This window comes from Halomonas sp. ML-15, from assembly GCF_014779595.1.
Taxonomy (GTDB): Bacteria; Pseudomonadota; Gammaproteobacteria; order Pseudomonadales; family Halomonadaceae; genus Franzmannia.
In genome coordinates this window covers 279,248-331,269 of record NZ_JACXZT010000003.1, presented here as the reverse complement: position 1 = coordinate 331,269, position 52,022 = coordinate 279,248, and the positions used below count along the sequence as shown (strand labels likewise).

The following is a 52,022-nucleotide window of genomic DNA, read 5'->3' as shown; positions in this document are numbered from 1 at the left end:
ACGGCGAATCGCCACGCGCTATGACAAGCTGGCCCGCAGCTTTCGCGCCATGGTATGCCTGGCTTGCATAGATCGTTGCCTACGTGCCGACTTTTCGTACAAAACCTAGAACGTGTCCCACTCCGGAGTAGTACGAGATGGCGCATGCTTGGCGCCCGTTACGCTTGCATCTGGCTGCTGCAAGCGCGGAGCCACGGACGCATTGGACCGTGTAGGAGCGCTGTGCTGGGCACGGGCAAGCCGGAACGTGGCGACAAGCTCGGCCAGGGAGCTGGCTTCATGCTGCAGCGACGCGGACGCCGTGCTGGTTTCCTCGACCAGTGACACGTTTTCCTGGGTCGCGGAGTCCATCTCGGTCACCGCAGTGCTGATCTGGTCGATGCCGGTTTCTTGCTCTTTAGCCGCCAGCGCCAGGGCCTGCATCATGTCATTGACCTTTATCACCGCCTGATTGATGTCATCCATGCTTTTGCCATTCTGCTGGGCCTGATTGGCGCCTTCGATGATACGTTGGGAGATGTCCTCGATCATATGACGGATCTCTTTCGAGGAGTTAGACGTTCGGGTCGCCAACGAGCGGACTTCGCTGGCGACGACCGCGAACCCGCGGCCGTGCTCACCCGCCCGGGCCGCCTCGACCGACGCATTCAAGGCCAGTATGTTGGTTTGAAAGGCGATCGAGTCGATGACCTGAATAATCTCATTGATACGCTTCGAGCTCTCTTCCAACCCATGCATCAGTTGGCTGTTCTGATGGGACGTTTGCTGGCCGTTTTCGGCCTTGCGCGAGGCCTCCTGAGTCAGCCGTTCGGCCTGGCTCGCGGTCTCGGCGTTCTGGCGGACGATGGAGGATATCTCGTCCATGCTCGCCGCGGTTTGCTGTAGCGCCGCGGCCTGCTGCTCGGTACGCGATGCCAGGTCCTGACTACCACTGGCAATTTGCTGCGAACTACTGGCGACCGCTTCGCTACTCTGGTGCAGTGTGCCGATCATCTCTTCGAGGCGCTCCTGCATATTAGCCATCGCAGCATACAAGCGCCCCATCTCATTATGCCCTTTGGCATCTATGTCGCTGGTCAGGTCGCCTTTGGCGATGTTCTCACAAACTTGTACGGCACGCTGTAATGGTGAGACCAGCAACCGATTAAGCAAGCGCTGCATGACCAAATAAAGCCCGACGGCAACCACTATTAGTACCGCTACCGTTGCCAATAAGACCTGTCCATCTCTGACACTATCGGCATGTACCCGGCTGCCTCTTTCAAGGGCATAACGATTAAAGGTGTCAATTGCCTCGCTAAAGGCAACAAACCGCTGGTTTATAGGGTCAAGTTGGCGCTCGATGGCGTCGAACCGGGCGCTGTCGAGATCGCCGCGCAGCGCATCACTAACGACATGCTGGTATCCATCCACTATGTTGTCGATCAACACTCGCCGTTCGGAGCCTTCGGGCAGCGTGACATTGGCGAGCGAGTCGATTCGCGCATCGCTCCTGGAGAGCGCTTGGAGCGCTTCCTCTAGCGCCACCTGCGCCCTCTCGGGCCGATCGCTGCGGTAATGCTGTACCATCCTTTCCAGCCGCACACGCACTTCCATCAGGTTGGTTTCCGCCCGGTTGGCAGCGCTCGCCTGCTGGGCGCTGATCTGGTTGATTTCAGTCAGCACCTGAGCCGCTTCACGCTCTGCCATCATACCCATACCGCCCAATAACACGATCATACCAAGCAATAACAAGAGGGGGATCGCCACCATCTTCTTTACTGATATATTTTCCATTGAACTATCTCCACCTATTCCCCATGCGCCTGAATGGCGCATCGACTAGGAAAGAGAAAATTAGCAATATTTAATTCATATATATCTTATAAATAGCCCATCTTTTGTTGCCGACATTCTTGCCAAGTAACTGACAGTCGAGGCATATGATGAAGGGTTGCCAATAGCGGGGGTTAACGTAACTGCAGCCGCTCGAACAGGCTGTCCACGCACAGCGCCAGCAGCGCGATAAGCAGCGCCCCTTGCAGAATAAACGCCGTATTGCCGTTGACGATGCCGGCTATGATGGGATCGCCCAGGGTGCGTGCGCCGATGGTCGAGCCGATCGCCGCAGTGGCGATATTGATGGTGACCGAGGTGCGGATACCGGCCAGGATCACCGGCCGAGCCAGCGGCAGCTCCACCTGCCACAGAATCTGGCGCCCCGACATGCCCATACCGCGGGCCGACTCCATCACCCCCGGGTTGATGCCCTGAATCCCGACCAGGGTATTGCGCACGATCGGCAACAGCCCGTAGAGCACCAGCGCGACGATGGTCGGCGTGCTGCCGAAGCCGAGCACCGGCACCGCCAGCGCCAGCACGGCCACCGGCGGGAAGGTCTGACCGATCGACGCCAGCTGACCGACCAGCGGCAGGAAGTCACGCCCCCATTGGCGGGTGACCAGGATCGCCGCGCCCATGCCCACGACAATGGCGCACAGCGAGGCGACCCCGACCAGCATGAGATGGTTGACCACCAGGCTGGCGAAGCTGTCGCGCTGATAGATCAGGGTGCGGTTATCCGGGGCGATGAGCCGAAACACCCCCTCCAGCTGCGGCATCAGCAGCATCAAGGTCACCAGCAGCAGCGCCCAGGCCAGCGGCGTCCTCAAGCGATGCACCCCGCTCATGGCGTGGTATTCCGCTGAATCACGGCGTCCTGCAGCAAGAGGCTGCCGACCAGCTGCCCTTCCGCATCGTTGACCAGCAGGCTATCGACGCCGTGCCACAGCATCAACGACAGCGCCTGGCGCAGGCTGTCGTCGGCGGCAACGCTCAGCGCCTCCAGCGCCTGACCACCGCGCTGGGCGTCGGTTAGCGGACGCATGCGCTCGGCTACCCGGGTCAGGGCGGCGTGCTTGAGGCCGCGATCGCGACCACCCAGCAGCGACTCGACAAAGGCATTGGCCGGCGCCCGCAGTAGTTCAGCGGCACTGCCCTGCTGGACGATGCGCCCTTCATCCATCACCACGATGCGATCGGCCATCTTGAGCGCCTCGTCCATATCATGGGTGACGAAGACGATGGTCTTGTGCAGCCGCGCCTGGAGGCGCAGCAGCTCATCCTGCAGACTCTCGCGGGTGATCGGATCCAGCGCGCCGAAGGGCTCGTCCATCAGCAAGATCTCGGGGTCCGCGGCCAGCGCGCGGGCCACCCCGACACGCTGCGCCTGGCCGCCGGAGAGCTGGTGGGGGTATTTACCTGCGAACTCGCCCTCGTCGAGCCCGAGCAGTGCCAGCAGCTCGCTGACCCTGGCGGCGATGCGCGCCGCCGGCCAGCGCAGCAGTCGTGGCACCAGACCGATATTGCGTGCCACCGTCCAGTGGGGAAAGAGCCCGGTACTCTGGATGGCGTAGCCGATCCGGCGGCGCAGACGCTGCTCGTCGACCTCGCGAATCTGCTGGCCGTCGATGCGAATCTGCCCGGCACTGTGCTCGATCAGGCGATTGATCATGCGCAGGGTGGTCGACTTGCCGCAGCCGGAGGTCCCCACCAGCACACAGAGCTCACCGCGGGGAATGGCCAGCGTGATGGCGTCCACCGCAGTGGCATCGCCGAAGCGCTTGGTGACCGCATCGAGTTCGATGATGATCGGCGCGCTTGCGTCCCGATCAGCCATGGGCGTCTCCCCTTCCTTGAGCGCGGCGCAGCTGCTCGGCCAGGGCACTGAATAGCCCATCCACCAGCAGCGCGATAAGAATGATCGGCAAGGCCCCCAGCAGCACCAGATCCATCGCCGCCTGTCCCAGGCCCTGGAAGATAAAGGTCCCCAGCCCGCCGGCGCCGATCAGCGCTGCCACGGCGGCCAGGCCGATGGCCTGAACCGCGGTGATGCGAATCCCCTCCAGCATCACCGGCAGCGCCAGCGGCAGTCTCACCTGCCAGAATACCTGCCCAGGGCTCATGCCCATGCCGCGGGCGGCATCGGTGACCTCGGAGGCCACCTCATCGAGGGCCACGTAGGCGTTGCGGGTCATCGGCAGCAGGCTATAGGCGACCAGGGCGATAAACGCCGGCGCCCAGCCGATGCCGCGAATCCCCAGGTCCCCCAGCCAGGTAAAGCGTGCGGCGAGATAAGCCAGCGGCGCCAACAGCAGCCCGAACAGCGCCAGGCTGGGAATCGTCTGCAGCACGCTGAGGACGCTGAAGGTCCCCCGCCGCAACCCCGACCAGCGGCGCATGGCCAGCGCCAGCGTCGCCGCCAGCAGCAGACTGACGCCCACCACCGCGGCCACCAGCAGCAGGTGATAACGTAGCGCGGCATGGAAGGCCGCACTGCGGCCGTGGTACTCGCGCATCAGCGCCAGGCTGTCGAGCCCGCCACTCATCAAGGCGGCGAATAGCGACAAGGCCAGGGCCAGCGTCAGCCCCCAGCGCAGCAGCGGCGCCAGCGCCAGGCGGTTGAGCAACTCCAGCAGCGCCAGCAGCAGCACGAACAGCAGTGCCCACCAGCCGGCGCCCAGCCCTATCCGAGCCGAGGTCATGCCAGGCTCGAGCTGCTCGGCGGCCACCGCCACCAGCGCCCACGGCAGCAGCGCCAGACACAGGCCCACCAGCACCAGGGACAGCGTCAATGCACGCCGTGTGGGTCGCCACGCCAGCCAAGCCAGGGCGGCGAGGAGGAGCAGCACCGCGGCCAGCGCCAGCGGCCCGCCCAGCGACCACAGCGTCAGGCCTTCACCGGGCATGATGCGGTTGGGCTGCACACTGACCAGTGGCAAGCCGAGCGCTACCGTCGCGGCCAGTACCATGAGCACCAGCAGCACCGGATTGGGTGCCGTGGCTGGCGGTGCCGTGTTTACATTACCCACGTCGCTCAGAGACCGTCGAGAAACTCACTGGCGACCTGGCGTGGATCGGCGCCTTCGACCGCCACGTCACCGTTGAGGCGCTGCAGGGTCTCCAGGTCGAGGGCCTCGAAGAGCGGTGTCAGCAGCGACTCGATCTGCGGGTAAACCTCGAGCACCTCCTGGCGGATAAGCGGCGCCGGCTGATAGACCGGCTGAACCGCCAAGGTATCCTCGAGCACCTTGATATCCAGCGCATTGAGCCCGCCATCGGTCCCGTAGGCCATGGCGGCATTGACGCCGTTGGTCTGCAGCGCGGCGGCACGCAGGGTGGCAGCGGTGTTGCCCCCCGACAGCACCACCAGCTGGTCGGAACTCAGCTCGAAGCCGTAGGCCTCCTGGAAGGCCGGCAGCGCCGCCTCGGACTCGACGAACTCGGCGCTGGCGGCAAAGATGAACTCACCGCCGTCGGCCAGGTAGTCGGCCAGGTCCTCGAGGGTCTCGAGGCCGTGCTCGCGGGCCACATCGCCGCGTACGCTCATCGCCCAGGTATTGTTGGCATTGGCGGGTGTCAGCCATACCAGGCCGTTGCGATCCAGGTCCAGCGCCGCCACTTCGCCATGGGCCGCCTCCGCATCCCGCCACAGGTCGCTGTCGGCCATGTCGAAGAAGAAGGCCCCGTTACCGGTATACTCGGGATAGATGTCGATCTCGCCAGCGATGATCGCCTCGCGTACGATGCTGGTGCCACCCAGCTGGGTGCGATCCTCGACCTCGATGCCGGCCCGCTCCAGACTGAGCAGGATCAACTGGCCAAGCACGGAGCCTTCGGTATCGATCTTCGACGACACCACCACGGGATCGTCGGCCTGGGCGCTGCCCAGGCTCAGCAAGCCGCCGGCCAGTACGGCACTCATCCACGTCAAGGTCCTGTTCATTGCAACCGCTCCGGTGTCAAATAGGTGTGGGCTCAGTATTAAGGAAGCTAGCCGCATGTGCCAGACGGATGATCAACGCCTTATCGCACGCTACACCCACCCCCTGGTACGCGACCTGGCTTGGCTGATCACCGCCCCCGACCTGCTGGCAATGCCATGGCCCGGGCGGCCGTCGCAGGAGGAGCTCGGCCTTTCCGACGCAGCCCTCACGGCGTATCTCGACGCCCAGCAGCACGCTCCCCAAGCGCTGGAGCAACGCATTGGCAATAGCGTCGGCGGCCGCCTCGGCCACTACCATGAGCGGCTCTGGCAGCACCTGCTGGCGACTGCCCCGGGCACCCGCCTGATCGCCCACAACTGCCGCATCGAACGCGACAAGCGCACCCTGGGCGAGCTCGACCTGATCTACCAGCGTCGCGATGACGGGCGTTTAGTGCATCTCGAGGTGGCCATCAAGTTCTACCTTGGCCTGCTGGAAGGCCCCGGCGGCGCCGATAGCCAGGCGCGCTGGATCGGTCCCGGCTGCGTCGACAGCCTGGCGGTCAAGCGACAGCACCTGCATGACCACCAGCTGCCGCTGCTCAACCGCATCAGCGATGCCGAAACCCTCGCTCAACTGCTCGGCTCAGCGGATCTGGTCGAGCTCGCCCTGGCAGTCGGTATCGAACAGCGCCTGGCGATTCCCGGCGCGCTCTTCTACCCCCTGAACTCTTCACAGGCAGCCGATGCCTCTGCCGTCGCCGCCCCCCGCGAGGCAACCAGCGCCCATCTGCGCGGCCAGTGGCTGCCGGCCTCTGCGTGGGCCGCCTTCCGGCAGCGGCTCGATGCCAACACCCGCGGCGCCTGGCTCAGCAAGCCCCACTGGCTAGCGCCGCCCGCCTTCGATCAACTGCTGCCGCTGACCGAGCTGGATAGCCATATCCGCGAGCACTTTGCGGCGGGCTCCGCGCCGCTGCCGGTGATGCTGCACGGCGCCGCTGGCTGGCGGCGGCTGTTTGTCGTCGCCGACGACTGGCCGCGGCGCATTCCGCTGCCGCCATGCACTCGGCTCTCCTGCGGCTAGTCACGCGGGGCAACACCACCGCTTATGTGGAAGCGCCCTGAGCGCCGGGCGATCGACACTCATCCTCGGCCAGGTCGGTCACGAAGCGCGCCAGTACCTCCAGCGCCACGCCGAGGTCACTGGGCTGGATGGCTTCATCGGGGTGGTGGCTGATGCCCCGCTCGCAGCGCAGGAACAGCATGCCGATATCGCACAGCGCCTGCATCGCCAGGCCATCGTGGCCAGCGCCGCTGAACAGGGTGCGGGTAGTCACGCCACTGGCCGCCACCGCCGCCTCGAGGCGCCGCACCAGAGTGGCAGAGCACTGCACTGCGGCCTGTTCATAGATCAGCTGCTGGTCGAGGCGCAGATCGAGCCCAGCGAGCGTGGCATCGATGCGCGCCAGCAGGGTCTCGCGGGCAGCCAGCCGCGTGGCATCGTCGGGGGAACGCAGCTCGATGGTGAGATCGGTGCGCTGCGGAATCACATTGACGCCGTTGGGTGAATTGCCGATCTTGCCCACCACGCCGACCAGCTCATCCGTCTCCTTGCACAGCTCATCGACTAGGCCGATCACCCGGGCGGCGCCCACCAGCGCATCCTGGCGCAGATGCATCGGCACCGTGCCGGCATGACCCGCCTGACCGTGCAGGCTCAACTTATGACGCTCGATGCCGGTGATCGCGCTGACCACGCCGATCGGCAGCCCCTCGGCCTCGAGCTGCGGGCCCTGCTCGATATGCACCTCGACGAACCCCAGTACGTCGCCCGGCGGATAGCGGTCGTTGGCGATACGCTCCGGGTCACAGCCGAAGTCGATCAGCGCCTGGCGTAGGGTCACCCCCTGGTCGTCCTGGGCGTCGAGCATGGCCGGCTCAAAGCCACCGGCCAGCACCTTGGAGCCAAGCAGCGTCGAGCCGAAACGGGTACCCTCCTCGTCACTAAAAGCCACCACATCGAGGTGAAACGGCAGCGCAATGGCGTGATGATCGAGGTAGTGGACCAACGCCAGGGGCAGCAGAACGCCCATGATGCCGTCGTATTTACCACCATGGGGCACGCTGTCCTGGTGGGAGCCGAGGAGCAGTGTGCGAGCGTCGGGGTTGGCACTGGCATAGCGGCCGATCAGGTTGGCGCCGTTGTCGCTGCGCACCGTCATACCGGCGTCCCCCATCCAGCCGCTCAGCATCTCCAGCGCCTCGCGGTGCTCGCGGGTGGCGCACAGCCGGGTGACGCCATTGCAGTCCGGATCATCGGTCTCGCTGACCTGGGCGATCTGCTCCAGCCACTGCCAGGTTAGCTCGCCGGCCTGTTGGTAGGTGAGACTCATGTTGTCGTCCTGGTGGGAGCTGGCTACGAAGCGCCAGCCTATTTATCATGATAAATAGGCTAGTGAATAGATGGAGATGCTGTCAAACCGCGCCCCACACGACAGCGGGCTGGGCGCTATCGTGTCATGCATCGCGTGGCGACGCCTGCGCAGCCTCCAGCGCCTCATGCAGCAGCGCCGTTTGCCGCGGTAGCAGTCCCACCCGCAGGCCGAGGGGGCGGAAGACGCGATTCATCACCGCCAGTGACACATTGCCTCTGTCACCCTCCATGTCGGAGAGGGTGCGGCGGCTTACGCCCACCAGGCTGGCGTACTCCTGCTGCGACAGGCCCAGCACCTCACGACGCAGCTTGCGCAGCAGCTGCCCTTCACTTATCTCGCCGGCAAGCAGGCAGCGCAGCGCCGCCAGCAGCTGCCCTTCACGGTCCTTTTGCCCCGCTCTCATTGCAGCCCCCAGCGCACCAAGCGCTCGTCGAGTGACGCCAGCCCCACCGCCGGCATGCTGAGAATCCGCTCAGGCACGCCGCGTTGACGTAGCCGCTCCTCCAACCCCATCAGCTCGGCGGCCAGCTGGCGCAGCGCGCTCATCAGGCGCTCAGCGGGGATCAGATCGTCCAGCGCAGCGGCGATCGCGGACCAATCGTACTCGCCGCCCTCCTCGAAGGGTGCCCCCCAGCGAGTAGTGCGCGTTATGCCCTCTGGATCCGCCTTCATTGGCGCGACATCGAACATCGGCGCCAGCCAGATCCCCTCTGGCCGCTTGATAAGGGCGGTATTGCGACCGTGGTTGTCTGAATTACCGAACGCCACATTGATCAGATCGCGCTTCACCCACTCGATCACGAACGCCTCCCGATCGAAGTGCTCGTTCAGCTCAACCACACGAAACTGATCTTCCAGGCGCGACACCAGGCGGCGAATCACCTGGAAATGATTCAGATGGCTGCCGGCGGACGTCTCGAACAGGGAGTAGACGGATTCCAGGCCGTGGCGCACCAGCCGGTCCCCGCGCCATTCGGTATCGAAGCGTGGCAGCCACAGGGACGGATAGCGCTCTCCCTCGATCAACCGCATGCCAGCGGTGGCGATGGTATCGACCCCCAGCGCCGCTAGCTCCTGATAGTAGTGATACTCCGCGCGCAGGATATCGCAGTCATCCTGACTGCGCCGACCGCGTGGAAACTTCACCAGCAAGTACTCATCACGCTGATGCGGATCGTCCTGCCAGGTGTCGATCCATACCTCATCATCCGCGCTCCGCCTCAACAGCAGTTTAGGCGCCTCTCCGCCGGCGCCCGTGGCACCGCCTGAAGCGGCGCCCATCTGCTGGGCGTACTCGAGAAAGTCGGTATCCCTCTCGACCACGCTGGCCAGCGCGAAGCGCCGTTCACGTAAGCCTGAGCCGCCAGGCAGGGTCGGCACGGCCTCCTTGATACGCAGATTGCCGACCGGCGCGATGGTGCCCTGGGCAAGCAGTCGGCTGTCCTGCTCACCGACAGGTAGCGCCTGCAGTCCCAGTTGCTCGACCCAGTATCGCCGGCTGGCACCCGCGGGCATGATATCTTCCAGGAAGCCGAACCAGCTCTTACCACGATGCGTCATCATCAGTTCTACGGGCAGATTCAAACTGCAGGCATGCTCGTCGTCTCGAAACATCCAGTCGAGTGCATATTCCTGCCGATAGCGCAGGCCTGCCCGACCACGAATACCCCGCTCGGGCTCCGGCAGTTCGAGTTCGGCAACATCTTGCCAGTGCTGATTCAGATAGAGCTGAAGTGTCAGATGCATGACGCCCTCAATGAGCAATATAGCGCTCAAAATATAGCAGATAACCCATGATTTGAGCAGTATATCACTCAATAATTACTGATCAGCGCCATTTTGAGCAATATATTGCTCACTCAGAAACCTAGACGCCCGATCCACTCAGGGTGGATCGGGCGTCCGTTGACATCTCGCGTGAAGCGCTATGCAGGGTCGTCGGCGCTGGCCAATACCCAGGTCGTACCCTCACGGGAGTCCTTGAGTTCGATCCCCAACGCCGCCAGCTCATCGCGAATGCGATCGGCGGTGGCGAAGTCCTTGGCCTGCTTGGCCGCGGCACGCGCCTCGATACGCGCCTCGATATCGTCGACAGGCAGCGGCAGCGCGGTATCGCCGCCCTTGAGAAAGCGCGCCGGGTCCTGCTGCAGCAGGCCAAGCACGCCGGCCAGTCGCTTGAGCCCCACCGCCAACCCGGGGGCCGACTCGGGTGCCTCCTTCCTGGCCCGATTCAGCTCACGCACCAGGTCGAACAGCGCAGCCAGCGCCACCGGGGTATTGAAGTCGTCATCCATGGCGGCGTTGAAGGCGCGCTGAGCCTCGACCAGCGCCTCACTGTCGGCCTCTTGCACCCCTTCCAGCGCCAATCCGTCGAGGGCGGTATAGAAGCGTTCCAGCGACTTGCGCGCTTCAGACAGCGAGTCCGGCGCGTAGTTGATCGGGCTGCGGTAGTGGCTGGCCACCAGCAGGTAGCGCACCACCTCAGCGTCGTGGTGCTCGAGGACGTCGCGGATGGTGAAGAAGTTACCCAGTGATTTGGACATCTTCTCCTGATTCACCCGCACCGCCCCGGCATGCATCCAGGTATTGACGTAGCGCTTGCCGGTGGCCGCCTCGGATTGGGCGATCTCATTCTCGTGGTGGGGGAAGGTCAGGTCCGGCCCACCGCCGTGAATGTCGAAAGTCTCCCCCAGGCAGCAGGTCGACATCGCCGAGCACTCGATGTGCCAGCCGGGGCGCCCCTCGCCCCAGGGCGAGGGCCAGCTCGCCTCGCCCATCTTGGCCGCCTTCCACAGCACGAAGTCGAGCGGGTCCTCCTTGTGCTCATCGACGTCGACCCGGGCACCGGAGCGCATCTCATCCAGGTCACGGTTATTCAGCTTGCCGTAGCCCTCGAACTTGCGCACTCGGTAGTAGACGTCGCCGTTGTCGGCGGCGTAGGCGTAACCCTTGTCGATCAGCGTCTCGATCATGGCGATGATTTCGGCCACATGCCCAGTGGCGCGGGGCTCGGCATCCGGGCGCGCAACGAACAGCCGCGCCTCGTCCTCATGCATGGCGGCGATCATGCGCTCGGTGAGCGCGCTGATGCTCTCGCCATTCTCGTCGGCACGCTTGAGAATCTTGTCGTCGATGTCGGTGATGTTGCGCACGTAGGTGACATCGTAGCCGCGGGCGCGCAGGTGGCGGGTAATCACATCGAAGGCCACCATCACCCGGGCGTGGCCCAGATGGCAGTAGTCGTAGACGGTCATGCCGCATACGTACATGCGCACACGTCCCGGCTCGATGGGAGTAAAAGCTTCCTTGCGCCGCGTCAGCGTGTTGTAAATCTGCATATCAGCCCTTCTTCTGACCTGGCGCCTGCTTCTGGGCCTCTTGCCTCTGAACCTTGGCCCATGTGTCTTTCAAGCCAACCGTGCGGTTGAACACCCGCTTGCCATCGCGGCAGGCGTGGCGATCGGCGCAGAAATAGCCAACCCGCTCGAACTGAAAGCGTGCTTCGGGGGTGGCATCGGCCAGGCTCGGCTCACCGATCGCCTGGCACACCATCAGCGACTCGGGATTGAGATGTTCGAGAAAATCGGCGTCCTTGTCCTTGTCAGGCTGCTCGACCAGGAACAGGTTGTCGTAGAGGCGCACCTCCATTGGCACGCCATGGTCGGCGCTGACCCAGTGGATGACACCCTTGACCTTGCGCCCTTCGGGATTCTTGCCAAGGGTGTCGAAGTCCACCGAACAGTGCAGCGCCTCGATCTCGCCGGCGGCGTCCTTGATCACCTCGTCGCAGCGAATCACGTAGCTGTTGCGCAGGCGTACTTCCTTGCCCGGCGCCAGACGGAAGAACTTCTTGGGTGGCTCCTCCATGAAATCGTCATGGTCGATGAAGATCTCGCGGGTAAAAGGCACCTTGCGCAGGCCCAGGTCGTCACGCGCCGGGTGGCCAGGCACCTCATAGAGCTCTTCATGCCCCTCAGGGACATTGGTCAGCACTACCTTGAGCGGTTTGAGCACCACCATCGCCCGCCGCGCATTGTCCTCGAGGTCCGAGCGGATCGCGTGGGTCAGCATGGCAATATCCACCAGGCCGCCGTCGGCACGGGTCACGCCGATCATCTCGCAGAACTTGCGGATCGAGGCCGGGGTATAGCCGCGCCGGCGCATGCCGGAGATGGTCGGCATCCTGGGATCATCCCAGCCGTCGACGATCTGCTTATCGACCAGCAGTTTGAGCTTGCGCTTGGAAGTCAGGGTGTAGGCGAGATTGAGTCGCGCAAACTCGATCTGACGCGGCACACAGGGCACCGGCAGATTGGCCAGAAACCACTCGTAGAGAGGTCGATGATCCTCGAACTCCAGAGTACAGATCGAGTGGGTCACCCCCTCCAGCGCATCCGACTGACCGTGGGTATAGTCATAGGAGGGATAGATCTTCCACTTGTCGCCGGTCTGATGGTGCTGGGCGTGGCGAATACGGTAGAGGATTGGGTCGCGCAGGTTGATATTTGGCGACGCCATATCGATCTTGGCCCGCAGCACCTTGGCGCCCTCGTCGAATTCGCCATCGCGCATACGCTCCAGCAGGTCGAGATTCTCCTCCACGCTCCGCTCGCGATAGGGACTCGGCTTGCCGGGCTCGGTCAAGGTTCCACGGTACTCGCGGATCTGATCCGGCGAGAGATCGTCGACATAGGCCTTGCCCTCGCGGATCAAATGCTGCGCCCAGGCGTAGAGCTGGTCGAAGTAGTCCGAGGCGAAGCGCACCTCACCGGCCCACTGAAAGCCCAGCCACTCGACATCGGCCTTGATGGCATCGATGTAGGCCTGCTCCTCCTTGGCCGGGTTGGTGTCGTCGAAACGCAGATGACAGTCACCACCAAACTGCTCGGCAAGCCCGAAATTCAGACAGATCGACTTGGCGTGCCCAATATGCAGAAAGCCATTGGGCTCTGGCGGAAAGCGGGTGACGATCTTGTCGTCACGACCGCCCTCGATCTCGTCGCGAATCTGGTGACGAATGAAATTCGGCGCGCTAGTAGTATCGGTGGTCATGGTGTAGGAGCAAACCTCTGGTTGGCGCGAAGGCGACCGCCTCACCCCAAGGCGGGTAACTACCCTCTCCTTGTGGCTTCGCGTGTCGATGCAAAACGGCTATTATAGCGTGACGCAGACGCGCTACGCCAAGGCGCACCCTTACAGACTCTCAGGAAGCTCACATGATCGTTCTGCAGACCAATTTCGGTGACATCGTTGTCCGCCTCGAGCACGACAAGGCCCCCAAGACCGTCGCCAACTTCGAACAGTACGTCACCGACGGCCATTACGACGGCACCCTGTTCCATCGCGTCATCGATGGTTTCATGGTCCAGGGCGGCGGATTCGACACCGATTTCAATCAGAAGCCGACTCGCGATCCGATCGAGAACGAGGCGGACAACGGCCTCAAGAACCTCACCGGGACCCTGGCCATGGCGCGCACCCAGGATCCACACTCCGCCTCCGCACAGTTCTTCATCAACATCGCCGACAACGACTTCCTCAACCACAGCGGCAAATCCATTCAGGGCTGGGGCTACTGCGTGTTCGGCGAAGTCGTCGAAGGCATGGAAGTGGTCGAACGCATCAAGGAAGTACCGACCACCCGCCGCGGCATGCATGCCGATGTCCCCACTGAAGACGTGGTCATTCAGCGCGCCTACCTGAAGGACGCCTGAGCCCGATATTCGAGTGAAGCGCCCGCCACCGCGCGGGCGTTTTATTTCGCCTATGCCCGCGGAGCCATGCCATGAGCACCCTGCTGATAGCCGACCTGCACCTGCACCCCAGCGCCCCCGAGATCACCGAGGGCTTTCTCGCCTACCTGACGAATAGCGCCAGCCAGGCCGATGCCCTCTACATTCTCGGCGACCTCTTCGATGCGTGGATCGGCGACGACATCCTCGACACTCCCGAGATAGCCCCCCTGGCCACCCAGGTAGTCGAGGGGCTCAAGGCGCTGACCGACGGCGGCACTCGGCTCTACCTGATGCACGGCAATCGCGACTTCCTGCTCGGTAGCCGCTTTGCCGATGCCTGCGGAGCCACCCTGCTGCCCGACGCATACCAGGTCGAGCTGGGCGGCAAGCCAGTGTTGCTGATGCACGGCGACAGCCTGTGTACCGGTGACAAGGCCTATATGGCCTTCCGCGCTCAGGCCCGCGATCCGCAGTGGCAGGCGCAGGTGCTGGCAATGCCGCTGGAGGCGCGACTCGAGCTGGCCAAGAGCCTGCGACAGCAATCCGGTGAGGCCAACTCCAACAAGGCCGAGGAGATCATGGACGTGACGCCGGAAGAGGTCGACAGAGCGATGATCGAGCACGATGTCGCTACCCTGATCCACGGTCACACCCACCGCCCCGCCGTGCACGTGCTAGAGGTCGACGGCCAGCCGGCGCGCCGCCTGGTCCTCGGCGACTGGCAGCCGCAGCGCGGCTGGGAAGTACGTATCGAGGCCGAGCGCCCGCCGCAACTGCTGGAGTTCCCGCTGCCTGGCGCCTGAGCCACTCAGTCCCCTGACACGGCTGCCAACTGGCACTCGACCAGGCGCTGGCCCAGCGCCTGGGAGTCCGGCAACGTGCCTGCCTCGCCAATCAGCTCGAGTCGCGAATCACGCCGCCAGGCGCTGGGCGACAGCTCACTGCGCCCCCCGCTACGGTTGAATAGCTGCCAGCCGCTATCGGTATGCCACACCCCCTTGATGCGCATCCCTCGGTCGAGGCTATCCAGCAGCTGCGTCAGGGCATCCAGCGAGAACCTGTCCGAAGGGTGCCAGCGCCAGCCGAGACTTGCATAGCCAAGCGACTCTCCCGTCTCGACGCACGGCTGGCCGGGCGTGGGCTCGCGGTAGACGAAATCGTCCAGTATCACAGCTGACGTCAGTTGACGATGCGCGCCAGCCTGCACCAGCTCTGAGTCATGGAAAGCAGCAGGCCCCCCCAGCAGCAGCGATGGCGACAAGCGGCCGTAGGGCGCTTCATCCACCCAGCGTTTGGGCGGCCACATCGCGTCAACGTAGTGCCGTGCCTTGCGGCGCTGGGCGGCGGTGGTCAGATCGATCATGGTCAACGCCACCGCATCCGCCATCAGCAACTGGTCGCGAAAGGTGTCATGCTGTCGGCTACGCGGATCGTCGAGACGGCGCGGGTCGAGCAGTGCGATGACCTCACGGATCTCCAGCACTCCCTGAAAGGCCTCGCCGCGCAGCAAGTCCAGCAGCCCCGCGGGATGCCCCAGCCCGGAGGGCTCGATGATCAGGCGATCCGGACGCTCACGGCGAATCAGATTGACCAGCGCCGCCTGCAGCACGAAGGCCAGTTGGCAGCATAGGCAGCCACCCGGCAGCCCCTTGACCACCACATCGCGGCGCGACTCGAACATCGCCTGGTCAATGCCCACCTGACCAAACTCATTGATCACGATCGCCCAGCGCTCGTCGTCGGGCTTGTTCGCCACTAGATGGCGAATCAGGCTGCTCTTGCCGCTGCCGAGAAAGCCGGTCAACACGTGCACCGGTATCGGGCTGGCAGAGTCCTGCTGATGATTGCGCTGCATCGCTACCTCAATCTATTACCAGCACAAATGTTACACTATAACAATCGCTGCGTAAAAAAACGCGTGGCCTGGCCACGCGTTTCCCATCGACTTTTACACCACCCGTTACAGGCGTTCGATCTCGGCGGTGCTTCGCAGGTATTCAAGCAGGCCCTGGATCGCCGCCTGAGCACGCAGCCGCTCGGCCATCTGGGTCACAAAGCTCTCTACCTCGGCATTCACCTCACCGGCAGTGACACCGTCCAAGGCAATAACCGCTACCTGGTCGCCGTCGACGACATGGCCAAAGCGGGTTTCGCCGTTGGGCTGCGGCAGCCGGAAGGCCGCCTGGACGACCGCCCGCGGCGCCGCTCCGGACTGGCGATCAGCTTCGTCCACACTCTGCCAGTCGAGGTCGAGCTCTTCTCCCTCGCGTAGCGCCTCGATCTGCGCCTCTGCCAGTTCGCGCAGCGCAGCGCGGCGCAAATTGGCATTCACCGACGCTTCGACCCGCTCGCGCACCTCGTCAAGCTCAAGCAGCGTCGCTTCGCGGTGCTCGTCGACGCGCAGTACCATGCGCCGGTCGTCGTCGAGCTCGAGCACTTCACTGTTGAAGCCTTCTACCAGCACATCGTCGCTGAACGCAGCCTCCATCACGCCCGGCTCGGAGAGCACGCCCTCGGCATCGTCACGGGACACCCAGTCGGTGGTATGCAGCTCGAGGCCGATATCGTCAGCCACGCTCTGCAGATCATCCGCGGCAAAGCTGTCATCGATCAGCTGCTGGACGCGACGGTTGAAGTCGTCGGTGACCTCGGAGAGCGCGGCTTCGCGCTGCAGCTCGTCGCGCATCTCCTCGAAGCTGGGCATATCGAGCTCGGTGACGCGAATCAGGTGGAGCCCGTTGCCGCTCTCGACGATGTCCGATGTTTCACCCTCGCCGAGGCTGAAGGCGGCTTCCTCGAAGGCGTCGTCGAAGAAGCCACGGCTGACCGTGCCCAGGTCGCCGCCGGCATCACTGGTTGAGGTATCGTCGGAATACTCTTCGGCCAGATCAGCGAAGTCGTCACCCTCATCGAGGCGTGCCTGCACCTCTTCGAGGATGGCCTCCGCCTCCTCGCGGCTACGCTCGGCGCTGAAGGTCACCATAATATGCGAGATGCGACGCTCGGCATCGCTGCCGCGCTCTGCGTAAGCGTCGCGCAGCACCTGCTCATCGAGCTCATACTCCGCAGCCATCTCTTCACGATCGATGATCACGTACTCGAGACGCACCTGCTCGGGGCGCTGATAGTTATCGGCATTGGCCTCATAGTAGGCCTCGAGCTGCTCCTCACTGGCTTGCGGGGGCGTCTCAAGATCGTCGACCTCAAGCAAGTGGTAGCGGAAGCTACGCGTCTGACGCTGCAGCTCGCCGAGACGCTCACGCTCGTTGTCCAGTGTAAAGTCGCTGAAGGCGAGGCCCTGCTGCAACTGCTGGCGCTGCATATCGGCCTTCAACTCTTCGCGAAAACCGGTCGGCGAGTAGCCCGCGCTGGCCAGGCGGTTGCGGAACAGGTCGGCGTCGAAGCGGCCATTCTGATCCTGGAACTCCGGCAGGGTAACGATCAGTTGGTCGAGCTGACTCTCCGAGAGGTACATGCCGCCATCCTCGGCGTAGCTGTCGAGCAGCGCATCGGTGATCAGCTCATCGAGCACCTGGTTACGCAGCGCCCGCTCCTGCTCAGGCGGCACCTGGCCGCTGCGGATCGCTCGCTGTACGTTCATCTCGACCTGTTGGCGGGTAATGGTCTGGCCGTTGACCTCGGCCACGTCGTCCGGGCTACCAGTGAACAGCGTCACCAGCGAGTCGACCCCGAACAGGGCCATGGTCGCCACGACGGCACCGATGATGATCTTGGCGCCCCAACTCTTGGAGCGGTCCCGAATACTTTGCAGCATGCTAGCCTCAGCTGAAGAGTGGCACGAAATCCCTGGAGATCGAGTAGGCGAATATTATACCCGCCCGCCCCACGCGGCGACCATCGCTGTGTCGAGGGAGAGGCGATCGGATAGGAGTGGCGGGCAATAAAAAAGCGCACCGCTTTCGCGATGCGCCTGGCGGCATTACGGCACGTCCGCGGGGCATCGGGCCCTGCTTAGTTGACCGAATCCTTGAGTGCCTTGCCTGCCTTGAAGCTCGGCACCTTGGCGGCACTGATCTCGATCGGCTGGCCTGTCTGGGGGTTACGGCCGGTACGCGCGGCGCGCTCCTTGACGGTAAAGGTACCGAAACCCACCAGCGAAACGGAATCGCCCTTCTTGAGGCTGTCAGTAACGCTATCGACCATGGCGTCGAGCGCACGGCTAGCAGCCGCCTTGGGAATATCTGCAGATGCAGCGATGGCTTCGATCAGCTCGGACTTGTTCACACTTCACCCCTTGACTATTTCGGAAATTGACTTCTAATCGGCGCTATCTTTTGTTGGCTTAGACGATCATGTCAAAGCATGATTTATAGCAATGCGGACAAAGATCTGTCAAGCAACACTTAGCTCCAGCCCCCACTATGACTGGCTTCTGTCTCAGCCAAAGTGGGGAAAATACCGTTAATGCGTGCTAATCATTGTGTGCGATGCGCCTGTATCGTCCTGACGCTGATCGTCACTCTTGGCGCCATTCTTCGCTACCAGCGCCTCGTCCAGAACCTCATCAATCCAGCGCACTGGCATGATATCCAACGCATTCTTGATGTTGTCAGGAACCTCCTTGAGGTCACGGCGATTTTCTTCGGGTATAAGAACTTTCTTTATACCACCCCGCCGCGCCGCCAGCAATTTCTCCTTGAGCCCACCGATCGGCATCACCTCGCCGCGCAGATTGACCTCACCGGTCATCGCCAGATCACATCGCACCGGTCGTTCAGTGTAGGCCGAGACCATCGCTGTGACCATCGCAATCCCCGCACTCGGGCCATCTTTAGGCGTGGCACCCTCCGGCACGTGGATATGCAGGTCCTCTTTTTCGAACCGCTCAGGGTCGATACCCAGCGACACTGCCCGGGCCCGCACCACGGTCTGGGCCGCGCTCACCGACTCCTTCATCACGTCACCCAGCGAACCGGTCTTGTTGATGCGCCCCTTGCCCGGCGTGACCACCGATTCGATATTGAGCAGCTCACCACCTACCGACGTCCAGGCCAGACCGGTGACGCGCCCCACTTGATCCTCCTTGTCGGCCAGGCCGTAGCTGTAACGGCGTACCCCTGCGTGAGGCTCGATATCCACCGCCGCCAACGCCGCTGCCGCCTGGGCACCCTCCTTGGCCTCTGCCTCGAGACGCTCGCGCAGCACTTTACGGCATACCTTGGCGATCTGGCGCTCCAGCTCACGCACACCCGCCTCGCGGGTGTAGTAACGAATCAGCTCCAGCAGAGCATCGTCGGCGAGGGCCAGCTCCCCCTCCTTGAAACCGTTGGCCTTGAGCTGCTTGGGCACCAGATAGCGCTTGGCGATCGCCAGCTTCTCGTCTTCGGTGTAGCCCGGCAGGCGGATGATCTCCATGCGATCGAGCAGCGGTCCGGGAATGTTCATCGAATTGGCCGTACAGATGAACATGGTCTCGGAAAGATCGTAGTCAAGCTCCAGATAGTGGTCGCTGAACTTGTCGTTCTGCTCCGGGTCGAGCACCTCGAGCAGCGCCGAGGCGGGATCACCACGATGATCCATGCCGATCTTGTCGACTTCGTCGAGCAGGAACAGCGGGTTCTTAACCCCCGCCTTGCTCATCCGCTGCACCATCTTGCCCGGCAGCGAGCCGATGTAGGTACGCCGGTGGCCGCGAATCTCCGACTCGTCACGCACCCCGCCCAGCGCCAGACGCACATACTTGCGGTTGGTGGCACGTGCAATCGACTGACCCAGCGAGGTCTTGCCGACCCCGGGCGGGCCCACCAGGCACAGTACCGGCCCCTTGAGCTTCTTGACGCGCTTCTGCACGGCGAGATACTCGAGAATGCGCTCCTTGACTTCCTCGAGGCCGTAGTGGTCCTCGTCAAGCACCGCTGCGGCGCGGACCAGGTCGTGCTTGACCCGAGTGCGCTTCTTCCACGGCACCGAGATCAACCAGTCGAGGTAGGAGCGCACCACCGTGGCCTCAGCGGAGGTCGGCGACATCATCTTCAGCTTGCCCAGCTCCTGGGTCGCCTTGTCGGCGGCCTCCTTGGGCATCCCGGACTCTTCAATCGCCGTCTCGTACTTCTCTGCCTCGTTGGGCACGTTCTCGAGCTCGCCCATCTCCTTCTGGATGGCCTTCATCTGCTCGTTGAGATAGTACTCGCGCTGCGACTTCTCCATCTGATCCTTGACCCGCGAACGGATCCGCTTCTCGACCTGCAGCAGATCGATCTCGGACTCGATCAGCGCCATCAGGTGTTCGATGCGGTCGCGGACGCGATCCATTTCCAGCAGTTGCTGCTTGTCGTCGATCTTCAGCGACAGATGCGCGCAGACGGTATCCACCAGGCGACTCGGGTCCTCGATGCCGGACAGCGAGCTGAGCACCTCATTGGGTACCTTCTTGGAGAGCTTGACGTACTGCTCGAACTGATTGAGCAGAACCCGCACCAGCGACTCCTGCTCACGATCGGTGAGCGGCACGCTCTCGCGCAGGGTAACGTCGGCCTGGGTGTAGCCGGCCTCGGCAACGCTGATAGCGCCGACGTCGGCCCGCGAAGCGCCCTCGATCAGCACCTTGACGGTGCCGTCGGGCAGCTTGAGCAGCTGCATGATCTCGGCCACGGTACCGACGGCAAACAGGTCCTGGGTGTCCGGATCATCCTGGCCCGCTTCACGCTGGGCCACCAGCAACACCCGCTTGTCGGCTTCCATCGCGGCCTCGAGGGCCTGGATGGATTTCTCGCGCCCCACGAACAGGGGAATGACCATCTGCGGATAGACGACCACATCGCGCAGGGGAAGAAGGGGCAGACTCAGGGTCTGTTCGGCGTTCTGCTGCATCGCAGACGTTCCTCAAAATCGGGTGGTTGGTCTGGTGATGGGGGCACCGCCGGCACTTTACAAGCGAACGGGGCCATGACTGGCATGGCCCCGCACGTAGTTGAGTGACGGCTTCAACCGTCCTTGCCAGCCACCTTGCTCTCATCTTTCTGAGAGTAGATCAGCAGCGGCTCGCTTTCGCCGGCGATTACCGACTCATCGATCACCACCTTGGTGACACCCTCAAGCGAGGGAATCTCGTACATGGTATCGAGCAGCACCGACTCGAGAATCGAGCGCAGTCCTCGAGCACCGGTCTTGCGTGCCATGCCCTTGACCGCCACGGCGCGCAAGGCATCCTCGCGGAAATCCAGCTCCACACCTTCCATATCGAACAGCTTGGCATACTGCTTGACCAGCGAGTTCTTGGGCTCGGTGAGGATCTGGATCAGCGCATCTTCGGAGAGCTCGGTGAGGGTCGCGATCACCGGCAGACGACCGACGAACTCGGGAATCAGGCCGAACTTGACCAGATCTTCCGGCTCCACGTCGAGCAGCAGATCACCCACGCCCTTGCTCTCGTCCTTGCTCTTGACCTCGGCATTGAAACCGATGCCGCCCTTCTCGGCGCGATCACGGATCACCTTCTCGAGGCCGGCGAAGGCGCCGCCCACGATAAACAGGATATCGCCGGTATCGACCTGCAGGAACTCCTGCTGCGGATGCTTGCGCCCACCCTGGGGCGGCACCGAGGCGGTAGTACCCTCGATCAGCTTGAGCAGCGCCTGCTGAACACCCTCACCCGACACATCGCGGGTAATCGAGGGGTTGTCGGACTTGCGAGAAATCTTGTCGATCTCATCGATGTAGACGATACCCTTCTGGGCCTTCTCGACATCGTAGTCACACTTCTGCAGCAGCTTCTGGATGATGTTCTCGACATCCTCACCAACGTACCCCGCCTCGGTCAGCGTGGTGGCATCGGCAATGGTGAAGGGAACATTGAGCAGTCGCGCCAGAGTCTCGGCCAACAGCGTCTTGCCGCTGCCGGTCGGGCCGATCAGCAGAATATTCGACTTGCCCAGCTCCACATCGTCGGACTTAACATCGGCGCGCAGCCGCTTGTAGTGATTGTAGACCGCCACCGACAACACCATCTTGGCGCGGTCCTGGCCAATCACATAGTCATCGAGGGTGTGACGAATTTCGCGCGGAGCCGGCAGACGATCGTCGTCGCCCTCTGCATCGGCCTCGAGGACTTCCTCGCGAATGATGTCGTTGCACAGATCGACGCATTCATCGCAGATATAGACGGACGGGCCTGCGATCAGCTTACGGACTTCGTTCTGGTTCTTGCCGCAGAACGAGCAGTAAAGCAGCTTGCCGCTGTCGTCCTTGCCTTTGCCGTCGGCCATTCGCGTACCTCATTACGGACGGCGGCCGGTAAGCCGCCGGAGTTGCCATCGTGAAATCTTATTAGGAAATCACGCTATCAGGATGCCGGACGCTTATCCAGCACGGCATCGATCAGACCATACTCTGCCGCCTGGGCCCCGTTCATGAAATTATCACGATCGGTGTCCTTGGCAATGGTCTCGATGTCCTGCCCGGTATGCTCGGCGAGAATCTTGTTGAGCTTGTGCCGGATAGTGAGGATCTCCTTGGTGTGGATCTCGATATCCGACGCCTGGCCCTGGTAACCACCCAGTGGCTGATGAATCATCATCCGCGAATTGGGCAGACAGAAACGCTTGCCAGCGGCGCCGCCGGTCAACAGCAGAGCGCCCATGCTCGCCGCCTGGCCGATACACACCGTGGAGATGTCGGGCTTGATGAACTGCATGGTGTCATAGATTGACATGCCTGCGGTCACCGACCCACCCGGCGAATTGATATAGAGGTGAATATCCTTGTCCGGATTCTCGGACTCGAGGAACAGCATCTGTGCCACGACCAGGTTGGCCATGTAGTCTTCCACCGGCCCGACCAGGAAGATCACACGCTCCTTGAGCAGGCGCGAGTAGATGTCGTAGGCCCGCTCGCCGCGTGCACTCTGCTCGACCACCATCGGCACCAGGCCACCGGCGTTTTGAAAATCGAACTCGTTGCCCATCTGTGTGATGTCCTTTATCCGCTATGGTAAGCACCCGGGTTGGCCCGGATAACGTCTACCTTACACCATGACGTCAAACCCGGCGTTTGCCGGGCCTGTCAACGCTACCATCGACTTACTGCTTGGCGGCGTCGTCTTCGTCTTCTTCGGCATCACCGGCCTCGGCTTGCTGCTGAGCTGCCTGCAGCGCCTCCTCGTAGGACATTTCAACATCCTTGACGGTAGCCTGCTCGAGCAGTGAATCGACGGCCTTCTCCTCGAGAATCGCCGATTTCAGCTGGGTCTTGAGCTGGTCGTTGCTCAGGTAGTACTCGATCACCTGCTCCGGCTCCTGATACTGCTGAGCCAGTTCCTCGACCTTGGCCTTGATCTCGTCGTCGGTCGCTTCGAGCTCACCGGACTTGATCACTTCGGCCAGCAGCAGACCCACCTGCACACGGCTCTTGGCCTGCTCGGCGAACAGCTCATTGGGCAGCTGGGAGACGTCGAAGTCCTCACCCAGGCCGAACTGCTGCGCGGCCTGGCGCTTGAGCGCATCGGTCTCCTGCTGCACCAGCGCCTGGGGCACCGGGATGTCGTTGACCTTCTTGAGTGCCTCGAGCACCTGCTGCTTGACGCGGTTATCGACCGCCTGCTTGGCCTCGCGGGTCATGTTCTTGCGCACTTCGGCGCGGAACTTCTCGACATCACCCTCTTCGACGCCAAACTGCTTGATGAATTCCTCGTTGACCTCGGCGAGCTGCTGAGCGCTGACCTTGTGCACCTTGACCTTGAAGGTCGCTTCCTGGCCTGCCAGGTTCTCGGCCTGGTAATCCTCCGGGAAGGTGACGCTGAGCGTTTTCTCGTCGCCCGCCTTGGCGCCGACCAGCTGCTCTTCGAAGCCGGGAATAAAGCTGTTGGAGCCCAGCACCAGATCGTGGTTCTCGGCACTACCGCCCTCGAAGGGCTCGTCGCCCAGGAAGCCCTGGAAATCGATGGTGATCTGGTCGCCATCCTCGGCGGCACGCTCGACGACTTCCCAGGACGCGTTCTGCTTGCGCAGGGTCTCGATCATCTGATCGACGTCAGCATCCTGAATCTCGACCACCGGGCGCTCGACCTCGGTACCCTCGATGCCGTTGAGCGCAACTTCCGGGTAGATCTCCAGAGTGGCGACGAACTCGAGGTCCTTGCCAGACTCGTTGACGGTCGGCTCGATCTGCGGAAAGCCTGCAGGATTGAGGCTTTCCTGGGTGATCGCCTGCACGTAACGCTCACGCATCACTTCGCCGACCACCTCACTGCGCACCTGGCCACCGAAGCGCTTGCTGACCACGGACATCGGCACCTTGCCCTGGCGAAAGCCGTTCAAGCGAACGTTCTTGGCAGTATCCTTGAGGCGGGCCGCAACGGCCTTGTCGACCTCTTCTGCCGGCACCTGAACCGTGACACGGCGTTCGATCTGGGAGGTCGTTTCGACGGAAACTTGCATGAATAGTCCTCTACCGACTGGGCGTTCTGATGAATGCATTGTCTATTGAATACGTGAATGCGCTGTTCTGCGCAGCGAGAGCAAAGAGAGTAATTCTATGAACCCCGTTCGCCGCTGGCAAGCGCGCCATGCCTCGACTATGGGGGCAGTATGCTTGTTTACAAGGCCTGCCGCCGCCGCCCACCCCTGTGAAGGGTGGCCTAATGCGCACGCACGCCAATATCCGCCAGCGCCATTCGGCGTAGCAGACAGGGATAATCTCGATACGGGAAATGAGAGAGATGCGGGAGGTAATGGGGTGGATGATGGGTATCGAACCCACGACCACCGGAACCACAATCCGGGGCTCTACCACTGAGCTACATCCACCACTACCTGAAACAATGCGCAATCGACCCGAGCAAGATGACGAATGGGGTGGATGATGGGGATCGAACCCACGACCACCGGAACCACAATCCGGGGCTCTACCACTGAGCTACATCCACCATAGCATCGCCATGAATCAGCCCGACTGCTCTTGCTCCCTGCCACGACAACGCCCAGTTTGGCGCGCCCAGCAGGACTCGAACCTGCAACCTACGGCTTAGAAGGCCGTTGCTCTATCCGATTGAGCTATAGGCGCATTCTACGACCTTCAGGCTCGTGCCGACAACCCCTTGATGATATTTCTCAATATAATCAAAAAGTTGAAATGGTCGGGGTGGAGGGATTCGAACCCCCGACATCCTGCTCCCAAAGCAGGCGCGCTACCAGGCTGCGCTACACCCCGTCGACATTCTGCACCGCTTGCCGGCACCCTTTGGGCCCCGACAATGCGAGGCGTATTCTACGGATCTTTCGCCCGCGGTCAAGCCTTTAGCCGTAACAGCTCCCGACATAGGCGCTTTGACTCAGGCCCGGCTCATGCGAAAATCGCCGCCCATGACGATTCCAGCGCCGCGGCCGATCCCGCGGCGATGACCACCATGCTCCAGGGGATTCCTAGATGACCGCCCAGTTGATTGATGGTAAGGCGATTGCCGCTCACGTACGCCAACAGGTCGCCCGCCAGGTTGCGGCGCGCCGTGACGCTGGCGGACGGACTCCCGGCCTTGCCGTTGTCCTGGTCGGTGATGATCCCGCGTCCCACGTCTACGTGCGCAACAAGCATCGCGCCTGTGACGAGGCCGGCATTCACTCGGTCCAGCATGAACTGTCCGCCGATATCAGCCAGGCCGAGCTCGAGGGGCTGATCGACGACCTCAATGCTGATCCCAGCGTCGACGGCATACTGCTACAGCTGCCGCTGCCCGAGCACCTCGACGCGCGACCGATCCTCGAACGCATTCTGCCGCACAAGGATGTCGACGGTTTTCATCCCTACAACCTCGGTCGCCTGGCCCAGCGCCTGCCGGTAATGCGCCCCTGCACGCCCAAGGGCATCATGACCCTGCTCCAGGAGAGCGGCCTGAATGTCCGCGGCTTGAATGCCACCGTGGTCGGTGCCTCCAACATCGTCGGCCGCCCCATGGCGCTGGAACTGATGCTGGCCGGCTGCACCACCACCGTCTGCCATCGCTTCACCCGCGACCTCGAGGACCATGTGCGGCGCGCAGAACTGCTGGTGGTGGCGGTGGGCAAGCCTGGGGTGGTCAAGGGCGAATGGGTACGCGACGGCGCTATCGTCATCGACGTCGGCATCAACCGTGAAGAGGACGGCCGCCTGATCGGCGACGTCGAGTTCGCCTCCGCTGCCGAGCGCGCCAGCTACATCACGCCGGTTCCCGGCGGTGTCGGCCCGATGACCGTCGCCTCGCTGCTCGAGAACACCCTCTACGCCGCCGACGTGCACGACGCCATGCAAGGCTGAGCCGATTCAGCTAGAATACGCGCCCTTTATCAACGCTCCCTTTTTCAGCATCGCGAGGCCAGCATGAGCGAGCAGCAGATGAACGTAGAAAGCTTCAATCTCGACCACACCAAGGTCAAGGCACCCTACGTGCGCCTGGCGGGGGTCAAGGTCGGAGATAATGGCGACCAGATTCACAAGTACGACATGCGCATCTGCCAGCCCAACCAGGCGCATATGGAGATGCCCGCCCTGCACTCCCTCGAGCACCTGCTGGCCGAGCTGTCGCGCAACCATACCGACAAGGTCGTCGATATCAGCCCGATGGGCTGCCAGACCGGCTTCTATGTCGCTCTGATCAACCACGACGACTACGACGATGTCCTCGAACTGCTGCGCAAGACCCTCGAAGATATACTGGTCGCCGAGGAAGTCCCCGCCTGCAACGAGATGCAGTGCGGCTGGGCAGCCAGTCACAGCCTCGAAGGTGCCCAGCAGATCGCCCGCGAGTTCCTCGCCAAGCGCGATGAGTGGCGGAGTGTCTTCGCATGAAGCGCATCGGCATCATCGGCGCCATGGCCCAGGAGGTCGACTACCTGGCGAGCCTGCTTGAGGATGGCAAGACCCGCCAACACGTCGGCTGCACCTTTCATATCGGCCGACTGCACGGCGTCGAGGTGGTGATCCTCCAGTCCGGTATCGGCAAGGTCAATGCCGCCATCGGCACCACCCTGCTGCTCGATACCTACCAGCCCGAGGCGATCATCAACACCGGCTCCGCCGGCGGCTTCGGCGAAGGACTCGAGATCGGCGACGTAGTGGTCTCCAGCGAAGTGCGTCACCACGATGTCGACGCCGTGGTATTCGGCTACGAGCACGGCCAGGTCCCACAGATGCCCGCCGCCTACCTGCCCGACCAGCGACTGGTCAAGGTGGCGCGTCAAAGCGTCGAGTCCCTCGGCGAAGTCCGCGTGGTGGAAGGCCTGATCGCCACCGGCGACGTCTTCATGGCCTGCCCGGAACTGGTCTCCAAGACCCGCTCGCGGTTCCCGACCATGCTCGCCGCCGAGATGGAAGCCGCTGCCATCGCCCAGACCTGCCACCTCTACGGCTGCCCGTTCGTGGTGATCCGCGCGCTCTCCGATATTGCCGGCGGCGGCGACAACCACTTGAGCTTCGAGCAGTTCCTGGACAAGGCCGCCGATCATTCGGCGCGCATGGTAACTGCCATGGTCGCCCGACTGGCCACGCCGACCCCCACGCCCACCGGCGCCTGACGCCGCATGGCCGTGCCCGGCCAGTACTCCGGCATAGCCTAAAGATGGCGCTCACCCTGCCGATAGTAAATGTGACAACCACTATCGGCAGGGTAAGAGGCCATATAATGAGCGACCTGATCAACGATATTAGTCACGCCACCCATGGCTTGACTGCCCAGCAGCGTCTGGAGAGCATGCTTGGCCAGCTCGGCCAAAGCCCACTGCCCGCCCCGGAGCCTCAGGCCGAGCGTGGCGCCGCCGCCCTGCCGCCCCTCGGCGACCTCACCGAACCGGTGTTGCGCATCAACGAAGTGATGCGCCCCTATGGTATCGAGTTTCACCTCAACGACTTCGATTCGCGCACCGTGACTAAGATCATCGACCGTGACAGTGGCGAGGTGATTCGCCAGATTCCCGGCGAGGAGGTACTGCGTATCGCCGAGTCGTTGAGCGAACTTCAGGGACGCCTGATCAACCTCGAGGCATAAGCCGACGGCTGGCCAAATTCGACAACGCCTGGACGCCTGGGGGGAACCACGGCAAGCGGTGAGGGTCGCATCAAGCATCCACAAAGCCTCTACGAGCATATAGGCTTGTACAAGATGCTTCGACCCACCACCGCACGGACTGCCGCCATGCCGCCCTATCGACGCCTGATTGTTCTGATCTGCCTGCCGCTGCTGTTGACGGGCTGCAGTCGCCACTTCAATGGCCCCGGCGAGCAGCCCATCCACCTCGACAGCGCCAGCGCGCAAGTAACTCGCCTACAAGGGCTGACCTACACCCCGAACGGCTGGCCCGAGACACTCCAGGCCGACGTGTACCTGCCGGCCGATGACGGCACGGCACTGCGTCCGGCGGCACTGGTGGTACACGGCGGCGGCTGGCAGCGCCGCGACCGCAGCGACATGGACGGCATCGCCGAGCAGCTGGCCAAGGCCGGTTTCGTGGCGGTCAACGTCGAGCACCGCTTCGCCCCTGCCCACCGCTTCCCCGCCCAGCTTCATGATCTGCAGGTCGCCATGCATTGGCTGCATGAGCAGGCCCCCGGCTGGCGCATCGACACTCGGCGCCTGACAGGCGTCGGCTTCTCTTCCGGCGCGCACCTGGTCGGGCTGCTCGGCCTCAGCGCCGACCAGCCGGATCTGGCGTCGCCCTACGGCGGAGAACACACTCGACTCCAGGCCGTAGTGGCCGGCGGCATGCCCAGCGACCTGTTCAAGTTCGACGATGGCCGGCTGGTGGTGGAGTTCCTGGGCGGCACCCGAGCCGAAGCACCTGAGCAGTACCGGCTCGCCTCGCCGGCGCATCAGCTCAGCGACAGCGCCCCGGCGTTCTTCCTGTTCCACGGCACCCAGGACCGCCTGGTACCGGTCGACCACGCTGAAGATTTCCATCAGGCGCTGCTCGAGCGCGGCATCCACAGCGAGCTCTACCTGCAGCGGCTGCGCGGCCACCTGACCAGCTTCGTGACCCGCGGCAAGGCTGTCGAGGCCGGCATCAACTTCCTCAGCCACCAGGTCAGCGACTGATAGAGGCGCCATCCTCGGGTATCATGGCGGGCCGATTCCCTCAGGTTGCAAGGAAACCCTTCATGGCGCAGCCCCCTCTTCCGCTTCTTGTCATCTACACCGGAGGCACCCTCGGCATGCTGCCCAGTGCCACTGGCCTGGCCCCTGCTGGCGACTTCGGCCAGCGCCTCAAGACCGCCCTGGCCAGCCTGCCCCCGGCACGCCAGGCCGACCTGCCCCCCTTCGAACTGATCGAGACAGCACAGCCGATCGACTCCAGTGCCGCCACGCCGGCCACCTGGCAGGCTCTGGCCAACCTGATTGCCGACCATCACACCGCTCAGCGTCACGCCGGCATCGTCGTACTTCACGGCACCGACACCCTGGCCTGGAGCGCCGCCAGCCTCGCCTATCAACTGCAGGGGATCGATATCCCCGTGGTGGTCACCGGCGCCATGCTGCCACTCGAAGCCGAAGACTCTGATGCGCTAGGGAATATCGAGGCCGCACTGCGCTTCGCCGCCGAGCCAGGATTTCAGGAGGTTGCCGTCAGCTTCGCCGGCAAGCTGCTGCGCGCCACCCGCACCCGCAAGTGGCAGACTCGAGCCCTGGACGCCTTCACCAGCCCCAACTATCCGCCACTCGGCGAGATCGTCGACCACCGCCCGGTGCTCTACCCAAGCCGCGGCCTCGCCGAGCAGCAGCGAGGCGCGCCGCGCTTCGAACTCCCCCACTACCACGCCAACGTAGTGCGCATCACTCTCTGGCCCGGCATCGCCGCCTGGCAGATCGCCGCCTGGCTCGAGCCACCGGAGGTTCAGGGCGCACTGCTGGAAGTATGGGGAGGGGGCAACGCCCCAGACGACCCCGAACTGCTCGGCGTGCTGGCCCGGGCCAGTGGCGAGGGCAAGCTGCTCGCAGCGCTCAGCCAGTGTCCCCACGGCGGGATCGAGATCGGCCACTACGCCGCCGGCCGAGGCCTGGCCGATGCCGGCGTGCTCTGCGCAGATGACATGACCCCGGAAGCCGCCCTCACCAAGCTGGTCCACCTGCTGGCACAGCCACTCACCGACGACCAGCGCCGCAACCGCTTTCTCACCCCGCTGGCCGGTGAGCGCTAAACGGCAAAGGCGGCCGCGACCCGCTATGGTGTAGGGACACACCGTCCATCAGGGAGAGTGTCATGGAACCACCGGTTCACCACTTCAGCGAGCTGTTCGAGCAGCTCGGCCTGCCCGCCGACGCCACCTCGATCGAGGCTTTTATCGAGCAGCACTCACCACTGCCCGACGCCCTGCCACTGCCCGACGCGCCCTTCTGGAGCCGCGCCCAGGCCGACTTCCTCCATGAGGCCCTGGAAGACGACGCCGACTGGGCCGAAGTCGTCGACCATCTCGACGCATCGCTGCGCAAAGCCTGATTTAGCCTCACCCACGACAACGCTGCCCGGCCAATTGGCCGGGCAGCGTGGTGTAAAGCCGGTCTTCAGGCGTGGCGCTACACTTGCATATTCATGACATCTTTATAGGCGGTCACCAGGCGGTTACGCACCTGCACGCCCATCTGAAACGCCGTACTGGCCTTCTGCATATCGACCATCACATCGTTGAGCGCCACGTCCGGGTCACCGGACTGGAAGGCCGTGGCCTTGGCGTTGGCAGTCTGCTGCAGGCGATTGATGCGCTGAATGGAGGACTGCAACTCGTTGGCGAAGCCACCTTGCCCGACCGCCGTCGAGAGATGTTGCCCCTTGTGCTGGGCGCCGGCGGCCTGGCTCGCCATTGACTGCATCTGCGCCACGGCTGACTGAATCGCGGGTGTACTCATGCACTCGACTCGCTGGTTGGAGAGCGTGGCAACAAGCCTAGCAAGGGACGCACCGCCACCAAAGCGGCAATTGGCGAGCAAAAGTCCGGCTTTTCTTTCCTTTAGCCTTTACCTACCTCCGCATAATGGCGGTCATCACACAACCGCCCGCCGACTGAGGCGGCGAATCGGACAGCTTGTGGAGCCGGATGGCGCAATGATTTTCGACACCGACACAGGGCAACGTCGCAAAGCCGCGGGAGGCACGCCGTGAGCGAGGCCCAGACTAGCGCTGGCGCACAGACCGCCAGCAATCAAGCCGCCGGTGGCGGCAACCAGCGCGGCGCCCAAGGCGCCGCACCCGGAGTGCGCGGTATTTCTACCGCCAAGCTCGCCGAGCAACTGCGCGCCAACCCGCTGGTGCCGCTGATGATTGCCTCGGCAGTGGTCATTGCGATCATCATCGCCCTGCTGCTGTGGGCCAGAAGCCCCGACTACCGTGTGCTCTACAGCAATCTCAGTGAGGCCGACGGTGGCCGCATCATCAATGAGCTTGAGAGCCGCGACGTCGACTACCGCATGGGACCGGGCGGACAGGCCTTGCTGGTGCCCAGCGACCAGGTTCATACCCTGCGCCTGCAGCTCGCCGAGCAGGGCCTCCCCCAGGGCGGCAACGTCGGCTTCGAATTGATGGATAACCAGGCCTTCGGCGTCAGCCAGTTCGCCGAACAGGTCAACTTCCAGCGCGGCCTGGAGGGGGAGCTGTCGCGCTCCATCGAATCCCTCGGTCCGGTCAATCGTGCACGCATCCACCTGGCCATGGCCAAACCCTCGGTGTTTGTGCGCGAGCGCGAGCCGGCCAAGGCCTCGGTGGTGCTGACCCTGCACGGCGGCCGCAACCTCAGCGAAGGCCAGGTCGACTCGATCGTGCACATGGTCTCGAGCAGCGTTCCGGAGCTCTCCGCCGACGACGTCACTGTGGTCGACCAGGCCGGGCGCCTGCTCACCCGAAGCGGCGGCAGCAGCCGTGACCTGGACGGCACTCAGCTAGCCTACATCGACGAAGTCGAGCGCTCCTATCAGCGCCGCATCGAGAACATCCTGACGCCGATCCTCGGCAGCCAGAACGTGCGCGCCCAGGTCGCCGCCCAGATCGACTTCTCCAGCCGCGAGGAGACCTCCGAACGCTACGGCCCCAACCAGGCGCCCAACGAGGCCGCTGTGCGCAGCTCGCAGTTGAATACGTCCTACCGCGGCGGCGATGAGCTGGCGATGGGGATTCCCGGCGCCCTCACCAACACGCCACCAGGCGTAGCCCCCTCGCTGATCAACCAGCCGCTCGACGAAGATGGCAACCCCATCGAGCAGGAGGAGCTCGCCGAGGGCGACGCCCCCAGCGATCTACAGCATAGCAACGTCATCAACTACGAGGTCGACCGCAACGTCGCCCATATACAGCACCGTCGCGGTCAGATCGATCGCCTCTCGGTAGCGGTGGTGGTCAACTACCGTGAGACAACCAACGAAGATGGCGAAACCGAGCGCGTCGCTCTGAGCGATCCCGAAGTGGCTCAACTCAACCGCCTGGTACGCCAGGCCATGGGCTTCTCCGAAGCCCGCGGCGACGAGGTCGAAGTGGTCAACAGCCCCTTCACCCTCGACCAGGAAGAGCTTGATGAGCGCGCCTGGTGGGAGTCACCGGAGCTTCAGGCCATGGCCATCAGCGCCGGTCGCTACCTGCTGATCGCCTTTATCGCCCTGCTGCTCTACCTGCTGCTGCTGCGCCCGCTGATCAAGCGCTACACCGAGCAGCCGCTGACCGCCATGGCGATGCCGGAGCCTGGCCTGCGTGCCACCGTAGGCGGCACCGACGAGGATGACGAGGCCAGCGCTCAGCTCGAGGACGAAGCCAGCTATGAACCGCCGCGCAAGAAGCGCAAGGCTTCCGCCTATGAACAGCAGCTCAAGGACGTGCGCGAACTGGCCCAGGAAGACCCGCGCCTTATCGCCATGATCGTGCGCAGCTGGATCCACAACGACGAGGGCAAGAGCTGATGAGCAAGACCGCCCCCATCCCCATGAGCGGCGCCCGGCGTGGCGCCATCCTGCTGCTCGCCCTCGACGAGGACAGCGCCGCGGAGGTATTCAAGTACCTGGCCCCTCGCGAAGTCCAGGACATCAGTCAGGAGATGGCGACCCTCGATCAGGTCTCCCATGAGGAGATGCGCCAGGTGCTCAACGACTTCAATGACGAGTCCGAGCAGTTCTCCGCCATCAACCTTCACTCCAGCGACCATATTCGCTCAGTGCTGACCAAGGCGCTGGGCAACGAGCGTGCCTCGAGCCTGATCGAAGACATTCTCGAGACTACCAGCACCAGCTCCGGTATCGACTCGCTCAACCTGATGGAAGGCTCGCTGGTTGCCGAGATGATCCGCGACGAGCACCCGCAGATCATCGCCACCATCCTGGTGCATCTCGAGCGCCATCAGGCCGCTGAGATCCTTGAGCACTTCGAGGACAAGCTGCGTAACGATGTGGTCTTGCGCATCGCCACCTTCAGTGGTGTGCAGCCGGCGGCCCTTCAGGAGCTCACCGAAGTGCTCGGCGGCATGCTCGACGGTCAGAACCTCAAGCGCAGCAAGATGGGCGGCGTGAGAACCGCGGCCGAGATCCTCAACCTGATGAATTCCAGCCAGGAAGAGGTGGTCATCGAGACCGTGCGCGCCCACAGCGAAGACCTGGCGCAGAAAATCATCGACGAGATGTTCCTGTTCGAGAACCTGCTCGAGCTCGATAACCGCGCCATTCAGATGGTGCTCAAGGAGATCGACACCAACTCGCTGGTGATTGCGCTCAAGGGCGCTCCAGACGCACTGATGGAAAAGTTCATGCGCAATATGTCTCAGCGTGCCGCCCAGCTGATGCAGGAAGACATGGAAGCTCGCGGGCCGATCCGCGTCTCCCAGGTCGAAGCCGAGCAGAAGAACATCCTGCAGGTAGTCCGGCGCCTGGCAGACGCCGGCGAAATTGTCCTGAGTGGCGGAGACGACACCTATGTCTGACGCCCGGCGCGATCTCGATGATCGCGACGACGCTTGGCGTCGCTGGCAGATGGACGAGCTGGGCCAGCCCCAGCGCGCCCAGCAGGAGCGCGAGCGCAAGCGTCGCGAAGCGATCCGCCAGCAGGCCTTCCAGCGCAACGCCGAGATAGAGGCGCTGCGCGAGAAGGTCCGCGAAGAAGCGCACCAGGAAGGCTATGCAGCGGGTCAGGCCGAAGGCTACCAGGCCGGCTACGAACAAGGTCTGACCGAAGGCCGCGAGACCGGGGAGCAGGAGCTCAAGCGCCAGACTCAGGAGAGCCTGGCGCCGCTGGTGCCGTTGGCCCAGCACTTCAGCGAGGCGCTCACCCGGCTCGACCAGGATATCGCCGACGACCTCGTCGATCTGGCCTTGACCACCGGTCGACAGTTGGCCGGCGAGGCCCTCGACGCCCACCCTGAGCATATTCTCGATATCGTCCGTGAGCTGCTCCACGCCGACCCGACTCTCAGCGGCCGGCCACGGCTGTGGCTGCACCCCGCCGATCTCAGCCTGGTCAAGGCCCATCTCGGCGACGAATTCGACGCCGCCGGCTGGCAGCTACAGCCCGACGACACCATCAGCCGCGGCGGCTGCCGCGTCACCAGCCCCAGCGGCGAGCTGGACGCCACCTGGGAGCGCCGCTGGGCTACCATCACCGCCATGGTGCGCCAGCGCAATCAGGGCGACACCCGTGCCAACGGCGCACGTGACACCGCCCCGCCCCCCGCCGACGAGGGCGCCGACAATGGCTGAGCTCGCCCACAACCGCCACCAGGGTCACTGGCATCAGACCCTGTCGCGGGTCAGCTCGCGTATCGAAGCGGTGCCCCACTACCGCACCAGCGGCCGCATCGTGCGCGCCACCGGCATGGTACTCGAGGCGGTGGGGCTCAAGGTGGCGCTGGGCAGCGGCTGTCGGATCGAGCTCAACGGTCAGGGTGGTATCCAGTATGCCGAGGCCGAAGTCGTGGGGTTCTCCGGCGAGAAGTTATTTCTGATGCCCCTGGCCGAGATCAGCGGTCTTTCTCCCGGCGCCCGGGTGCTGCCGTTGAGCGATGGTGATGGCGGCAGCGCGCGGCGCTTCCCGATCGGCGACGCCTTGCTGGGCCGGGTAGTCGATGGCAACGGCCGGCCGCTCGATGACCGGGGACCGCTCGACGACGCGCCCTTCGCGCCACTGGCCACGCCACCACTCAACCCACTGTCGCGAGCGCCCATCGAGGAGCAGATCGATGTCGGCATCCGTGCCATCAACGCCCTGCTCAGCGTCGGCCGAGGCCAGCGCATGGGGCTGTTTGCCGGCTCCGGGGTGGGCAAATCGGTACTGCTGGGCATGATGGCCCGCTATACCCAGGCCGATGTGATCGTGGTCGGACTGATCGGTGAGCGCGGCCGCGAGGTACAGGACTTCATCGACAACATCCTCGGCGAAGAGGGGCGTCGTCGCGCCGTGGTGGTCGCCGCGCCCGCCGACACCTCGCCGCTGCAGCGACTGCAGGGCGCCTCCTATGCCACACGTCTGGCAGAAGGCTTTCGCGATGCCGGCCGCAACGTGCTGTTGATCATGGATTCGCTGACTCGCTACGCCATGGCCCAGCGGGAGATCGCCCTGGCCATCGGCGAGCCGCCAGCCACCAAGGGCTATCCACCCTCGGTATTCGCCAAGTTGCCGGGCCTGGTCGAGCGCGCCGGCAATGCCCAGCGCGGCGGCGGCTCGATCACCGCCTTCTATACCGTACTCACCGAGGGCGATGACCAGCAGGACCCCATCGCCGATTCGGCGCGGGCGATCCTCGACGGCCATATCGTGCTTTCGCGCACCCTGGCGGAGTCCGGGCACTACCCAGCCATCGATATCGAAGCCTCGATCAGCCGTGCCATGACCGCCATCGTCGCCACCAACCAGCAGCGCCAGGCACAGCAGTTCAAGCAGCTGTTTTCCCGCTTCCAGCGCAACCGTGACCTGATAAGCGTCGGCGCCTACAGCGCCGGCCACGACCCGCAGCTTGACCAGGCGGTGCAGATCTACCCGCATCTGGAGCAGTTCCTGCAACAGCGGATCGATGAGCAGGCCACGGTCGCCCAGTCCCAGCAGTCGATGTCAGCACTTATTGGAGGGGCCAAATGACACATCAGCAACCGCTCGATACCCTTCTCGACCTGGCCCGTGAGGCGCGCGACAACGCCGGCATGACGCTGGCCAACGAGCGCCGCACCCAGCAGCATACCGTCGCCCAGCTCGACGCCCTGGACCGCTACCGGCTGGAGTACGCCCAACGACTGCAGGACGCCATGCACGCCGGTATCGATCCGGCCACCATGCACAACTATCAACAGTTCCTGGCCTCGCTGGACGCCGCCATCGGGCGTGCCAAGCAGGCCCTTGGCGAGCAGGAACAGCGCGTGGCCTCGAGCCAGCAGAACTGGCAGCAGGAGCAGCGCAAGCTCTCCTCCTACGACACCCTGGCCAGCCGCCGTGCCGCTCAGAGCCGTCAGCAGGCGCAGCGCCACGAACAGCGCGTCAACGACGAACTGAGCGCCAACGCCATGCTGCGACGCCGCCGCGAACAAGACGACAGTCACTGACAGTACAACCGAGGCCGCGCCAACGCGCAGCCCACCGCCGGCGACCCCGGCTTGCCCGATCAAGGAGGCAATATGGACATTACCGCGCTTCTGACTGCCCACACAGGCGTCAGCAAGGCAGGCCTTGCACAGGCCGGCGGCCAACTGCCCGCCGACGGCGCCTTCGCCGAACAGCTTAGCCTGGCCGCCCACGGCGAAGGCCTCGCCCAGCTGCTCGGCGATGACGCTCAGGCCATCCGCGGCAAGCACCAGACGAGCAGCGAGGGCGAACTGCCCCCCGAGCTTGCGGCCCTGGCCAACGAGCTCGCCGAGACCAACGACCAGGGAGAGGTGCTGGCCGTGCTCGAGAGTGTATTGGACGAGGCCGCCAGCATGCAGGACAAGGCGCCCCTCGCTGCACTGGAGGCACTGTTCAACGAGGCCGCTGCAGCGCAGCGGCAGGTGGTAGACACAGTAGAGCTGAGTGCGGATGAAGAGTCGGCGCTGTTGGCCGAAGTACGCCAACGCATGGCACTGATCGATGCCGCCGGCCGGCCACTGACAGAGCCCGGCCAGGGTATGGCCAAGCCGCAGCCCGGCGCCGAGCCAGCTGTGCTGCAGACCCGAGCTAGCGGCCAGGCCACGGCTACCGGTCAGGCCGGCGGCGAATTGCGTCCTCACAGCGAGGCGCTGCTACTCGATCCTGCCGCTGTTCGCGAGGCCAAGGCCACGGGGCGCGACGCCCTCGCCGAGATCACCCAGCAGGCGCTGCGCAGCGTTGCCCAAGCCGCCCCCGCGGCGAGCCACAACGGCAACTCCGGCGCCAGTGCCCAGCCAGGGTTCTCCCAGCCGCAGCCAGGCAGTGAAGCCCCGCTGTTCGCCGCTCTCAGCGGACGCAGCGAGGTGCCCAGTGCCGCCAGCAGTGAGTCTCAAGGGATCCTGGCACCGGGCGCTGGAAGTGCTCAAGGCACCACCGCCAGCCCACAGCCCCTCGGCCAACCGCTGGCCACTCCCAACGGCGCCGCGCTGAGCGCCCCGGTGGCCAGCCAGCAATGGCAGCAGCAGCTCGGCCAACAGCTGGTCAACCTCACCCAGCGCGGTGACCAGCGCGTCGAGCTACGCCTCAACCCCGCCGAGCTGGGCCCGCTCTCGGTGAGCCTCAAGCTTGGCGAAAGCGGCGCCCAGGCGCAGTTCCTGTCGGCCAACGCCCAGGTGCGAGCAGCGGTGGAACAGGCCATCCCGCAGCTACGAGAAGCCCTTGAGGAGCAAGGCATCTCCCTTAGCGAAGCCATGGTCGGTGAACACGCCGGCGGCCAGCAGGGTGAAATGGCATTCGCCAATGGCGGCGGTAACGGCCAGGCCGGCGGCCAGCCGAGCGACGACGATCTCGCCGAGGATGACCGCCAGGCCACGCCGGCACGCCCGCTTGACCTCGACGGTCGCGTCGATCTCTACGCCTGACACCGCCGACGCGCGGGGCATTTTGCCCCGCCATCCTCAATCTAGCGCCCCTCGTGCCGATAACACCTTATGAGGTCAAGGACCGAGCGCGTACGGCAAAGCGCCAAGATACGCGGTTTAGGTCAGCCTTTTCGAACCATGGCGATGGCCCGGCTATCGCCATACTGCTTTCTGGAATGCACCCTGCGGGGTCGCCCATCTAACGGTGGCATAGACAATGGCAAAGAATTCTAGTGCGGGCAGCCGCAAACCCTGGTGGATCATCGGGCTTCTGATCATCCTGTTCTCTATGGGCAGCTCGGCGGCCATGTACTTCATGATGGACAACCGCGACGACCCTGCGCCGGAGAGCGCCCAAACCGCGGTGGAAGATTCCCGCGCGCCGGCGCCGATCTTCGTCGACATCAATCCGTTCACGGTCAACCTCCAGAGCCGCCATTACGACCAGCGCCTGCTGTATGTGGGGCTGTCGCTGCGGGTGGGTAACGAGACCACTCGCGAGCTGATCGAGGAGCACATGCCTCAGGTCCGCAGTCGGCTGCTGATGCTGCTCTCCAGCCAGCAGGCTGAGGAGCTGACCAGCCCCGAGGGCAAGCAGCAGCTGTCGGCCGAGATCCTGGCGCTATTCGACCAGCCGCTGACCGACCCGCAGCCCTCGCTGATGGTCAACGACGTGCTCTACACCGAATTCATCGTCCAGTGACCGCGACGCTGAACCCTTGAGTCTTCACCGAGAAGTGCAATAGCGCCATGTCCCAAGACGACCTGCTCTCTCAGGAAGAGATCGACGCCCTGCTCAAAGGCGTTAGCGGCGAAGAAGAAGCTGCTCCCAGCGACAGCAAGGGCAGCGAGGGGCGTATTCGCCCCTACGACCCGGCCACTCAACATCGGGTGATTCGCGAGCGCCTGCATGCCCTCGACATCATCAACGAGCGGTTTGCGCGCCACTTCCGCATGAGTCTGTTCAACCTGCTGCGGCGCAGCGCCGATATCACCGTCGATACCGTGCGCTACCAGAGCTACAGCGACTTCGCCCGCAATGTGCCGGTACCCACCAACCTCAACCTGGTGGCCCTCAAGCCGCTGCGCGGCTCAGCGCTGGTCGTGTTTCCGCCAAGCCTGGTGTTCATGGTGGTCGACAATCTGTTCGGCGGCGACGGGCGCTTCCTCACCAAGTCGGAAGGCCGCGAGTTCACCCACACCGAGCAGCGCATCATTCGTCGCCTGCTCAAGCTGGCCATCGACGCCTACCAGGAAGCCTGGCGCTCGGTGTACCCGCTGGAAGTAGAGTTCCTGCGCTCCGAGATGCAGGTCAAGTTCGCCAATATCACCAATTCTCCCAACGAGATCGTGGTCAACAGCACTTTCCACCTGGAAGTCGGCAATCTGAGCAGCGACTTCCAGATCTGTATGCCCTACTCCATGATCGAGCCGTTGCGCGAACAGCTCAGCGGTCCGCTCACCGACAGCCACCCCGAAGAGGAACGGCAGTGGGGCCAGCGCATGGCCGGCGAAATCAAGCGCTCCAACGTCGAGCTGATCGCCGACTTCGTCGAGATCCCCAGCAGCATCGGCCGGGTGATGTCGCTGGAAGTCGGCGACGTGCTGCCCATCGAACTGCCCGAGATCGTCACCGCCAGGGTTGACGGCGTGCCGGTGATGCAGTGCGAGTACGGTAGCCAGCACGGTCAACGCGCACTGCGCGTGAATCGCCTGATCGAGCATGCCTCGCCACCCAAGTCGGCCAAGGAAACTTTCGTCAAAGGGTCAACGCCGCAAGCCAAGGAATCTGATAATGACTGATCCCAACTCCTCTGATCCCAACAAGCCCGATCAGAACGCCACAGACGACGATTGGGCCAGCGCCATGGCCGAACAGGGCGATGCGGCGCCCGCCGACGATGACCCCTGGGCCGAAGCGCTGGCCGAGCAGGCCGACGCTGAGAGCGAATCTGCCGAGCCTGCCAGCCAGCCGGAATCCGCCGGTTCCAAGGTCTTCAAGCCGCTGGACAAGGGCCAGAGCGGCGGCACCGCCCGTGACCTCGAGATGGTCATGGACATCCCGGTCAAGCTGAGCGTCGAACTCGGCCGTACCCGCATCACCATCAAGCAGCTGCTCGAACTGGCGCAAGGCTCGGTGATCGAGCTCGAAGGGCTGGCCGGCGAGCCGATGGATATTCTGATCAACGGCTACCTGATCGCCCAGGGCGAAGTGGTCGTCGTGGATGACAAGTACGGCATCCGCGTCACCGAAATCATCACCCCCTCCGAGCGCGTGCAGAAACTCAACCGATGAGCGAGAGCGTTTCCACACCCGAGCCCGCCACCCAGGTCGACACTAGCGGCCTGGCGGCGCTCGAAGGTAGCGTAGGCACCAGCGATGCACTGCTCGGCATGGCCACGCTGGGCAAGACCGCCGCCGCCCTGGCACTGGTGGTGGCGATCATCTTCCTGTGCAGCTACCTGGTCAAACGGCTCCACCCTCAGGGGCGCGTTCACGGTCAGCATCTCAAGGTGGTAGGCAGCACCGCCGTGGGCAACCGCGAGCGAGTGGTGATCGTCGACGTCGAGGGCACCTGGTTGGTGCTCGGCGTCGGCGGCGGCCAGGTCACCAAGCTGCATGAGTGCGTCGCACCGGTTGAGTCCACTCCCCCCCCCGCCGTTCACCCCGAAGGCAGCAGCTTTGCGACCCGCTTCGCCAGTGCCTTGAAGCATAACGCCGGCCTGGGCCGCGGCAAGGGAACGTGACCGTGATGTCGATGCGCCTCACCCTACCCTTGGTGCTCGGCCTGCTGCTGTGGTGGCTGCCTGGCGCCGCCGTCGCTCAGGCCACCATCCCCGGTATCGTCAGCCAGCCCACCGAGGATGGCGGCCAGCAGTGGTCGGTACAGCTGCAGACCCTGCTGCTGCTCAGTTCGATGGCCTTCCTGCCGGCGCTGCTGCTGATGATGACCGGCTTCACCCGCATCATCATCGTGCTCAGTCTGCTGCGCACCGCCATGGGCACCCAGTCGGCACCGCCCAATCAGGTGCTGCTGGGGCTGGCGCTGTTTCTGACCTTCTTCGTGATGTCACCGGTCTTCGCCCAGGTCTACCAGGATGCCTGGCTGCCGCTCTCGACCGATGAGATGAATTTCGACGAATTCCTTCTCGTCGCCAGCCAGCCGTTCCGCGAGTTCATGCTGGCCCAGACCCGCGAGCCGGACCTGGCGATGTTCGTGCGCCTGGCCGATGTCGGTGAGATGCAGGGCCCGGAAGATCTGCCGATGCGCGTCTTGATGCCAGCCTTCGTCACCAGCGAGCTGAAGACCGCCTTCCAGATCGGCTTCACCATTTTTATCCCGTTTCTGATCATCGACCTGGTGGTGGCCAGCACCCTGATGTCGCTGGGCATGATGATGGTGCCGCCGGCAACCATCTCGCTGCCGTTCAAGCTGATGCTGTTCGTGCTCGTCGATGGCTGGCAGCTGATCATCGGCTCCCTGGCCGAGAGCTTCTACATATGACCGCCGCGAGGAGAGTGCAATGACACCCGAAGTCGTCATGGGCATGGCCTACCAGGGCATGCGGGTCACGCTGCTGCTGGCCGGTCCACTGCTGATTACCGCCCTGCTTACCGGCCTGACCGTCAGCCTGTTCCAGGCCGCTACCCAGATCAACGAGATGACGCTGTCGTTCATCCCCAAGATCCTCGGGGTATTCACCGTACTGGTGTTTGCCGGCCCCTGGCTGCTCAAGCTGATCTCTGACTTCACCCGCGAGCTGTTCACCAACATCCCGCTGATGTTGAGCTGACGGCGCCGACTCATGGTCGAGGTCACCTTCGCCCAGCTGCAGACCTGGCTGATGCTGTTTCTGTGGCCGTTCGTGCGCATCACGGCATTCCTGATGGCTGCGCCGCTGCTCGGCCACTCGGCGGTGCCCAATCAGGTCAAGATCGGCCTGGCGGCGCTGCTCACGGTGGTTATCGGTCCCAGCCTGCCCGAGCTGCCGGATGCGCCAATCGTCTCCTGGGCAAGCCTCGGCATCATGATCGAGCAGATGCTGATCGGCATCGCCATCGGGCTGACCATGCAGGTAATGTTTGCGGTGGTGCAGGCGGCGGGCGAGTTCATCGGCCTGCAGATGGGGCTGGCCTTCGCCACCTTCTTCGATGCCGGCAGCGGCACCAACACCATGATCCTGTCGCGGGTGTTCTACATGATCACCCTGCTGATGTTCCTGGCCTTCAACGGCCATCTGATCGTGATCGAGATCATCGCCTCGACCTTCGTCACCCTGCCGATCGGCATGGGCGGCTTCAACCCCGGTGCCTTCGAGATGCTGGTGCGCTTCGGCGGTACCATTTTCGTCTCAGGGATGCTGCTGGCACTGCCACTGGTCGGTTCACTGCTGATCATCAACCTGTCGCTGGGCATCCTCAACCGCTCGGCGCCGCAGCTCACGGTATTCAATATCGGCTTCCCCACCTCGCTGACGGTGGGCATTTTCCTGCTGATGGTACTGATGACCGATTTCGCGCGCTTCCTGCAGCGGCTGTTCAGCGATAGCTTGGGGTTTCTGCAGAATCTACTCGAGACGATGGCTCCACTAGGCTAACCTCGCCTGGCGGAGCTCATTGGCCAGCATGGCAGACCGCTCAGCCTGTTCCCGCCAGCTCCGCCAGCGCCTGCTCCAACGACGCTTGCTGGCGCTGCTCGTAAAGCGCGATCTCGTCGGTGACCCTGGCCCCCAGTGCCTCCTCGAACTGCGCCTGATTCGAGTGGCTGGCGTAGTCGTCACGCACCCCGTCGCCGAGGTTCGACTGAAAGATGCCCGCAGCGCTGACCGGCAGGAAATCTTCATACGTCATCGGCGTGGCGACCAGCGATCCGCGTGCGATCAGCGCCTCGACGTCACCCTCCCCGCCGGGCCCGGTATTGACGCTCGCGTTGGATACCGCGCGGTAGTGGAAGAACGCCAGGCCCTCGCGGCGCAGCGTGTCGGGGTCATCGGGGAAGTCGCCGAACACCGCGCTGAGCTTGGCCTGATGGCTGGCGTTGTCAGCGGCCGGCCCGCCTTCCCGCGAGGCCGTCAACAGACGATCGTAGAGTGCCCGCCCCTTTCGGGTCAGCGCCACGCCGCGCTGCTCGATCTCACCGAAGCGTGCGCTATGATGGCCCTGCTCATCACCGGCGAAGCGTATCGCCTCCTCCAGCGCCTTGAAGCTGGTCTGGCGCAGCAGGATCGGGCAGTCGCGCCGCGGTGGGCCCTCGATGATCGCCTTGGGATCGATGCCGGCCTCAGGCATGCGCCGCTGCACTTCGTCGATATCCAGGGTCCGCGGAGTGAGGTGGTTGATATGCGGCCCGCGGAAACACACCACATCGGCAATCAAGCGGTGCTCGTCGCTCAGTGCGCGATAGGTGGCCAGGTCGACGGTAGCCTCGCGGTGCCAGCGGAAGGTCTCCAGCGCCTCGGCCACGAAGCGCTCTGCCTGGGCCTCGTCGAGCCCCCCCTGGCGCTCGGCGGTGGCGATCAGTTCGCGTGCAGCTGGGGTGAAGATATCGCGGGCGGCGAGGATCTCGGCAGCGCGCTGGCGCAGCTCGGGGTCGTCGATCAGCTCCAGGCGTAGCAGCGAGGTGAATACGCGAAACGGGTTGCGCTTGAGCGCGCCGTCGTCCACTGGACGAAACGCCGTGGAGTGCACCGGCACCCCCGCCTCGGAGAGGTCGTAGTAGCCCACCGGGTACATGCCCATCACCGCGAATAGCCGCCGCAGCATGGCGAGCTCCTGCGGCGTGCCGACGCGAATCGCCCCGTGACGCTCGACGTCCAGCCGTGCCAGCTCGTCGCTCTCACGCAGCGCGGCGTGCAACTCAGGACTGGCGGCCAGCGTCTCACGATTGACTGTGTCAACCAGCGCCAGCAGCGTGCCGTACTGCGGCACTTCCTGGCGATACATCTCGGACATCGCCCGCGAGAAGCGGTCGCGAATCTTGTCCTGGGCTATCCAGTTACTCATTGGAGGCCTCCTGTGGCCGGTCTGTTCTCAGCATAGCGTGATCTGATCTGCGGCTCAGGCCGCGAGCGACTCAAGGGAGCGTTCGAGCAGGGCCAGGCCTTCATCGAGGCGCTCGGGCTCGATGGTCAGCGGCATCAACAGCCGCAGCACGTTCTTGTGGCGCCCGCTGGGCATCAGCAGCAGCCCCTGCTGGCGGGCCCTGGCCAGCAGACTGGCGAGGTGCTGGCTGCCGCTGGCCGCGGCGGTGTCGTCAAAGACGATGCCGCGCATGGCGCCCACGCCGGTCATGGCACCGAGCATCGGAAAGCGCTCGCTTTGCTGCCAGCGCCGGTGCGCAGCGACGATGGCCTGTTCGATTCGTTTACCCCACTCGCCCAGGCGCGGCTCGGTCATGATCTGCATGACCGCCTTGGCTGCGGCACAGGCCACCGGGTTGCCGGAGTAGGTACCACCCAACCCGCCCTTGGGCAGGGCGTTCATGATCGCCTCGCGGCCGACCACCGCGGCCAGCGGCAGGCCGCCGGCCATGCTCTTGCCCATCAGCAGCAGGTCGGGCTCGATGCCCAGATGCGTGAAAGCAAAGCGAGTACCGCTACGCCCGAAGCCGGACTGGATCTCGTCGATGATCAACACGATGCCGTGACGGTCGCACTCGGCGCGCAGCTGCCGGGCAAAGTCGCGGTCTAGCAGCCGAAAGCCGCCCTCGCCCTGTACCGGCTCGACCACGATGGCCGCCACGTCATCCGGCGATACCTCGACCTCGAACAGCCGCGTCAGCGCCGCCATTCCCTGCTCGGCGCTGACGCCGCCGTCGGCACTCGGAAACGGCAGGTGGTAGACCGGCCCCGGCAAGGCGCCGAGCTGCTGCTTGTAGGGTGCCACCTTGCCGTTGAGGTTGAGTGCTGCCAGGGTGCGGCCGTGAAAGGCGTCGTCGAAGGCGATCACCGCCTGGCGGCGAGTATAGCCCCGCGCCACCTTGAGCGCGTTCTCAGTGGCCTCGGCGCCGCTGTTGGTGAGCATGCAGCGCAGCGGATAGCTGACCGGCACAAAGTCCTGCAGCGCCGCCACTACGTCGAGATAGCCACGGTGAGGCACGGCGTTGAACGCCGAGTGGGTCAGCCGCGCCAGCTGAGCGCCGGCCGCCTCGACAATGGCCGGGTGGCAGTGGCCCAGATTGAGCACACCAATACCGCCGATGAAGTCGATATAGCGCCGCCCCTGCTCATCCCACACCTCGGCATTGCGGCCCTGCTCCACGCAGATGGGGTGCACCACGCCCATCGACTCGCTGACAAAGGGGAGTTCCATGTCCTGTCCGTTCTCCTGCAGCCTCCAGTAATGCTGGTATCAGAGCAGACCCTGCCCCACGCCTCAAACGAAAAAAAGCGCGCTATGCATTCCGTTTATTCAGGGTGAAGCATCTACCAGAGGCAGCACGAGCGTCATTACAGAGATGCAGGAAAAAATGGAATACAAGTAGGACTAAATTTCTTTTGCCTGATATGCGATGGACGACAACAATAGCCGTCACAGTGGATCCTTGGCGATCACGGCAGCGCCGTCGTGCGCCGGGAACATAATAACGATAGGCAAGTAAACAGGAGACGACATGAAGCGCGTATTCCCCATGGCGACACTCGGCGCCGCCACGGCTGCTCTGCTGGCCGGCTGCGGCAGCGACGGCACCAGCAATCCGAACATCGCCATCGGCCCCCCAGCCAGTACCACCCAGAGCGTGTCGCAGTTGATCTTCGATGCCTACGGCATCGGTGAGGACGACTACAGCACCTATCAGGAGGGCTTCGGCGCGGCGCTAGACGGCGTGCAGGACGGCAATATCGATATCTCCATCGGTATCCTCGGCCTGCCCTCGGGCAGCATCGAGAACCTCCAGGCCTCCAGCGGCGATGCCCGTATGCTGAGCCTGAGCGATGACGCCATCGAGTACATCGAGGCCAACAGCGATTACCAGCGCTTCACCATCCCCAGCGGCAGCTATGAATTCCTCGACGAGGATGTGAACACCATCACCGCCTACGCCATCCTGATGGGTAACACCGATACCATCGGCGAGGAGCTGGGCTATGAGCTGGCGCGCCTGATGGTCGAGCACGCCGAGGAGAACACCCACTCCCAGTCGGCGTTCATGACCCTCGAGAACGCCCTCAACGGCGCCGACGATCTGCCGATCCACCCCGGTGCCAAGCGCTACTACGAGGAGCAGGGCCTGACCGTGGACAACCCGGTCGCCGAGCTCGGCGATATCGAGGAGAAGCGCGAGTTCATCCTCGGCACCGGCAGCCAGGGTGGCACCTATTACCCGCTGGGTGGCGAGATGGCGACCATCTGGAACCGCTACCTCGATGACGCCAACTTCACCAATATCGAAACCGGCGCCTCGATCGAGAACATGGTCAGCATCCGTGATGGCAATATGGACCTGGGCATGACCGTCCATGCGCCGGCCCGCGAGGCGGTGGACGGCCGCGGCGAGTTCGACGGCGGCCAGGTCGAGAATGCTGCCTTCATCGGTCACATCTATCCCGAGGTCATTCAGATCGTGACCCGTGAGCGCTCGGGCATCACATCGCTCGACGAAATCGGCAACTGATCCGTCCTATCCGATTGATCGCTGCCGGGCCAGCCGCCCGGCAGCGCCTGCTCCTGCGAGGCTACCGTGGCTAAAAAAAAACCGCTGACGACGCATCACTGATAGAAAAGTACGACCGTGAGTCCAACACGCGCACCGAGCTAGGCAAATGGGGCTGGCTGGTGACCCTGATGGGCATCACCCTCACCTGCTTTCACCTCTATACCGGCTATTTCGGCACACTGCCCTCTCAACAGCAGGGCGCTGTGCACCTTGGCCTGGCGTTGGGGATGATCTTCATCCTGTTTCCCGCCACCCGCGGCAGCGGCCGCCAGCAGGTACCCTGGTACGACGTGGTGCTGGCCTTCGTGGCTACCTTTACCGCCTACTACAAGATTCTCTTCTACGAAGAGGTGCTTCGCGCCCGGATCACCGGCTATTCGGCCCTCGACCTGACCATTGCCGCGCTGGGCGTGCTGTTCGTGCTCGAAGCGACACGCCGCACCGTCGGTCTTCCCATCGTGATCATGGCTAGCTGTGCGATTCTGTATGCGCTATTCGGCAACATGATTCCCAGCCAGGTGCTTTCCCATCCCGGGTTCTCTTTTACCCAGGTCTCACCCTACCTGTGGTTCCGCGAGAGCGGGGTGTTCGGCACGCCGCTGCAGATCTCGGCACGCTTTATCTTCCTGTTTCTGTTCTTCGGCGTGGTGCTGATGCATACCGGCGTAGGACGTTTCTTCAATGACCTGGCCTTTGCGGTGACCGGGCGTTTCACCGGTGGTGCAGGCAAGGCGGCGGTCATGGCCAGCTCCTTCCAGGGCATGATCTCGGGCAGCTCGATCGGCAATACCGTGGCCTCGGGCTCGTTTACCATACCGATGATGAAGAACGCCCGCTTCAAGCCGGAAGTGGCCGGTGCCGCCGAGGCCTCCGCATCTACTGGCGGGCAGATCATGCCGCCGCTGATGGGTGCGGCGGCCTTCATCATGGTCGAGTATGTCGGGGTGTCGTACCGCGAAATCATGGCCGCGGCGCTGATCCCGGCGCTGCTCTATTTCGCCGGGATCTTCATTGGGGTGCACTTCGAGGCCAAGCGCCACCGCATCCTCGGCATGCCCAAGGATCAGCTGCCCAGCAAGCGCAAGCTGATGCTGGAGAAGGGCTACATGTTACTGCCGCTGCTGGTGATCGTCGGCACCATCGTGGTGGGCTTTACTGCCCAGCGCGCCGCGCTGCTGGGGATCGCCTGTGCCTTCGCGGTGAGCCTGATCCGCAAGGAGACGCGCCCTTCGTTGCGCAAGCTGCTGCTGATCTTCGAGCAGGGCGCACGGGTGGCGCTACCGGTGATTGCCGCAGTGGCCAGCGCCGGGATCATCGCCGGGGTAGTGGGCATGACCGGACTCGGCTCTAAGTTCGCTTCCGGTATCATCAGCCTCGCCGACGGCGTGCTGATCCTTGCGCTGCTGTTCACCATGGTGGCCTGCATCGTGCTGGGCATGGGCCTGCCGACCACCGCCAACTACGTGGTCACCGCCACCATCGCCGCCCCCGCACTGATCAATGAATTCGGCCTGCCACCCATGGCGGTGCACCTGTTCGTGTTCTATTTCGGGATCATCGCCGATATCACCCCGCCGGTGTGCCTGGCAGCCTATGCCGGTGCCGGCATCGCCCGCGCCAACCCGATGAAGACCGGCTTTACCGCGGTCAAACTGGCCATCGGGGCGTTCATCATTCCCTATGCCTTTATCTACAATCCGATGCTGGTGATGGTCGATGTCACGCCGCTGGGGCTGGCAAGCGCGGTGCTGTTTTCGCTGCTTGGCATCATGGGGGTCAGTAGCGCGCTGATCGGCTATTTCGTGCGGGATTCCCTGCCCTGGGAGCGTCTGGTAATGTTGGCCGCTGGCCTGGCCATGGTGGTGCCAGAGGTGCTTACCAGCGGTGCCGGGCTAGTCGCCATGGCGATGATCGGCTGGCTGCAGCGTCGTCGTCCCGAAAGCACCGCCATTCAGCCCGTCACATGAGCCAACCACCGCCACGCCGGCCACCCCGCATGAAGCAGGACGGGGTGGCCGGCCAGCCCCCCGGAGCGCCCCGCTTGGCATCACGCAACCTCCCCTCCACTACCGCCATGCAGTGCTTCGAGGCCGCCGCTCGGCACAAGAGCTTCACCCGCGCGGCCGAGGCGCTGAGCCTGACCCAGAGCGCAGTGAGCAAGCAGGTCGCGCAGCTCGAAGCCTACCTGCAGCATAAGCTGTTCCGTCGCGTGCGGCGCAGCCTGGTGCTGACCCCGGAGGGCGCGATCTACCTCAGCGACGTACGCAAGGTGCTGGCGCAGATCGAGATGTCGACCCACGCCATCATGACCTATCGCGGCAACAGCGAGGTGCTCAAGGTCGCGACCCTGCCCAGCTTTGGCGCGCGCTGGCTGGCCGACAGGCTGCCGGTCTTCCTCGCCGCCAACCCCCAGATCAGCCTGGCCTTCCACGACCGCGTCGAAGACTTCGACCTCGAGCAGCAGAATATCGACGTGGCGTTCTTCTACGGCCACGGCAGCTGGCCCGACCTGGAGTGCCACAAGCTCGCCGACGAGGAGATGCTTGCCGTGGCGTCTCCCGGCTTGCTGGAAAAACATGCGCCAAGCGATGCTCGGGATCTCGCCGACCTGCCGCTGCTGCATCTCTCGACCCGCCCGGACGCCTGGCACCAGTGGTTTGCCGAGCAGCAGATCGGCACCGACCGCAGCTACCACGGCACCCGCTTCGAGACCTTTCCGATGCTGGTGCGTACCGCCATGGCCGGCGGAGGCGCAGCGCTGGTGCCACGCTTTACGGTGCAGGAAGAACTCGACAGCGGACGCCTGGCCATCGCCTCGCCCCACCGTCTGCTCAGCGCCAGCGCCTACTATCTGGTCTACCCGGAACACCTCGGCGAGCTGGCCAAGGTCAGGCGCTTTGTTGAACACATTCTGGATTCTCTGCCGTCCGCTCACGAATCCACTCGATAAACGAGCGCACCTTGTAGAGCTCGGCCATATGTTCGGGGTAGGCCATGTAGTAGGCATCCCGGCTGGTGAGTGCAAACGACCACGGCATGACCAGCTTGCCTTCGTCGAGCTCCTCCTGGGCGAGAAAACGCGGCACCAGAGCCACTCCGCACCCCGCCTGTGCCGCGCGAAGCGCCATGTAGAAGGTGTCGAAGCGTGGCCCGTGGTAGCTGTGCTCGGTATACACCTGCTGGGCCTCGAACCAGTCGTGCCAGGCTTCGGGACGCGTGGCGCTCTGCAGCAGCACCAGCTGCGTCAACGCCAGCGGCTCATCGATCGGCACCTCCCCCATCACTTGCGGTGAACACACCGCGACCATCTCCTCATCCAGCAGCTTGATGCACTCGGCGCGTGGCCAGGCGCCGTGGCCAAAGAAGAATGCCACGTCGATGCGCTCCTGCTGCAGGTCGAAGGGCTCGACCCGGTTGCTGATATTGAGATTGATACGCGGATAGCGGAAGCGAAAGCCGTTGAGACGTGGGATCAGCCAGCGCGCGCCGAAGGTCGGCAGCGTCGCCACATTGAGCACATCACTCTCGCCACCGTAGGACTGCATATAGCGCGTCGACATCTCGACCTGGGCGAGAATCTTGCGCGCCTCGCTGAGGTACACGGCCCCCTCGGGGGTGAGATGCAGCCGCCGCCGAATGCGCCGGAACAGCGGATGCTCGAGCACCGATTCGAGCTGCGCGACCTGCTTGCTCACCGCGCTCTGGGTCAGACTCAGCTCGTCCGCCGCGCGGGTGAAGCTGAGATGACGGGCCGCCGCCTCGAAGCACTGCAGCCCGGCCAGGGAAGGAAGATGGCGCCGGCTCATGGGCTCTCCTTAGGTCACGATTTTAAGGAATGATGTGGTTAGTAAACATCGTTTGATGGCGCATAACCATGGTGGTGATACTCGATTCACGCTTTTGCGATTGACGACAACGATAGGAGTTAGAATGATCGACGATATCATGCAGCGGCTTGGTGTGGCGCCTACCCAGTACCGCGAGGGCTCCTTGGCGGTGACGACCCCCATCGACGGCAGCATCATCGGCCAGGTACATCCGGCCTCGCAGGCGCAGGTCGACGCGCAGATCGCCGCCGCCGACGATGCCTTCAACGCCTGGCGGCAGGTCCCGGCCCCGCGCCGCGGCGAGCTGGTGCGACTGTTCGGCGAACAGCTGCGCAAGCACAAGGAGGATCTGGGCGCGCTGGTAACCTGGGAGTGCGGCAAGATCCTCCAGGAGGGACTCGGCGAGGTGCAGGAGATGATCGACATCTGCGATCTCGCCGTGGGCCAGTCCCGCCAGCTGTTCGGCCTGACCATCGCCTCCGAGCGTCCCGGCCACCATATGCGCGAGAGCTGGCACCCGCTGGGCCCGATCGGGCTGATCACGGCGTTCAACTTCCCGGTGGCGCCCTGGGCCTGGAATGCCGCCCTGGCGCTGGTGTGCGGCAACAGCCTGCTGTGGAAACCCTCGGAAAAGACTCCGCTCACCGCCCTCGCCTGTCAGGCGCTGCTCGAGCGCGCCATGGCCGAGTTCGGCGACGACGTCCCGCAGGGCCTCAGCCAGGTGATCATCGGCGAGCGCGAAGCCGGTGAGCAGCTCGTTGACGATGCCCGTGTGCCGCTGGTCAGCGCCACCGGTAGTACCCGCATGGGCCGTGAGGTCGCGCCGCGGGTCGCCGCACGCTTCGGCCGCAGCATCCTCGAACTGGGTGGCAACAACGCCATGATCCTGGCGCCCAGCGCCGATCTCGACATGGCCACCCGCGCGATCCTGTTCTCGGCGGTGGGTACCGCGGGGCAGCGCTGCACCACCCTGCGCCGCCTGATCGTTCACGAGTCGATCAAGGACGAGGTGGTGGCGCGGCTCAAGACCGCCTATGCCGGCGTCTCCATCGGCAACCCGCTGGAGGGCCAGCTGGTCGGCCCGCTGATCGACCGCCAGGCGTTCGATGCCATGCAGGGGGTGCTGGCCAAGGCCCGCGACCAGGGCGCACCGGTGTTCGGCGGCGAGCGCCAGCTGGCCGAGCAGTACGCCGAGGGCTACTACGTGTCGCCGGCCATCGTCGAGATGAAAGAACAGACCGACCTGGTCAGGCACGAGACCTTCGCGCCGATTCTCTACGTGATGAGTTACCGCGAGCTGGATGAGGCGATCGCCATGAACAACGACGTGCCCCAGGGGCTGTCGTCGTGCATCTTCACCACCGATGTGCGCGAGGCGGAGACCTTCGTCTCCGATCTGGGCAGCGACTGCGGCATCGCCAACGTCAATATCGGCCCCAGCGGTGCCGAGATCGGCGGCGCCTTCGGCGGCGAGAAGGAGACCGGCGGTGGCCGTGAATCGGGCTCCGACGTGTGGAAGAGCTACATGCGCCGCCAGACCAACACCGTCAACTATTCCCGGGAACTGCCGCTGGCACAGGGCATCAAGTTCGATTGACCCCGCCTTGAGCTAGCACTGCCCCCGCCCGGCGGGGGCATTCCAACACAATCATAATCAAGGAAGGTGCCACATGAATGACGATATACGCATCGGCCCTCCCCCTGGGCTGATGAT

49 protein-coding genes, 4 tRNA genes and 1 pseudogene (1 of these 54 cut by a window edge) are annotated in these 52,022 nt (G+C 63.9%); 29 read left to right on the top strand and 25 right to left on the bottom strand.

Annotated elements, in window-relative coordinates; translation table 11 throughout:
* Positions 1 to 109: pseudogene (locus IEI94_RS05275) on the top strand (IS5/IS1182 family transposase); the annotation flags it as partial.
* Here the strand turns inward: IEI94_RS05275 and IEI94_RS05270 are convergent.
* The 5 genes from IEI94_RS05270 to IEI94_RS05250 all read right to left on the bottom strand — a co-directional run bounded on the left by IEI94_RS05270 (position 106) and on the right by IEI94_RS05250 (position 5,743).
* Positions 106 to 1,776, bottom strand: coding sequence for a methyl-accepting chemotaxis protein (locus IEI94_RS05270; protein WP_191166226.1), 1,671 nt, complete (start codon positions 1,774 to 1,776; stop codon positions 106 to 108). The pseudogene IEI94_RS05275 and the gene IEI94_RS05270 overlap by 4 nt on opposite strands.
* A gap of 173 nt (positions 1,777 to 1,949) precedes the next feature.
* On the bottom strand, positions 1,950 to 2,669 hold the full coding sequence (locus IEI94_RS05265) for an ABC transporter permease (RefSeq protein ID WP_224749936.1): 720 nt from the start codon (positions 2,667 to 2,669) through the stop codon (positions 1,950 to 1,952).
* A complete protein-coding gene (locus IEI94_RS05260) occupies positions 2,666 to 3,628 on the bottom strand; it encodes an ABC transporter ATP-binding protein (RefSeq protein ID WP_191166273.1) in 963 nt (320 codons plus the stop codon). The genes IEI94_RS05265 and IEI94_RS05260 overlap by 4 nt, the downstream gene beginning before the upstream one ends.
* 22 nt (positions 3,629 to 3,650) lie before the next feature.
* Positions 3,651 to 4,850, bottom strand: coding sequence for an ABC transporter permease (locus IEI94_RS05255; RefSeq protein WP_318153359.1), 1,200 nt, complete (start codon positions 4,848 to 4,850; stop codon positions 3,651 to 3,653).
* A 5-nt stretch (positions 4,851 to 4,855) separates the two neighbouring features.
* On the bottom strand, positions 4,856 to 5,743 hold the full coding sequence (locus IEI94_RS05250) for an ABC transporter substrate-binding protein (protein ID WP_224749934.1): 888 nt from the start codon (positions 5,741 to 5,743) through the stop codon (positions 4,856 to 4,858).
* A 76-nt stretch (positions 5,744 to 5,819) separates the two neighbouring features.
* Between IEI94_RS05250 and IEI94_RS05245 the strand changes: the two genes are divergently transcribed.
* Positions 5,820 to 6,827, top strand: a complete 1,008-nt coding sequence (locus IEI94_RS05245; RefSeq protein ID WP_191166223.1) for a DUF1853 family protein — start codon at positions 5,820 to 5,822, stop codon at positions 6,825 to 6,827.
* A gap of 22 nt (positions 6,828 to 6,849) precedes the next feature.
* Here the strand turns inward: IEI94_RS05245 and IEI94_RS05240 are convergent, their stop codons facing one another.
* The 5 genes from IEI94_RS05240 to IEI94_RS05220 all read right to left on the bottom strand — a co-directional run bounded on the left by IEI94_RS05240 (position 6,850) and on the right by IEI94_RS05220 (position 13,230).
* On the bottom strand, positions 6,850 to 8,136 hold the full coding sequence (locus IEI94_RS05240; protein WP_191166221.1) for an allantoate amidohydrolase: 1,287 nt from the start codon (positions 8,134 to 8,136) through the stop codon (positions 6,850 to 6,852).
* A gap of 124 nt (positions 8,137 to 8,260) precedes the next feature.
* Entirely contained in the window at positions 8,261 to 8,581 is a 321-nt protein-coding gene (locus tag IEI94_RS05235; protein WP_191166219.1) for a helix-turn-helix transcriptional regulator, read from the bottom strand.
* A complete protein-coding gene (locus IEI94_RS05230) occupies positions 8,578 to 9,924 on the bottom strand; it encodes a type II toxin-antitoxin system HipA family toxin (RefSeq protein WP_191166217.1) in 1,347 nt (448 codons plus the stop codon). The genes IEI94_RS05235 and IEI94_RS05230 overlap by 4 nt, the downstream gene beginning before the upstream one ends.
* A gap of 179 nt (positions 9,925 to 10,103) precedes the next feature.
* On the bottom strand, positions 10,104 to 11,516 hold the full coding sequence (cysS, locus tag IEI94_RS05225) for a cysteine--tRNA ligase (RefSeq protein ID WP_191166215.1): 1,413 nt from the start codon (positions 11,514 to 11,516) through the stop codon (positions 10,104 to 10,106).
* A gap of 1 nt (position 11,517) precedes the next feature.
* Positions 11,518 to 13,230 carry a glutamine--tRNA ligase/YqeY domain fusion protein gene (locus IEI94_RS05220; protein WP_191166213.1) on the bottom strand — a complete coding sequence of 571 codons (1,713 nt, stop codon included), beginning with the start codon at positions 13,228 to 13,230 and terminating at the stop codon, positions 11,518 to 11,520.
* A gap of 164 nt (positions 13,231 to 13,394) precedes the next feature.
* On the opposite strand from IEI94_RS05220, the gene IEI94_RS05215 reads away from it, so the two are divergent.
* Positions 13,395 to 13,892: a peptidylprolyl isomerase gene (locus IEI94_RS05215; RefSeq protein ID WP_191166211.1), complete on the top strand. Its 498-nt coding sequence runs from the start codon at positions 13,395 to 13,397 to the stop codon at positions 13,890 to 13,892.
* 71 nt (positions 13,893 to 13,963) lie between these two features.
* Positions 13,964 to 14,716, top strand: a complete 753-nt coding sequence (locus tag IEI94_RS05210) for a UDP-2,3-diacylglucosamine diphosphatase (RefSeq protein WP_191166209.1) — start codon at positions 13,964 to 13,966, stop codon at positions 14,714 to 14,716.
* 5 nt (positions 14,717 to 14,721) lie between these two features.
* Here the strand turns inward: IEI94_RS05210 and IEI94_RS05205 are convergent, their stop codons facing one another.
* The 11 genes from IEI94_RS05205 to IEI94_RS05155 form a co-directional block, all read right to left on the bottom strand.
* Positions 14,722 to 15,768: a CobW family GTP-binding protein gene (locus IEI94_RS05205; RefSeq protein WP_191166207.1), complete on the bottom strand. Its 1,047-nt coding sequence runs from the start codon at positions 15,766 to 15,768 to the stop codon at positions 14,722 to 14,724.
* A 105-nt stretch (positions 15,769 to 15,873) separates the two neighbouring features.
* Positions 15,874 to 17,688 (bottom strand): SurA N-terminal domain-containing protein, encoded by a 1,815-nt coding sequence (locus tag IEI94_RS05200; RefSeq protein ID WP_191166205.1) that lies wholly within the window; start codon positions 17,686 to 17,688, stop codon positions 15,874 to 15,876.
* Between the two features lie 197 nt (positions 17,689 to 17,885).
* Positions 17,886 to 18,158 (bottom strand): HU family DNA-binding protein, encoded by a 273-nt coding sequence (locus IEI94_RS05195; RefSeq protein WP_076748090.1) that lies wholly within the window; start codon positions 18,156 to 18,158, stop codon positions 17,886 to 17,888.
* 177 nt (positions 18,159 to 18,335) lie between these two features.
* Complete coding sequence (lon, locus tag IEI94_RS05190; protein WP_191166203.1) at positions 18,336 to 20,744, bottom strand: endopeptidase La; 2,409 nt, start codon at positions 20,742 to 20,744, stop codon at positions 18,336 to 18,338.
* A 113-nt stretch (positions 20,745 to 20,857) separates the two neighbouring features.
* On the bottom strand, positions 20,858 to 22,138 hold the full coding sequence (gene clpX / locus IEI94_RS05185) for an ATP-dependent Clp protease ATP-binding subunit ClpX (RefSeq protein ID WP_191166201.1): 1,281 nt from the start codon (positions 22,136 to 22,138) through the stop codon (positions 20,858 to 20,860).
* 77 nt (positions 22,139 to 22,215) lie between these two features.
* A complete protein-coding gene (gene clpP, locus IEI94_RS05180; RefSeq protein WP_191166199.1) occupies positions 22,216 to 22,836 on the bottom strand; it encodes an ATP-dependent Clp endopeptidase proteolytic subunit ClpP in 621 nt (206 codons plus the stop codon).
* Positions 22,837 to 22,951: 115 nt separating this feature from the next.
* Positions 22,952 to 24,307 carry a trigger factor gene (gene tig / locus IEI94_RS05175; RefSeq protein WP_191166196.1) on the bottom strand — a complete coding sequence of 452 codons (1,356 nt, stop codon included), beginning with the start codon at positions 24,305 to 24,307 and terminating at the stop codon, positions 22,952 to 22,954.
* 294 nt (positions 24,308 to 24,601) lie between these two features.
* Positions 24,602 to 24,676: transfer RNA gene (locus IEI94_RS05170), tRNA-His, on the bottom strand.
* Between the two features lie 44 nt (positions 24,677 to 24,720).
* A tRNA-His gene (locus tag IEI94_RS05165) sits at positions 24,721 to 24,795 on the bottom strand.
* 60 nt (positions 24,796 to 24,855) lie between these two features.
* A tRNA-Arg gene (locus IEI94_RS05160) sits at positions 24,856 to 24,932 on the bottom strand.
* Between the two features lie 70 nt (positions 24,933 to 25,002).
* Positions 25,003 to 25,079 (bottom strand) — tRNA-Pro (locus IEI94_RS05155).
* 216 nt (positions 25,080 to 25,295) lie between these two features.
* Here IEI94_RS05155 and folD point away from each other — a divergent pair.
* The 7 genes from folD to IEI94_RS05120 all read left to right on the top strand — a co-directional run bounded on the left by folD (position 25,296) and on the right by IEI94_RS05120 (position 30,328).
* On the top strand, positions 25,296 to 26,159 hold the full coding sequence (folD, locus tag IEI94_RS05150; protein WP_191166194.1) for a bifunctional methylenetetrahydrofolate dehydrogenase/methenyltetrahydrofolate cyclohydrolase FolD: 864 nt from the start codon (positions 25,296 to 25,298) through the stop codon (positions 26,157 to 26,159).
* Positions 26,160 to 26,222: 63 nt separating this feature from the next.
* Positions 26,223 to 26,690 (top strand): S-ribosylhomocysteine lyase, encoded by a 468-nt coding sequence (locus tag IEI94_RS05145; RefSeq protein ID WP_191166192.1) that lies wholly within the window; start codon positions 26,223 to 26,225, stop codon positions 26,688 to 26,690.
* Positions 26,687 to 27,415: a 5'-methylthioadenosine/S-adenosylhomocysteine nucleosidase gene (gene mtnN / locus IEI94_RS05140; protein WP_191166190.1), complete on the top strand. Its 729-nt coding sequence runs from the start codon at positions 26,687 to 26,689 to the stop codon at positions 27,413 to 27,415. Before IEI94_RS05145 ends, mtnN begins: the two co-directional genes overlap by 4 nt.
* Positions 27,416 to 27,522: 107 nt before the next feature.
* Positions 27,523 to 27,885 (top strand): flagellar protein FlaG, encoded by a 363-nt coding sequence (locus IEI94_RS05135; protein WP_191166188.1) that lies wholly within the window; start codon positions 27,523 to 27,525, stop codon positions 27,883 to 27,885.
* A 114-nt stretch (positions 27,886 to 27,999) separates the two neighbouring features.
* Entirely contained in the window at positions 28,000 to 28,929 is a 930-nt protein-coding gene (locus IEI94_RS05130) for an alpha/beta hydrolase (protein ID WP_224749933.1), read from the top strand.
* 62 nt (positions 28,930 to 28,991) lie between these two features.
* Positions 28,992 to 30,029: an asparaginase gene (locus IEI94_RS05125; RefSeq protein WP_224749932.1), complete on the top strand. Its 1,038-nt coding sequence runs from the start codon at positions 28,992 to 28,994 to the stop codon at positions 30,027 to 30,029.
* Between the two features lie 62 nt (positions 30,030 to 30,091).
* Complete coding sequence (locus IEI94_RS05120) at positions 30,092 to 30,328, top strand: DUF2789 domain-containing protein (protein WP_191166182.1); 237 nt, start codon at positions 30,092 to 30,094, stop codon at positions 30,326 to 30,328.
* A 77-nt stretch (positions 30,329 to 30,405) separates the two neighbouring features.
* Here the strand turns inward: IEI94_RS05120 and fliE are convergent, their stop codons facing one another.
* The gene (gene fliE, locus IEI94_RS05115; protein WP_191166180.1) at positions 30,406 to 30,735 is read right to left on the bottom strand and encodes a flagellar hook-basal body complex protein FliE; all 330 of its coding nucleotides are present in this window, start codon (positions 30,733 to 30,735) and stop codon (positions 30,406 to 30,408) included.
* A gap of 249 nt (positions 30,736 to 30,984) precedes the next feature.
* Here fliE and fliF point away from each other — a divergent pair, with 249 nt between their 5' ends.
* From fliF to fliR, 13 genes are all read left to right on the top strand, one after another.
* Positions 30,985 to 32,769: a flagellar basal-body MS-ring/collar protein FliF gene (fliF, locus tag IEI94_RS05110; RefSeq protein WP_191166178.1), complete on the top strand. Its 1,785-nt coding sequence runs from the start codon at positions 30,985 to 30,987 to the stop codon at positions 32,767 to 32,769.
* Positions 32,769 to 33,779: a flagellar motor switch protein FliG gene (fliG, locus tag IEI94_RS05105; protein WP_191166176.1), complete on the top strand. Its 1,011-nt coding sequence runs from the start codon at positions 32,769 to 32,771 to the stop codon at positions 33,777 to 33,779. Before fliF ends, fliG begins: the two co-directional genes overlap by 1 nt.
* Positions 33,772 to 34,551 (top strand): flagellar assembly protein FliH, encoded by a 780-nt coding sequence (gene fliH, locus IEI94_RS05100; protein ID WP_191166174.1) that lies wholly within the window; start codon positions 33,772 to 33,774, stop codon positions 34,549 to 34,551. The genes fliG and fliH overlap by 8 nt, the downstream gene beginning before the upstream one ends.
* Positions 34,544 to 35,926: a flagellar protein export ATPase FliI gene (gene fliI, locus IEI94_RS05095; RefSeq protein WP_191166172.1), complete on the top strand. Its 1,383-nt coding sequence runs from the start codon at positions 34,544 to 34,546 to the stop codon at positions 35,924 to 35,926. Before fliH ends, fliI begins: the two co-directional genes overlap by 8 nt.
* Positions 35,923 to 36,384, top strand: coding sequence for a flagellar export protein FliJ (gene fliJ, locus IEI94_RS05090; protein ID WP_191166170.1), 462 nt, complete (start codon positions 35,923 to 35,925; stop codon positions 36,382 to 36,384). Before fliI ends, fliJ begins: the two co-directional genes overlap by 4 nt.
* 72 nt (positions 36,385 to 36,456) lie before the next feature.
* Entirely contained in the window at positions 36,457 to 37,824 is a 1,368-nt protein-coding gene (locus IEI94_RS05085; protein ID WP_191166168.1) for a flagellar hook-length control protein FliK, read from the top strand.
* 217 nt (positions 37,825 to 38,041) lie between these two features.
* A complete protein-coding gene (gene fliL, locus IEI94_RS05080; protein ID WP_191166166.1) occupies positions 38,042 to 38,527 on the top strand; it encodes a flagellar basal body-associated protein FliL in 486 nt (161 codons plus the stop codon).
* A gap of 47 nt (positions 38,528 to 38,574) precedes the next feature.
* Positions 38,575 to 39,627: a flagellar motor switch protein FliM gene (fliM, locus tag IEI94_RS05075; protein ID WP_191166164.1), complete on the top strand. Its 1,053-nt coding sequence runs from the start codon at positions 38,575 to 38,577 to the stop codon at positions 39,625 to 39,627.
* A complete protein-coding gene (gene fliN, locus IEI94_RS05070) occupies positions 39,620 to 40,120 on the top strand; it encodes a flagellar motor switch protein FliN (protein WP_191166161.1) in 501 nt (166 codons plus the stop codon). Before fliM ends, fliN begins: the two co-directional genes overlap by 8 nt.
* The gene (fliO, locus tag IEI94_RS05065) at positions 40,117 to 40,572 is read left to right on the top strand and encodes a flagellar biosynthetic protein FliO (protein WP_191166159.1); all 456 of its coding nucleotides are present in this window, start codon (positions 40,117 to 40,119) and stop codon (positions 40,570 to 40,572) included. Before fliN ends, fliO begins: the two co-directional genes overlap by 4 nt.
* 5 nt (positions 40,573 to 40,577) lie before the next feature.
* Positions 40,578 to 41,330, top strand: coding sequence for a flagellar type III secretion system pore protein FliP (fliP, locus tag IEI94_RS05060; RefSeq protein WP_318153358.1), 753 nt, complete (start codon positions 40,578 to 40,580; stop codon positions 41,328 to 41,330).
* A gap of 19 nt (positions 41,331 to 41,349) precedes the next feature.
* A complete protein-coding gene (gene fliQ / locus IEI94_RS05055; RefSeq protein ID WP_089658296.1) occupies positions 41,350 to 41,619 on the top strand; it encodes a flagellar biosynthesis protein FliQ in 270 nt (89 codons plus the stop codon).
* A gap of 12 nt (positions 41,620 to 41,631) precedes the next feature.
* Complete coding sequence (gene fliR, locus IEI94_RS05050; RefSeq protein WP_191166157.1) at positions 41,632 to 42,423, top strand: flagellar biosynthetic protein FliR; 792 nt, start codon at positions 41,632 to 41,634, stop codon at positions 42,421 to 42,423.
* A 40-nt stretch (positions 42,424 to 42,463) separates the two neighbouring features.
* On the opposite strand, the gene IEI94_RS05045 is transcribed toward fliR, so the two are convergent.
* Together IEI94_RS05045 and IEI94_RS05040 are read right to left on the bottom strand one after the other, a co-directional pair.
* Positions 42,464 to 43,828 carry a VOC family protein gene (locus tag IEI94_RS05045; protein ID WP_191166155.1) on the bottom strand — a complete coding sequence of 455 codons (1,365 nt, stop codon included), beginning with the start codon at positions 43,826 to 43,828 and terminating at the stop codon, positions 42,464 to 42,466.
* A 54-nt stretch (positions 43,829 to 43,882) separates the two neighbouring features.
* Positions 43,883 to 45,136, bottom strand: a complete 1,254-nt coding sequence (locus IEI94_RS05040) for an aspartate aminotransferase family protein (RefSeq protein WP_191166153.1) — start codon at positions 45,134 to 45,136, stop codon at positions 43,883 to 43,885.
* Between the two features lie 301 nt (positions 45,137 to 45,437).
* Here IEI94_RS05040 and IEI94_RS05035 point away from each other — a divergent pair, with 301 nt between their 5' ends.
* The 3 genes from IEI94_RS05035 to IEI94_RS05025 all read left to right on the top strand — a co-directional run bounded on the left by IEI94_RS05035 (position 45,438) and on the right by IEI94_RS05025 (position 49,431).
* Complete coding sequence (locus IEI94_RS05035; protein WP_191166151.1) at positions 45,438 to 46,439, top strand: TAXI family TRAP transporter solute-binding subunit; 1,002 nt, start codon at positions 45,438 to 45,440, stop codon at positions 46,437 to 46,439.
* A 161-nt stretch (positions 46,440 to 46,600) separates the two neighbouring features.
* Positions 46,601 to 48,448, top strand: a complete 1,848-nt coding sequence (locus IEI94_RS05030) for a TRAP transporter permease (protein ID WP_318153357.1) — start codon at positions 46,601 to 46,603, stop codon at positions 48,446 to 48,448.
* Positions 48,449 to 48,522: 74 nt separating this feature from the next.
* Positions 48,523 to 49,431: a LysR substrate-binding domain-containing protein gene (locus IEI94_RS05025; RefSeq protein ID WP_191166150.1), complete on the top strand. Its 909-nt coding sequence runs from the start codon at positions 48,523 to 48,525 to the stop codon at positions 49,429 to 49,431.
* Here the strand turns inward: IEI94_RS05025 and gcvA are convergent.
* On the bottom strand, positions 49,370 to 50,287 hold the full coding sequence (gcvA, locus tag IEI94_RS05020; protein WP_191166149.1) for a transcriptional regulator GcvA: 918 nt from the start codon (positions 50,285 to 50,287) through the stop codon (positions 49,370 to 49,372). The two genes, IEI94_RS05025 and gcvA, sit on opposite strands and share 62 nt — an antisense overlap.
* A gap of 124 nt (positions 50,288 to 50,411) precedes the next feature.
* Here gcvA and IEI94_RS05015 point away from each other — a divergent pair, with 124 nt between their 5' ends.
* Positions 50,412 to 51,905: an aldehyde dehydrogenase family protein gene (locus tag IEI94_RS05015; RefSeq protein ID WP_191166148.1), complete on the top strand. Its 1,494-nt coding sequence runs from the start codon at positions 50,412 to 50,414 to the stop codon at positions 51,903 to 51,905.
* 73 nt (positions 51,906 to 51,978) lie between these two features.
* A protein-coding gene (gene nhaC, locus IEI94_RS05010; protein WP_191166147.1) for a Na+/H+ antiporter NhaC crosses the window boundary here: on the top strand, positions 51,979 to 52,022 show its 5' portion. Its footprint extends 1,414 nt past the window's final position; the window shows 44 of its 1,458 coding nt (coding positions 1-44); the start codon lies at positions 51,979 to 51,981; its stop codon lies off the right edge, out of view.

Coding starts and splice junctions, on each gene's coding strand:
- IEI94_RS05270 (WP_191166226.1), bottom strand. CDS start 1,776: ATGGAAAATATATCAGTAAAGAAGATGGTGGCGATCCCCCTCTTGTTA.
- IEI94_RS05265 (WP_224749936.1), bottom strand. CDS start 2,669: ATGAGCGGGGTGCATCGCTTGAGGACGCCGCTGGCCTGGGCGCTGCTG.
- IEI94_RS05250 (WP_224749934.1), bottom strand. CDS start 5,743: ATGAGTGCCGTACTGGCCGGCGGCTTGCTGAGCCTGGGCAGCGCCCAG.
- IEI94_RS05245 (WP_191166223.1), top strand. CDS start 5,820: ATGTGCCAGACGGATGATCAACGCCTTATCGCACGCTACACCCACCCC.
- IEI94_RS05240 (WP_191166221.1), bottom strand. CDS start 8,136: ATGAGTCTCACCTACCAACAGGCCGGCGAGCTAACCTGGCAGTGGCTG.
- IEI94_RS05235 (WP_191166219.1), bottom strand. CDS start 8,581: ATGAGAGCGGGGCAAAAGGACCGTGAAGGGCAGCTGCTGGCGGCGCTG.
- IEI94_RS05230 (WP_191166217.1), bottom strand. CDS start 9,924: ATGCATCTGACACTTCAGCTCTATCTGAATCAGCACTGGCAAGATGTT.
- cysS (WP_191166215.1), bottom strand. CDS start 11,516: ATGCAGATTTACAACACGCTGACGCGGCGCAAGGAAGCTTTTACTCCC.
- IEI94_RS05220 (WP_191166213.1), bottom strand. CDS start 13,230: ATGACCACCGATACTACTAGCGCGCCGAATTTCATTCGTCACCAGATT.
- IEI94_RS05215 (WP_191166211.1), top strand. CDS start 13,395: ATGATCGTTCTGCAGACCAATTTCGGTGACATCGTTGTCCGCCTCGAG.
- IEI94_RS05210 (WP_191166209.1), top strand. CDS start 13,964: ATGAGCACCCTGCTGATAGCCGACCTGCACCTGCACCCCAGCGCCCCC.
- IEI94_RS05205 (WP_191166207.1), bottom strand. CDS start 15,768: ATGCAGCGCAATCATCAGCAGGACTCTGCCAGCCCGATACCGGTGCAC.
- IEI94_RS05200 (WP_191166205.1), bottom strand. CDS start 17,688: ATGCTGCAAAGTATTCGGGACCGCTCCAAGAGTTGGGGCGCCAAGATC.
- lon (WP_191166203.1), bottom strand. CDS start 20,744: ATGCAGCAGAACGCCGAACAGACCCTGAGTCTGCCCCTTCTTCCCCTG.
- clpX (WP_191166201.1), bottom strand. CDS start 22,138: ATGGCCGACGGCAAAGGCAAGGACGACAGCGGCAAGCTGCTTTACTGC.
- clpP (WP_191166199.1), bottom strand. CDS start 22,836: ATGGGCAACGAGTTCGATTTTCAAAACGCCGGTGGCCTGGTGCCGATG.
- tig (WP_191166196.1), bottom strand. CDS start 24,307: ATGCAAGTTTCCGTCGAAACGACCTCCCAGATCGAACGCCGTGTCACG.
- folD (WP_191166194.1), top strand. CDS start 25,296: ATGACCGCCCAGTTGATTGATGGTAAGGCGATTGCCGCTCACGTACGC.
- IEI94_RS05145 (WP_191166192.1), top strand. CDS start 26,223: ATGAGCGAGCAGCAGATGAACGTAGAAAGCTTCAATCTCGACCACACC.
- mtnN (WP_191166190.1), top strand. CDS start 26,687: ATGAAGCGCATCGGCATCATCGGCGCCATGGCCCAGGAGGTCGACTAC.
- IEI94_RS05135 (WP_191166188.1), top strand. CDS start 27,523: ATGAGCGACCTGATCAACGATATTAGTCACGCCACCCATGGCTTGACT.
- IEI94_RS05130 (WP_224749933.1), top strand. CDS start 28,000: ATGCTTCGACCCACCACCGCACGGACTGCCGCCATGCCGCCCTATCGA.
- IEI94_RS05125 (WP_224749932.1), top strand. CDS start 28,992: ATGGCGCAGCCCCCTCTTCCGCTTCTTGTCATCTACACCGGAGGCACC.
- IEI94_RS05120 (WP_191166182.1), top strand. CDS start 30,092: ATGGAACCACCGGTTCACCACTTCAGCGAGCTGTTCGAGCAGCTCGGC.
- fliE (WP_191166180.1), bottom strand. CDS start 30,735: ATGAGTACACCCGCGATTCAGTCAGCCGTGGCGCAGATGCAGTCAATG.
- fliG (WP_191166176.1), top strand. CDS start 32,769: ATGAGCAAGACCGCCCCCATCCCCATGAGCGGCGCCCGGCGTGGCGCC.
- fliH (WP_191166174.1), top strand. CDS start 33,772: ATGTCTGACGCCCGGCGCGATCTCGATGATCGCGACGACGCTTGGCGT.
- fliI (WP_191166172.1), top strand. CDS start 34,544: ATGGCTGAGCTCGCCCACAACCGCCACCAGGGTCACTGGCATCAGACC.
- fliJ (WP_191166170.1), top strand. CDS start 35,923: ATGACACATCAGCAACCGCTCGATACCCTTCTCGACCTGGCCCGTGAG.
- IEI94_RS05085 (WP_191166168.1), top strand. CDS start 36,457: ATGGACATTACCGCGCTTCTGACTGCCCACACAGGCGTCAGCAAGGCA.
- fliL (WP_191166166.1), top strand. CDS start 38,042: ATGGCAAAGAATTCTAGTGCGGGCAGCCGCAAACCCTGGTGGATCATC.
- fliM (WP_191166164.1), top strand. CDS start 38,575: ATGTCCCAAGACGACCTGCTCTCTCAGGAAGAGATCGACGCCCTGCTC.
- fliN (WP_191166161.1), top strand. CDS start 39,620: ATGACTGATCCCAACTCCTCTGATCCCAACAAGCCCGATCAGAACGCC.
- fliO (WP_191166159.1), top strand. CDS start 40,117: ATGAGCGAGAGCGTTTCCACACCCGAGCCCGCCACCCAGGTCGACACT.
- fliP (WP_318153358.1), top strand. CDS start 40,578: ATGTCGATGCGCCTCACCCTACCCTTGGTGCTCGGCCTGCTGCTGTGG.
- fliQ (WP_089658296.1), top strand. CDS start 41,350: ATGACACCCGAAGTCGTCATGGGCATGGCCTACCAGGGCATGCGGGTC.
- fliR (WP_191166157.1), top strand. CDS start 41,632: ATGGTCGAGGTCACCTTCGCCCAGCTGCAGACCTGGCTGATGCTGTTT.
- IEI94_RS05045 (WP_191166155.1), bottom strand. CDS start 43,828: ATGAGTAACTGGATAGCCCAGGACAAGATTCGCGACCGCTTCTCGCGG.
- IEI94_RS05040 (WP_191166153.1), bottom strand. CDS start 45,136: ATGGAACTCCCCTTTGTCAGCGAGTCGATGGGCGTGGTGCACCCCATC.
- IEI94_RS05035 (WP_191166151.1), top strand. CDS start 45,438: ATGAAGCGCGTATTCCCCATGGCGACACTCGGCGCCGCCACGGCTGCT.
- gcvA (WP_191166149.1), bottom strand. CDS start 50,287: ATGAGCCGGCGCCATCTTCCTTCCCTGGCCGGGCTGCAGTGCTTCGAG.
- IEI94_RS05015 (WP_191166148.1), top strand. CDS start 50,412: ATGATCGACGATATCATGCAGCGGCTTGGTGTGGCGCCTACCCAGTAC.